Here is a 45,204-nt window from a genome sequence, read left to right on the forward strand (position 1 = left end):
GGCGCCGCCGTCGAGCCACACGCCCAGCTTCGCGCCCGTCTGGAGGGAGGTGGCGCCGGTGGCGGTGGTGTGCCACAGCTCGCGGCCGGTGCGGAGGTCGAGCCCGGCGAGGGTGTGGCATCCCTTGCGGGGCTCGCCGTAGAAGATCAGGGCCACCCCGTCGTCGGCGGTCGGGCTGGTGGAGCAGATGTCGGCCCGCCCGGGCACGTACTCCCAGCGCTGCCTGCCGGACCGGACGTCGAATCCGGTCACCGCGTCGACGCGGCTGCGGACGACGGTGTCGTCGACGAGCCAGGCGCGGTTGCCCTGGTCGGTGGCGTTGCGGTCGTACGGGGCCTCCCAGGCGGTCGTCATCGACGAGCCCGGCCAGTAGCCGGAGTCGTTTAGGAACACCCAGGCGGCGCCGTAGAGGAGTCCGAGCACCACTCCGAGGGCGGTCAGACAGCCGAGCCACCCCCGCCACCCCAGCGGTTCCCTTGTGCGCTCACCCATCCGGATCCCCACCCCTGGTCGACCGTTCGAACGGCCCTCAGCGTAGAGGACCGTTGATCATCCGCGCCGCTCCGTCGAGACGATCAGGCCCACCCCGACCACGACGATCGCGCCGCCGAGGACGATCGGCCAGCTCAGCGCCTCGTTCAGGATCAGCGCGCCGAGGGCGACGGCGACGACCGGGTTCACGTACGCGTAGGTGGCGACGAGCGAGAGCGGCGCGGTCTGCAGGAGCCAGGCGTACGCGGTGAAGGCGATCAGCGAGCCGAACACGACCAGGTACGCCAGGCCCGCCCAGGACCGGGTGGACACGGCCGCCAGGTCGAGCCCGTGCTGCTCGCCGCGCAGCAGACCGACTCCGACGCCCGCGAGGCCGCCGGCCAGCATCTCGTACACGCTGGCGGTGAAGGGGTTCGCGGGCATCGGCAGCCGGGACGAGGAGAAGGAGCCGATGGACCAGCTGAGGGCCCCGACGATCACCAGGATCACGCCGCTCACCTTCACCTCGCCGCTGAGCCCCGGCAGCGTCAGCACGGCGAGCCCGCCGAGCCCGACGAGCACGCCCGCGATCCCGCCCGCGGTGGGCCGCTCCCCGGCCAGCGCCTTCAGCATCACCACGAACACGGGCACGACGGCGATGAGCAGCGCCGCGAGCCCGGACGGCACGGACATCTCGGCGAGCACGACGAACATGTTGCCGCCGAGGAGCAGCATCAGGCCGACCACCGCGGCGGATGCCAGCTGCCGTGCGCTCACCTTGAGCGCCCCGATCCCCTGCCGCCACGCGATGATCCCGGCCAGCACGAGCCCGGCGACCACGAACCGCGCTCCGGCCGACAGGAACGGCGGCAGCGTCTCGACCACGACCCGGATCGCGAGGTACGTGGAGCCCCACACGACGTACACGATGGCGAGCGCGGCCCAGACGGTGGTGGGGATGCGGCGGGGGGCGGGGGCCGTGGGGAGGGGGGCGGAGTGCTGGGTCCTGGAGGCCGGGGCGTCGGCGGCGGGGCTTGTCATGACCAGGAGATTAGGCGCTTCGGCGGCCACTGATCCAGAAATCTGCCCGCGATCGGGCAGGATCAGGGAAATTCGCGCTCTCGCGAGCGCTTACTCCGCTCCCGTCCCCGTCGCCTTCAGCGCCAGCCACAGCTCCATCCGCACGTCCGGATCGTCCAGCGAGCGGCCCAGGATCTCCTCCACGCGCCGCATCCGGTAGCGCAGCGTGTGGCGGTGCACGCCCAGGTCGGCGGCGGCCGCGTCCCACTGGCCGTGGCGGGAGAGCCAGGCGCGCAGCGAGGCGACGAGGTCGCCGCGGCCCGTGGCGTCGTGCTCGTAGAGGGCGCGCAGGAGGCCGTCGGCGAAGGCGCGGACGGCGTCGTCGGCGAGGAGGGGGAGCACGGAGCCGGCGGCGAGTTCCTCGTGCTCGACGAGGGAACGGCCGCGGCGCCGGGCCACCGACAGGGACTGTTCGGCCTGCTTGTAGGCGGCGGACGCGGCGATGGGGCCGGTCGGGGCGGAGAGGCCGACGACGATCTCGGTCTCCTCGGCCTCGCGGTTGGCGTACGCCTCGCACGCCGTGACCACCGCTCCCCCGTCGCCCGCCAGGACGACGAGCCGTTCGCCGCCCTCCGGGCCCTCCGGCACGGTGAGCACGGACTCGCCGGCCCGGGCGGCGGCCGCCTCCAGGGACTCCGCGAACACCGCGAGCGGCGTCTCGCCCTCCCGGGCCGCCGCCTCCGCGGAGGCGGGCTCGGCGATGAGCAGCCGGAACGGCGCGTCGAGCAGCCCGCCGTACAGATCGCCCGCCACCGCGCGGGCGTGGTCGGGCTGCCCGGCCAGCAGCATCCGCAGCACCGCCGCGCCGAGCCGCTGCTCGGCGGCCTGGAGCGAGCGGGACCGTTCCGTCGTCAGCGTGAGCAGCGCGATCGCGGAGTGCACGGCGTAGCGCTCGGCGGTGCCGAGCGGCGCGCCGGTGCCGACCGCGAGCGCCCCGCGCACCCGCCGCCCGGTGCCGAGCGACTGGAGCTCGACCCGGTCGTCGGTGCCGCCGACGACGGCGCTGGCCGGCGCGGGCCGTTCCCGGAGGCGTTCGACGTCGGGGGTGAGCCGGGCGGCCCGGCGCGCCGCCCATTCGGGCGATACGGCGAGGACGGTGCCGGAGGTGTCGTACAGCGCGGCCCAGCCGTCCACGTGCGCCGCGAGCCGCGCGACGACGGCGTCCGGCCCCTCGGCGAGCGCGGCCCGCGTCAGCTCGCGCTGCGCCTCGAAGCCGGCGGTCACGGCCCGGTACTGGTCGGCGGCGATGGCCGCCGACACCGCCTTGCTGATGGCGAGGAACGGCGTCCGCCGCGGCACTTCGAGCAGCGGCAGGTGCTCCTCGCGGGCCGCTTCGAGCAGCGCCGCCGGAATGGCCTCGTGGTTCACCCCGACCGCGAAGCCGAGCCCGACCACGCCCGCGCCGAGCAGCCGCCGCACGTAGCGCCGCATCGCCTCGGGGTCCTCGGCGTCGAGCGTGAGCGCGGTGGTGAGGAGCAGTTCGCCGCCCTCCATGTAGGGGACGGGGTCGGCGAGCTCGCTGACGTGCGCCCAGCGCACGGGCGTGTCGAGGCGGTCCTCACCGGCGCGGACGGTGAGTTTGAGCGCCGAGTGCTGGACGAGCGAGGCGAGGGTGGGCGGCATTGGGGACCGTCGGACCTTAAGGGGAGGGGAGGGCGCGCCGCCCGTCGGAGCGGCGCGTCCCCGATTCTGCCAGCCCGGCCGGGAGCCCGCGCTCAGCCGCGTGCGCCGGCCTCCCGCAGGTCCACGAGCAGCGGCGGAGTGTGCTCGCCGCGCACGTCCGTGAGCGAGAGGACCGCGTGCCCGGGCGGCACGGCGTGCGCGAGGTCGGAGGCCGACCAGCGCTCGCGCTCCACCTCCCGGACGGTCACCGCCTCCGTCGTGACGGCCTTGCCGGTGACCAGCTTGCGCAGGGCGTGGAAGGCCCGGGTCATCGGCTGGTCGGCGAAGACGGTGTGGTGGGCGACCTCGGTGGTCTCCACCCGTTCGGTGCCCCAGGCCTCGGCGAACGCCCGGCCGTCCCAGGTGGGGATGCCGGAGAACGCCATCCGGCAGCCGACGACCGCGAGCAGCGGCCCGTGCAGCGGCTCCGGGACCTCGGCGAAGGTACGGAGGGCGAGCACGACGCCGGCGTTCTGCGGGCGCAGGCGCTGCAGGCCGCGCACCGTTCCCGGGGTGAGCGCGCCGGCCGCGTCGTCGAGGACGAGGCAAACGAAGTGGGACCCGGGGCCGTCGGCGCGGCCCGGACGGTCCCGTACGACGGTCTGGAACTGGGCGAGCAGCAGCCGGTTGAGGAGCCGGGCGGCGTCCTCGTGGGCGCCCTCCGGGAGGCTGATCCGGACCCGCATCGGATGCCGGACGACGGCCCGCAGCGCGAAGGCGTTGTCCTCGCTGCCGCCGCCGAAGAAGTCGGCGAAGACGGGCCGGTCGAGCGCGGCGAGCCGGTCGGCGAGCACGGGGCCGAGGTCGGTCGCGGTGCCGACCTGCCGGATCCGGGACTCCAGCTCGCGGCGCATGGCCGTGGCGGCGCCGTCCTCGGGGAGCCGGTCGAGCAGGGCCCGCAGGGTCTCGGGGCGGGCTTCGAGGAGCTCGCGCAGCACCGGGACGGTGGGGAAGCGGCCGTGCGCGGCCCGGTGGGGGCCGATGAGCTGCGCGAGCACGGTGGCGGCCCGCCGGGTCTCGACGCCCGGCATGTCGCCGACGAGTCCTTCCGCGAGCAGCGCGGCGGCCTCGTCCGGGTCGGTGGCCCCGGCGTACAGGTCGAGGTCGTGCCGCGAGGCCGGGTCGCCGAGGCGGATCACCACGTCGTACGCCTCGTCCGGGCCGAGCGGCGCTCCGGCCGCGCCGACGGCGACGACGGCGCAGCCGCCGGTGAGGGCCTGGAGGCCGAGCGACTCGACGACGGGTGCGACGAGGGCGCGGGTCTTGCCGGAGCCGGACGGGCCGACGGCGAGCAGTGAGGTGCCGAGCAGCGCGGGGTCGAGGGCCAGGCCGGCGCCGTGGTAGGCGGCGGGGGTGCGCTCGGCGGGCGCGTACCGCCCGACCCGGACCTGGCCGAGGAGCAGGTCGTGGGTGGCGGTGCGGCGGCCGGGCAGGTCGCGCTCGCCGGACGGGTGGCCGGCCGCGGCGGCGCCCTGCTCGACGACCGCTTCGACGAGCGCGGCCCGCCGCATCCCGTCCCGGGCGGACTGCTCCCAGGCGCGCCGGACGCGCGCGATGTCGACGTCGTTCATCCGTCCGCCGGCCACCTCGGCGGCGAGCACGTCGGCGGCGCGCTGCTCGCCGGCGGCGCGGAGCTCGGGCCACTGGGAGGGCGGGACGACGGGCCCGGTGACGGCGGCCTGCGGCTGGGGGGCCTTGTGGGCGCGGTAGGTACGGAGCAGGCCGGCCCAGTCGCCGACGCGGGCGAACGGCCACAGGACGAGGCCCGTGATCAGCGCGTACAGGGTGTAGACGAGGACGGGCGAGGCGAACACCTCGAACCCGCCGGTGACCAGCGCGACCAGGGAGAGCACGGCGGAGACGACGGGCAGCGGGTCCCAGCCCAGGCCGAACGCCTCGGGCCAGACGAAGGTGAGGGCGGCGAGCCCCATCACCCCGGCGAGGGCGGCTCGGGCGGGCGGCCGGAACCGGTCGAGGTAGTGGCGGGTGATCTTCCCCCAGGAGCCGAGGAAGGCGACGGCGCACACGAGCAGCACGAGGAACGCGCTGTCGTAGAGCGCGCGGGCGGCCTGGCCGTGCCAGTCCACGGGCGAGGTGGTGAGCGGGTACCACCACTCCTTCGGGGTGAGGAGCAGCAGGATCTCGACCTTGTACGGGAAGACGTCACGGCGCCACGCGGCCCAGACGAGCAGCCCGACGACCAGCGGGATCAGCATCCCGACGAGCGTGACGGGCGCCATGCGCCTGTCTTCCGCGGCCCGCGCGGGCAGGTGCCGGAACCGCCACACCCCGAGCCCGGCCTCCGGCCGCGGCGCGTCCAGCCACTCGGCGACGGGCGCGCGCGGCGGCACGGACGGCGGAGCGCCGGGCGCGTGCGCGGGCACGGACGGCGGAAGGCCCGGCGACGCGACGAGCGGCGCGGCCGCCCCCGCGGGAGCACCGGGCGCACTCGCGTACGCCCCCGGCGCGTGCGCGGGCGGCGGCGGCACGACCGGCTGCGCCGCCGGACGCGCCGGGACCGAGGGGGCCGGCGGCGCGGCCGGCGGCAGGTCGTCGGGCGGCGGCGGGGCCGGGTGGGGGACCGCGGGCCCGGTCCCCCGGGTGTCGCTCGACTCGTACGTGCCGTCGGTCTCCATGAACCCCTGCCCCCTGACCAGCCAGGTCGCCGCAACTGTGCCACCGTCAATCTAGTGGGCGCGGGCCCGCCCGGAGGGGTTTCGCCCACCCGTTCGGCCGATCACCGGCCGACCGCCGCCCGCCGCACCGCCGCGCGCCGTCGAGCCCCGCGAAGGCAGCCACCATGTCCATCTCGGACAACGAGCCACCCGCCACCACTCCCGATCGGCGCATGCCCGACCCCCTCCCCCGCGCCTAGCCTGCGGAGGAAACCCGCAAGAGCGTCCAGAACATCCCAGGAGCCCCGCATGAACGCTGTCCCGCAGGAGCGGCGCGTCGTCACCGCCATCCCCGGCCCGAAGTCGCAGGAGCTTCAGGCCCGCCGCCTCGACACGGTCGCCGGTGGCGTGGGCTCCACGCTGCCGGTGTTCACCAAGCGGGCCGGCGGCGGCATCATCGAGGACGTCGACGGCAACCTGCTGATCGACTTCGGTTCCGGCATCGCCGTGACCTCCGTCGGCGCCTCCGCCGAGGCCGTCGTGCGCCGCGCCTCCGCGCAGCTGCAGGACTTCACCCACACCTGTTTCATGGTGACCCCGTACGAGGGTTACGTGGAGGTCTGCGAGGCCCTCGCCGAGCTGACCCCGGGCGACCACGCCAAGAAGTCCGCGCTGTTCAACTCGGGCGCCGAGGCCGTCGAGAACGCGGTCAAGATCGCCCGCTCGTACACCAAGCGCCAGGCCGTCGTCGTCTTCGACCACGGCTACCACGGCCGCACCAACCTCACCATGGGCATGACGGCGAAGAACATGCCGTACAAGCAGGGCTTCGGCCCGTTCGCGCCCGAGGTCTACCGCGTGCCGGTCGCCTACGGCTACCGCTGGCCCACCGGGGCCGAGAACTGCGGCCCCGAGGCCGCCGCCCAGGCGATCGACAACATCACCAAGCAGATCGGCGCCGAGAACGTCGCCGCGATCGTCATCGAGCCGGTCCTCGGCGAGGGCGGCTTCATCGAGCCGGCCAAGGGCTTCCTGCCGGCGATCGTGAAGTTCGCCAACGACAACGGCATCGTCTTCGTCGCGGACGAGATCCAGGCCGGCTTCTGCCGGACCGGCCAGTGGTTCGCCTGCGAGGACGAGGGCATCGTCCCGGACCTCATCACCACCGCCAAGGGCATCGCGGGCGGTCTGCCGCTCGCCGCCGTGACCGGCCGCGCCGAGATCATGGACTCCGTGCACGGTGGCGGCCTCGGCGGCACCTACGGCGGCAACCCGGTCGCGTGCGCCGGTGCGCTGGGCGCCATCGAGACCATGAAGGAGCTCGACCTCAACGGCAAGGCCAAGCGCATCGAGGAGGTCATGAAGGGCCGCCTCACCGCGATGCAGGAGAAGTTCCCGGTCATCGGTGACATCCGTGGCCGTGGCGCCATGATCGCCATCGAGCTGGTGAAGGACCCGGCGACGAAGGTGCCGGCCCCGGAGGCCGCCGCCGCGCTCGCCAAGTACTGCCACAACGAGGGCGTGCTCGTCCTGACCTGTGGCACCTACGGCAACGTGCTGCGCTTCCTGCCGCCGCTGGTCATCGGCGAGGACCTGCTCAACGAGGGCCTGGACGTCATCGAGGCCGCGCTCGCCACGATCTGACGATCGGACAGCACCTTCTGACACTCCGTGTGAAGAAGCTGTGGGGGGCCGATGGCGGGATGGAGTTCCCGCTGTCGGCCCCCCGTTCCGTGCCGTACGGTTTGGACAGATGAGAGAAACACCCCGGGCGGAGCCTCCCCAGCCCCGTCCGAGCCGTGCCGCAGCGCACACCGCTGGAGCCCTGGGCTCCGGAACTCCTCACCGATCGGATGGCCGCCCGCCCCACACCCCCCGGGGCGCGCGGCAGCCCGGTCAAGCCGACCGCCCCGGAACCACCCCCCCTGTTCCGGGGCGGTCGGCTGCCTTCTGGGCGCTCGTCGTCCTCGCCGTCACCACCTGGCAGGTCCTGGTGCACGGCCCCCTCACCCGCCTCGACGAGCGCGCCTCCCGCGCCCTGGTGGACACCGTGCCGCGCGGCCTGAGCGAAACCGCGTCCGACCTCGGCAACATGACGGTCGCCCTTCCCGTCCTGGCCTGCGCGCTGGCGTACGCGGTCCGGCGCGGCCGCCGCGCCCAAGCCCTCTGGGCCGCCCTCGCCATGGCCGCCGTCCCGCTCCTGGTCGTCCCCCTGAAGACCTGGACGGCCCGCCCGGGCCCGCTGGAACCCTGGGCGCACGGCTACTTCCCGTCCGGCCACACGGCGACGGCGATGGTGGCGTACTTCGGCGCGGCCTTCCTGGTGTCCAGGCGCCTGGTGCCGGTCGCGGCCGTGCTCACGGCGGTGACCGGCGCCGGACTGGTCCTGCGGGGCTACCACTGGCCGCTGGACGTGCTCGCGAGCCTCTGCCTCGCGCTGCTGATCCTCTTCGTCAGTTCCACGCGCACGCGTCGAAGCTCCGGCTGACACTCCCGCTCCTACCCACGCGCCAGTCGGCCCGCCGCCTCGTGCATCGCCAGTTCGAGGAGTGCGGCGTCCGTCAGCGTGCCCGCCGCGTCCGGGCTCACCAGCCAGCGCACTCCGCCGGTCGCGCGGCCCGGGTACGGGACGACGATCCAGGTGCCGCGGCCGGCGCCGCGCACGCCGGTGCCGAGCCAGCGGGCGGCGGTGCCCGGGGGCACGAAGAAGCCCGTCCGGGCGGCGCCGAAGTCGGCGAGGACGGGGCCGGGGCGGTCGACGAGGCGGGTCAGGACGTCGAGGGTGGCATGGCCGAGCCCGGCCGGCAGGATCAGCACGTCCCAGCGGCGCCCGGCGGGCAGCAGCGCGACGCCGTGCGGGTTGCGCTCCCACTCGAAGCGGCAGGCGTCGGGATCCGGCGCCGCCGACGCCAGCCACTCCACCACGGCCCTGACGTCCGGCGTTCCCGGCGTACCCGAGCTCCCCGAAGCGTTCATCGTCACAGTCCCCTCTCCGTGCGGACCCGCCCGGTGCGGTGTCCACACGGAGAGAGGAGGCGGCCCCGCGGCTATGACGCGGGTTTACCCTCCATGGACTGTGACCTGCGTCACATCACGATGGTTCAGCTGTCGAAGCCGAGGCCCAGCTTGTCCATCGTCTTCAGCCACAGGTTCCGCCGGCCGCCGTTCTCGTCGGCCCGCGCGAGCGACCACTTGGTCAGCCCGATGCCCGCCCACGCGATCGGCTCCGGCGGGAACGGCAGCGGCTTCGAGCGGACCATTTCGAGCTCGGTGCGCTCGGTGCGCTCCCCGCCCAGCAGGTCCAGCATCACGTCCGCGCCGAAGCGGGTCGCGCCCACGCCGAGGCCCGTGTAGCCCGCCGCGTACGCCACCTTGCCCTGGTGCGTGGTGCCGAAGAAGGCGGAGAAGCGCGAGCAGGTGTCGATCGCGCCGCCCCAGGCGTGGCTGAAGCGCAGCCCCTCCAGCTGCGGGAAGCAGGTGAAGAAGTGCTGGGCCAGCTTCAGATACGTCTCGGGGCGGTGGTCCAGCTCGGCCGCGACCTTGCCGCCGAAGCGGTAGACCGCGTCGTAACCGCCCCACAGGATGCGGTGGTCCGCGGTGATGCGGAAGTAGTGGAACTGGTTGGCGCTGTCGCCGAGGCCCTGCCGGTTCTTCCAGCCGACCGAGGCCAGCTGCTCGGGGCTGAGCGGCTCGGTCATCAGCGCGTAGTCGTAGACCGGGACGGTGTAGTGCCGCAGCCGCTTGACCAGCGACGGGAAGACGTTGGTGCCGAGGGCGACCGTGCGGGCCGCGACCCGGCCGTACGGGGTGCGCACGGCCATGCCGCCGCCGGCGCCGCCCGCCGACACCAGGTCGAGCGCCGGGGTGTTCTCGAAGATCCGCACGCCGAGCTCGGCGCAGGCCCGCTTGAGGCCCCAGGCCAGCTTCGCCGGGTGCAGCATGGCGACGCCGCGCCGGTCCCACAGGCCGCCCTGGAAGGTCGGCGAGGCGACCTCGGCCCGGACCGCGTCCCGGTCCAGGAACTCCAGACCGTCCGCGAGACCGAGCCGGTCGGCCTCCTCGTACCACTCGTGCAGCTCGTCGACCTGGTAGTCCTCGGTGGCCACGTCGATCTCGCCGGTGCGCTCGAAGTCGCAGTCCAGGCCGTAGCGGGCGACGGTGGCCTCGATGGCGTCGAGGTTCTCGGCGCCCATGCGCTCCAGCTTCGGCAGCTCACCGGGCCAGCGGGCCAGGCCGTTGCCGAAGCCGTGGGTGAGCGAGGCGGCGCAGAAGCCGCCGTTGCGGCCCGAGGCGGCCCAGCCCACCTCGCGGCCTTCGATCAGCATGACGTCCCGGGAGGGGTCGCGCTCCTTGGCGCGGAGCGCGGTCCACAGGCCGCTGTAGCCGCCGCCGATCACGAGCAGGTCGCACCGCTCGGTACCGGTGAGGGCGGGCAGGGCCGCGGGCTTGCCGGGGTCTTCCAGCCAGAAGGGGACGGGCTGGGCGTCGGAGAGAGATTGTGCAGCGAGACGCATGGCGACTGGGGCCATGGTTTCCAACTCCTTCGGTGCCCGGCCGGCTGCCGGCCGGGCGCTCGTTCAGGCTGTTGCTGTTTTCTTGCGCCGGTTGCTGATGACCTGTCCGGCCGCGACCATCAGTACCGCGATGACGAACATCGCCGTGCCGATGACGTTGATCTGAACGGGGGTTCCTCGCTGTGCCGAGCCCCAGACGAACATGGGGAAGGTCACGGTGGAGCCCGCGTTGAAGTTGGTGATGATGAAGTCGTCGAACGAGAGCGCGAAGGCGAGCAGCGCGCCGGCCGCGATGCCGGGCGCCGCGATCGGCAGCGTGACCCGCAGGAAGGTCTGCACCGGTCCCGCGTAGAGGTCGCGCGCGGCCTCCTCCAGGCGCGGGTCCATGGACATCACGCGCGCCTTGACCGCCGTCACGACGAACGACAGACAGAACATGATGTGGGCGATGAGGATCGTCCAGAAGCCCAGCTCCGCGCCCATGTTGAGGAACAGGGTGAGCAGCGAGGCGGCCATGACGACCTCGGGCATGGCCATCGGCAGGAAGATCAGCGAGTTGATCGCGCCGCGCGCCCGGAAGCGGTAGCGGACCAGCGCGAACGAGATCATCGTGCCGAGGATCGTGGCGCCGAGCGTGGCCCAGGCGGCGATCTGCAGCGAGAGCGACAGCGAGCCGCACATGTCCGCGACGCCGCAGGGGTCCTTCCAGGCGTCCAGGGAGAACTGCTGCCACGCGTAGTTGAAGCGCCCGTTCGGCTTGTTGAACGAGAACACCATCACGACGGCGTTCGGCAGGATCATGTACGCGAGCGTCAGCAGGCCCGCGATGACGACGAGGTTCTGTCGGATCCAACGCATCAGACCAGGTCCTCCGTGCCCGCTCGGCGGATGTAGACGGTGACCATGAGCAGCACGATCGCCATGAGGATGAACGAGAGGGCGGCGGCCGTCGGGTAGTCGAGGACCCGCAGGAACTGCGACTGGATGACGTTGCCGACCATCTTGGTGTCGGTGGAGCCGAGCAGTTCGGCGTTGACGTAGTCACCGCTCGCCGGGATGAAGGTGAGCAGCGTGCCGGAGACGACGCCCGGCATGGACAGCGGGAAGGTCACCTTGCGGAAGGTGGTCGCCGGGGAGGCGTACAGGTCCTGCGCGGCCTCGTGGAGCCGGCCGTCGATCCGCTCCAGGGAGGTGTAGAGCGGCAGGATCATGAAGGGCAGGAAGTTGTACGTGAGACCGCAGACCACCGCCATCGGCGTGGCGAGCACCCGGCTGCCCTCGGTCCAGCCGAGCCAGCTGGTGACGTCGAGGACGTGCAGCGCGTTCAGCGCGCTGACGACCACGCTGTCGTCGGCGAGGATCGTCTTCCAGGCCAGCGTGCGGATCAGGAAGCTGGTGAAGAACGGCGCGATGACGAGGACGAGGACGACGTTGCGCCAGCGCCCGGCCTTGAAGGCGATCAGGTACGCCAGCGGGTAGCCGAGCAGCAGGCAGAGGAGCGTGGCCGTGCCGGCGTAGAGCAGCGAGCGGACGAACTGCGGCCAGTACTCCTGGAAGGCGTCCCAGTAGGTCTGGAAGTGCCAGGTGACCTGGAAGCCCTTCTCCAGGGAGCCGGTCTGGATCGACGTCGACGCCTGGTAGACCATCGGCAGCGCGAAGAAGACGAGCAGCCAGATGATGCCGGGCAGCAGCAGCCAGTACGGGACGAGCCGCTTGCGGGTGGAGGACTTGCGGACGACCGGCTCCTCGGCCGGCGCCGCCGCCTCGTCCTTCACGAGGGTGGCGGTCATGCGGCGTCCTCCACCGTCTCGACGCCCGCGTCGATGTCCTGGGCGGCGTCGAGACCGAAGGTGTGGGCCGGGTTCCAGTGCAGGACGACCTCGGCGCCGGGGACGAGACGGTGGTCCCTCTCGATGTTCTGCTCGTACACCTGGAGCTCCGCGCCGGCCGGCGAGTTCACCACGTACTGGGTGGAGACACCGATGAAGGACGAGTCGGCGATGCGCCCGGTGACCCGGTTGCGGCCGTCGGCGATCCGGCCGGCGTCGTCGGCGTGCGTCAGCGAGATCTTCTCGGGCCGTACGCCGACGAGCACCTTGCCGCCCTGGCGCACGGCGGACGTACAGCGGTCGCCGGGCACCCGGAGCTTGCCGCCGCCGGCCGTGACGATCACCTCGGAGCCGGTCTGGACGACCTCGGCCTCGATCAGGTTCGAGGTGCCGAGGAAGTTGGCGACGAAGGTGGTCTGCGGGTTCTCGTACAGGTCCTCGGGCGCGCCCAGCTGCTCGACCCGGCCGCCGTTCATCACCGCGACCTGGTCGGCCATGGTCATGGCCTCCTCCTGGTCGTGGGTGACGTGCACGAAGGTGATGCCGACCTCGGTCTGGATGCGCTTGAGCTCCAGCTGCATCTGGCGGCGCAGCTTGAGGTCGAGGGCGCCGAGCGGCTCGTCGAGGAGCAGCACCTGCGGGTGGTTGATGAGGGCGCGGGCGACGGCGACGCGCTGCTGCTGGCCGCCGGAGAGCTGGTGCGGCTTCTTGTGGGCGTGCTCGCCGAGCTGCACGAGCTCGATCATCTCGTCCACCTGCGACTTCACCGACTTGATGCCGCGCCGGCGCAGACCGAAGGCGATGTTCTCGAAGATGTTCATGTGCGGGAAGAGCGCGTAGGACTGGAAGACCGTGTTCACCGGCCGCTTGTACGGCGGGAGGTCGGTGACGTCGCGGTCGCCGAGGAAGACGGTGCCCGTGGTCGGCTCCTCCAGGCCGGCGATCATGCGCAGCGTGGTCGTCTTGCCGCAGCCGGAGGCGCCTAGGAGGGCGAAGAAGGAGCCCTGCGGGACCGTCAGGTCGAGCGGGCGCACGGCGTGGAAGGAGCCGTAGGACTTGCTGATGCCGGAGAGACGGACGTCGCCGCCGCCGGTGTTCTTTTCGGTGTGAGCAGTCTTGTCAGTCATGGGGTGAGATCCCGGGGTTCGTGGAGGGAAGGCGGAGGGCGTGCGGCCGGTCAGGCACCGATGAGCTTGGCGAACTTCTCCTCGTACGCCGTCTCCTCGGCGCTGCTGAGCGAGCGGAAGGCGTGCGACTTCCTCGCCATCGCCTTGTCCGGGACGATCAGCGTGTTGTTCGCGAGCTCCGGGTCGATCTTGGCGAGCTCGTCCTTCACGCCGTCGACGGGGCACACGTAGTTGATGTACGCGGCGAGCTGCGCGGCCACCGGGAGCTCGTAGTAGTAGTCCATGAGCTTCTCGGCGTTGCTCTTGTGCCGGGCCTGGGCCGGGATCAGCAGGTTGTCGCTGGAGGTGAGGTAGCCGGCCGCCGGGATCGCGAACTTGATGTCCGGGTTGTCCGCCTGGAGCTGGATGACGTCACCGGCCCACGCGAGGCAGGCGGCGATGTCGCCCTTGTCCAGGTCCGACGTGTAGTCGTTGCCGGTGAAGCGGCGGATCTGCTTCTTGTCGACGCCCTTCTGGAGCCGGCCGATGGCGGCGTCGTAGTCGGCGTCGGTGAACGTGCCGGGGTCCTTGCCCATGTCGAGCAGGGTCATGCCGACCGAGTCGCGCATCTCCGTCAGGAAGCCGACCCGGCCCTTGAGCGCGGGGTCGTCGAGCAGCTGGGTGACGGAGTCGACCTTCTTCCCGCCGGTCGCCTTCTGGTTGTACGCGATGACGGTGGAGATGCCGGTCCAGGGGTACGTGTAGGCGCGGCCCGGGTCCCAGTCGGGCCGGCGGAACTGCTGCGCCAGGTTGGCGTACGCGTTCGGCAGGTTGGCGGCGTCGAGCTTCTGCGCCCAGCCGAGGCGGATGATGCGGGCGGCCAGCCAGTCGGTGACGACGATCAGGTCGCGGCCGGTGTCCTGGCCGGCCGCGAGCTGCGGCTTGATCTTCCCGAAGAACTCGACGTTGTCGTTGATGTCCTCGGTGTACTTGACGTTGATGCCCGTACGTTTGGCGAACGCCTCCAGCGTCGGACGGTGCTTCTCGTCGTCGCTCACGTCCATGTACTCGGTCCAGTTGGAGAAGTTCACCGTCTTCTCCTTGGCCGAGAAGTCCGTCGACGCCGGCCCCTGGCCCTCCCGCTTGGCGGGCGGGATGCCGCAGGCGCTCAGGGAGGCGAAGCCACCGACGGTGAGCGCGCCGACGCCTCCGGCGCGCAGCATCGAACGGCGGGTGAGGGCGCCCCGGCCGCTCGTCAGGCTGCGCCGTATCGCCGCCAGCTGGGGGGCCGACAAGCTGTCGGACTCGTACTGCTCCATGCGCTGTGCCCTTTCGGGATGGGTTCGGTCGCCGCTGGTCGGGGCGGCGGAGTGCTATCGGTCCCCGAAGATCGTGCGGTGCCAGTCCTTGGCCGCCACCGCCGTGTTGTCGTACATCACATGCTTGACCTGTGTGTACTCCTCGAAGGAGTACACGGACATGTCCTTTCCGAAGCCCGACGCCTTGTAGCCGCCGTGGGGCATCTCGCTGATGATCGGGATGTGGTCGTTGACCCAGACGCAGCCGGCCTTGATCTCCCGGGTGGCCCGGTTCGCCCGGTACACGTCACGGCTCCAGGCGGAGGCGGCGAGGCCGTACGGGGTGTCGTTGGCCAGCCGGATGCCCTCGTCGTCGCCGTCGAAGGGCAGGGCCACCAGGACCGGTCCGAAGATCTCCGACTGCACGACCTCGCTGTCCTGTGCGGCGCCGGTGATCAGGGTGGGTCGGTAGTATGCGCCGTTCTTGAGCTCGCCACCAGGGGCTTCGCCGCCGGTGACGACGGTCGCGTAGCCCCGCGCCCGCTCCACGAAGCCGGCGACGCGGTCGCGCTGGGCGTGGCTGACGAGCGGACCGAGGTCGGTGGAGGGATCGAACGGGTCGCCGAGGCGCACGGTCTCCATGAGTTCCGCGACCCGCGCCACGAAGGCGTCGAACAGCGGCCGCTGCACATAGGCCCGGGTGGCGGCCGTGCAGTCCTGTCCGCTGTTGATGAGGGAGGCGGCGACGGCGCCCTGCGCGGCGGCCTCCAGGTCGGCGTCGTCGAAGACGACGAACGGAGCCTTGCCGCCGAGCTCCAGGTGCAGCCGCTTGACGGTGGCGGTGGCGACCTCGGCGACGCGCTTGCCGACGCCCGTGGAGCCGGTGAACGAGGTCATGGCCACGTCCGGGTGCCCGACCAGGTGCTCGCCGGCGACCCGGCCGGCGCCGTTGACGATGTTGACGACACCGTCCGGAATCCCGGCGTCGCTCGCCGCCTGGGCGAACATCAGGGACGTGAGCGGCGTGAGCTCGGCCGGCTTCAGGACGATCGTGTTGCCGGCCGCGATCGCCGGGAGGATCTTCCAGGCCGCCATCTGGAGCGGATAGTTCCAGGGCGCGATCGACCCGACCACGCCGATCGCCTCACGCCTGACGTACGAGGTGTGGTCCCCGCTGTACTCGCCCGCCGACTGTCCCTGGAGGTGCCGGGCGGCGCCCGCGAAGAAGGCCGTGTTGTCCACGGTCCCCGGCACGTCGAACTCGGTCGTCAGCTTGATGGGCTTGCCGCACTGCAGCGACTCGACCCGGGCGAAGTCCTCCGCCCGTTCGGCGAGCACACCGGCGAAGCGGTGCAGCGCCTCGGAGCGCTCTCCGGGCGTGGCGCCCGCCCACTCCGGGAAGGCGTCCCTGGCGGCCGCGACGGCCTCGTCGACGTCGTGCGTGGACGCGAGCCGGTAGGTGTGGACGGCGTCCCCGGTCGCCGGGTCGATGACGGTGTGGTCCTGCTCCGAGGTTCCGGGGCGGAGCCGCCCCCCGATGTACTGCGCGCCGTCCGCGAAGCGATCCGACACCTGGAAGCGGTTGCCCATGACGCTCTCCGTTGTTCCAGCTCGAGTTGAGTGCCGATCCTGACAGAGCACCTCGGGTGCAACAAGGGATTCCGTTGTTGCCTTTTGGTTACGCGACGGATTCGGTCGACCATGTGTCGAGAGCGGCGGGAAATTGCCGTACGGAGTGTCAGTGGTGGGTGAAAAGGTGGCGTGCATGAGCGATCTGGAGGAGCTGAAGAAGCAGGTCAAGAGGGGGGAGAGGGTGAAGTGGCTGCACTTCTGGGGCCACCGCCCGCGCCCTGACGGGCAGCTGTCGGCGAGCTGTCTCAGCCAGTGGTGGCCGTCACCGTTCGTGGTCGACGGCGTGCGGTACGCGACGGCCGAGCACTGGATGATGGCCGAGAAGGCGAGGCTCTTCGGCGACGCCGAAGCGGCCGGGGCGGCACTCGCCGCCCGCAGCCCGGCGGAGGCCAAGAAGGCCGGCCGCCTGGTGCGCGGCTTCGACGAGACGGTCTGGCAGCAGCGGCGCTACGGGATCGTGGTCGAGGGCAGCGTGCACAAGTTCGCGTCCGACGAGTCGCTCCGGGCCTTCCTCGTCGGCACGGGGACCCGGGTCCTGGTCGAGGCCAGCCCGCTGGACCGCATATGGGGCATCGGCCTGGCGGCGGACGACCCGCGCGCGACCGACCCGGAGCGCTGGCGCGGCCTGAACCTGCTGGGCTTCGCGCTGATGGAGGCGCGGGAGCGGCTGCGGTGAGTCCCCGCCCCCGCGCGGCGCACTACCGTGCGTCGACCACCAGGCTCGTGTTGAACGGGTCGTCGTCGTAGGACGAGTCCGAGGTGTCCGCGTGGTTGATGGACCAGATCATCAGCGCCAGGAACGCGGCGCCGATCAGGATGCCGACGGCGCCCAGGACGACCCCCGCGATCGCCATGCCCCGGTTCGTCGCCTCGCCGCGCCCGGCCTTCTTCAGGCCGATGATGCCGAAGATCAGCGCCAGGATGCCGAGCAGCGCGCCGAAGCCCCACAGACAGAAGCCGGCGACGGCGATGATGCCCAGCACCATCGCGGCCGTGCCCATGCCGTTGGACGGGGCCGGCTGGCCCCAGCCCGGCTGCCCGTAGCCCGGCTGCCCGTAGGCCCCCGCCCCGTAGCTCGGGTAGGCGGACGCCGGCGCCGGGTAGCCGTATCCGGTCTGCTGCGGTGGAGTCGCCGCGGCCGGCGGGGTCGGGTAGCCGAAGGCACCGCCGGGCGCGACCGGCGGCGGCGGGAGCTCGGCGCCGGGCATCGAGACGACGGTGTGCTGGTCGTGCACCGACGGCGTACCGGGCGTGCGGTCCTGCGGAGTCGCGGGCTTGCTCAGTTCGACGCCGTCCTGGTTCGGCGGAGCCCACGGGTCCACCGGCTGGTCATGGTTCTCGGACATGGGCCTCCCCCATCGTGGTCACGCCATGCTACGGCCTCCCTCTTTTCGCGGACCCTGCCGGGGCGGCCCGGCCTACCATGACCCGATGACCGACCTGCATTCCTTCATCGCCGGGCTTCCCAAGGCCGAACTGCACGTGCACCACGTGGGCTCCGCGTCGCCCCGGATCGTCTCCGAGCTGGCCGCGCGCCACCCGGACTCCAAGGTTCCGACGGACCCGGACGCCCTCGCCGACTACTTCACGTTCACGGACTTCGCCCACTTCATCGAGGTCTACCTCTCCGTCGTGGACCTGGTCCGCACCCCCGAGGACGTCCGGCTGCTCACCTTCGAGGTGGCCCGCGACATGGCCCGGCAGAACATCCGCTACGCGGAGCTGACCATCACCCCGTACAGCTCCACCCGCCGCGGCATCGACGAGCGCGCGTTCATGGCGGCGATCGAGGACGCCCGCAAGGCGGCGGAGGCCGAGCTCGGCGTCGTGCTGCGCTGGTGCTTCGACATCCCCGGCGAGGCGGGCCTGGAGGCGGCGGAGGAGACCGCGCGGCTGGCGGTCGACCTGCGTCCGGAGGGCCTGGTGTCGTTCGGCCTCGGCGGCCCGGAGATCGGCGTGCCGCGCCCGCAGTTCAAGCCCTACTTCGACAAGGCCCGCGCCGCCGGTCTGCGCTCGGTGCCGCACGCGGGCGAGACGACGGGCCCGCAGACGGTCTGGGACTCGATCCACGAGCTGGGCGCGGAGCGCATCGGTCACGGCACCAGCTCGGTCCAGGACCCGGAGCTGCTGAAGTACCTCGCCGAGCACCGGATCGCCCTGGAGGTGTGCCCGACGTCGAACATCGCCACGCGCGCGGTGGAGCGTCTTGAGGACCACCCGATCAGGCAGATGGTGGACGCGGGCGTGCTCGTGACGATCAACAGCGACGACCCGCCGATGTTCGGCACCGACCTGAACAACGAGTACGCGGTCGCGGCCCGGCTCCTCGGCCTGGACGAGCGCGGTCTGGCCGCGCTCGCGAAGAACGCGGTGGAGGCGTCGTTCCTGGACGAGGCCGGCAAGGCCCGCCTGACCGAGGAGATCGACACGTACACGGAGCAGTGGCTGGCGCGCTGAGCCACCGGCGGCAACCGCCCGCCAGCAGAATGGGGTCATGGATCCCGTCACTGTCGTAGGCCACCGCGGCGACCCCTATCGCGTCCGCGAGAACACCGTCCCGTCGATCCTGTCGGCGTTCCGGCGGGGCGCGGACGCGGTGGAGGTCGACGTCCGGCTCACCAAGGACCGCGTGCCCGTGCTGCTGCACGACGACACCCTGAAGCGCCTGTGGGGACACGACCGCCCGCTCTCCTCCGTCACCGTGAACCAGCTGAAGGAGCTGACGGCGGACGGCCCCCACGGCTCGGTGCCGACGCTGCGCGAGGCGCTCGTCGCGGCCGGCGCGCACCGGCTGATGCTGGACCTGCCGGGCGGTGACGCGGCGTCGGTGCGCGAGATCGTCGGCACGGTCCGCGAGTGCGGCGCGGACGAGCGGGTCTACTACTGCGCGGGCGGCGCGGCCATGCTGGACGTACGGGCGGCCGACCCGGCCGCGGAGATCGCGCTCACCTGGAACACGCTGGCGCCGCCCCGGCCCGTACTGCTGGACGTGGTGCGCCCGAGGTGGCTCAACTACCGCTTCGGACTCGCGAGTCGGGAGCTGGTGGAGCGGGTGCACCGGGACGGTCTGCTGGTGTCGGTCTGGACGCCGGACACCCGCCGGTGGATGCGTAAGCTGATCCGCCACGGGGTCGACTCGATCACGACCAACCGCGTCGACGCGCTGGCCTCCGTGCGGGAACGGGAACGGGGACGGGAACACGGGGCTTGACGGGCATACAGGGGACACAGGGGACGCAGCGGATAGGGGGCAGGGGCAGCCGGGCGCTTCGGGAGCTGAGGGCCTGGTGGGCGGCCCATCCGTGGGCCGTGGACATCGGCATCGCGCTGCTCGTGCAGGCGGCGATGACGATGCCGTTCGTGGTGCCGCGCCCGCCCGAGCTGGAGCCGGCGACCTGGCCGGCGTACGGGCTGACGACGCTCACCGTCGTCCCGCTGGTGTGGCGCCGCCGGGCGCCGATGGCCGTGCTGCTCGGCGTCATGGCGACCAGTGCGCTCTACCGGCTCGCCCTTGAGGGGCCGGGACAGCCGCTGCCGTACACCGGGCTGCTCAGCCTCTACACGATCGCCGTGCTGTCCCCGCCCTGGAAGCGCCTCGCGGCGGGTCTGCTGGTCCTCCTCGCGGTGCCGGTGTCGGTGTGGCTCAACACCCAGTCGGTGCGCGAACTGACCTTCTCCCTCTTCGTGTTCGGGGCCGCCTACGCCCTCGGGCGGCTCGCGGACGCCAGGCAGCGGGCGCACCGGGTGGAGGCGGAGCAGGCCGCGGCCCGCGAACGGGCCCGGATCGCCCGGGAGATGCACGACATCCTGTCGCACGCGGTGAGCCTGATGATCGTGCAGGCGGAGGCCGGTCCGCTGGCGGTGCGGGCCGCACCCGAGCGGGCGGAGGCGGCCTTCGAGGCGATCTCCGAGACCGGCCGGGACGCGATGGTGCAACTGCGGCGCATGCTGGGCGTGTTGCGCGACGGGGACGCGCCCGACGCGCCCCGGGACCCGCAGCCGGGCATCGGGGAACTCCCCGGTCTCGTCGAACGGGTGCGGGGCGGCGGCCTCGACGTGCGGTACGCGACGGAGGGCGCCGTGCGTCCGCTGCCCGCCGCGACCGGGGCGACCGTCTTCCGGATCGTGCAGGAGGCGCTGACGAACGTGGTCAAGCACGCGCGGGCCGGCTCGGTGTCGGTGCGCCTCGGGTACGGGGAGGACGAGGTGGAGGTCCGGGTGACGGACGACGGGCGCGGCCCGCAGGGCGGCGGTTCCGGCGGCCACGGCCTGGTGGGCGTCCGCGAGCGGGCGGCCGCGCACGGCGGTACGGCGTCGGCCGGGCCGGGCCCGGACGGGCGGGGTTTCGAACTGCGGGCGGTGCTCCCGCTGGAGGCGGCGAAATGACGATCCGCGTCGTGGTGGCGGACGACCAGGAGCTGGTGCGCAGCGGTTTCGCGCTGATCCTGGACGTCCAGGAGGACATCGAGGTGGTCGCGGAGGCCGGCGACGGCGCCGCGGCCGTGGAGGCGGTGCGCCGGCACTCCCCCGACGTGGTCCTGATGGACATCCGGATGCCGGTGATGGACGGCATCGAGGCGTGCCGGGTGGTCTCCGCCGAGTCGGCCTGCCGGACGGTGATCCTGACGACCTTCGACACCGACGAGTACGTGTACGAGGCGCTGCACGCGGGCGCGAGCGGCTTCCTCCTGAAGGACGTACGCCGTGACGACCTGGTGCACGCGGTGCGGGTGGTCGCGGCGGGCGAGGCGCTGCTCGCGCCGACGGTGGCGCGGCGGCTGGTGGAGCAGTACACCTCGGCCCCGGCCCCGGGCGGCCCGCGGCGGGCCGATCCGCGCCTGGACGTACTGACCGCGCGGGAGCGGGAGACGCTGCTGCTGCTCGCGCGCGGCCTGTCGAACGCGGAGATCGCGGCGGAGCTGGTGGTGAGCGACCACACGGTGAAGACGCATGTGGGGAACGTGCTGGCGAAGCTGGGCCTGCGCGACCGGATCCAGGCGGTGATCTGCGCCTACGAGACGGGCCTGATCACGGCGGGCGCTCCCCCGGCCGGGGGAGCCGGGGGTGCGGAAGCCTCCCCCGCGTGGGCGAGGAACTAGGTGGGCGAAGACCGCCGGTGCGGGCGATCCGCGGATCACCGCTGGTCAGCAGGATGGAGCCATCGAGAACGACGGTTCACACCCACGGAGTCGACCATGAAGCACACCACCCGCACGCTGCTCGCCGCCGCCCTGGTCCTGGGCGTCGCGGCGGGCCCGCTGGCCCTCCCGGCCGCCGCCGCGCCCGCCCCGGCCGGCACCGCCCGGGCGGCGTCCGCCTCGTCGGACGCGGCCCTGGCGCAGGTGATCGCCGGCCTCCCCTCGAAGGACGCGACCGCGGCCCTGGTCCGGGTCGGCGGCACCGAGGGCGTCTGGCAGGGCAGCTCCGGGGTGCACGACCTGAGGACGAACCGCCCGGCCGATCCGGGTGCCCGTTTCCGGGCCGGTTCGGTGACCAAGGTGTTCACGGCGGCGGTCGTCCTCCAGCTCGCGGCGGAGGGCCGGATCGATCTGGACCGCCCGGCCCGCGCCTATCTCCCGGAGCTGATCCCGGCGGCGTACGGCGAGGTGACGGTCCGCCAGCTGCTGAACCACACACACGGCATCCCGGCGGCCGACCTGCCGGGCGAGACGGTCGAGGAGTGGTACGCGCGCCGCTTCGTCACGTACGACCCGCGCGACCTGGTCCGCATGGCGACCTCGCAGCCGCGCGAGTTCGCGCCCGGGACGAAGCAGCACTACCTGAACATCGGCTACACGATCGCCGGTCTGATCGTCGAGCGCGTCACGGGCGACTCGTACGAGCACCAGGTGTCCGAGCGCGTGCTGCGGCCGCTCGGTCTGCGCGACACCTGCTTCCCCGGCACCAGCCCCCGGATCGAGGGCCCGCACAACCACGGCTACCAGCTGATGAAGCTGGACGACGGGACGACCGGGCTGCGCGACGTCAGCGTCTGGAACGCCAGCGACGGCTGGGCGGCCGGGGACCTGATCTCGACCACCGCCGACCTGGAGCGGTTCACGCGGGCCCTGTTCGCGGGCCGGGTGGTGCGCGGGCCGATCCTGGAGGAGATGTTCACGCTGCCGAAGGTCGAGGACTTCAGGACCGGCGATCCCGCCGCGTACTCCGCGGGCCTGTCGATGAAGAAGCTGGGCGGGCGCGAGGTGTGGGGCAAGACCGGCGGCCGCTGGGGCTACAACGCGGCCATCGCCTCGACCCGGCACGGCGAGCGGACCCTGGTCTACAGCGTCAACTCCACCGACGCCAAGGGCCAGGACATGAACAAGGTGGCGCTCGGCCTCATGCTGACGACGTTCGGCCTGCCGTCGAAGTGAGCCCGGCGCTCCCCTGTGCCGCCTCCAGGCGCTTGATCAGCCGGCGCACGACGAGCAGCGGCAGGATGCCGAAGACCCCGAAGGACATGTCGATGACCGACCACCAGAAGGGGATGTCGCGGACCGGCCCGCAGATCAGGGCGAGCGGGATGATGCCGACGCAGGCAATCATGCCGAACTCGATGACCCAGATGTTGCGGACCGGGTCGCGGTAGGGCCCGTAGAAGGCGACGGCGATGACGAGATGGGCGAAGGCCAGCCAGTCGGTGCCGTAGAGGAGGTACGGGGCGTGGGCGTCGGCCGCCTCGACCCCGGTGCGCACCCGGGCGAGCCACTCGGCGAGCACGGGGAAGGCGTCGGCGACGGACGCGGCCCACGAGGACAACGCCTCGTCGGCCAGCCGGAGTTCGGTGACCAGCGGGAACGCGGTGGCGCCGCTGAGCACCAGACAGACGATGAAGACGACCAGCCAGACGCGGATGCGCTTGAGGAGGGCTCTGGGCCCGTTCGTGTCGCTCATGAGGGCAGCGTACGCCCCTCATGAACACGTTCAAAAACGAGGGGCGATCTTGCGCGCCACGGCGTGCGAGACGACGGTCGCCCCCGCCGCGATCGCGAGGCCGGCCACCACGTCCCGGCCCCGCGTGGGCCGCAGCACCCCGGCCTTCCGCAGCCGGCCGCGCGCCCACAGGGTGAAGGGGATGACCACCAGCGGCGAGGTCACCGAGCCGGGGGTCACTCCGCGCACGGCGGCCGCCTGCGCGAGATGCACCAGTCCGTGCAGCCCGAAGCCGTTCAACGCCCCCTGGTAGAAGGCGGACCGGCCGCCCGAGCGCCCGCCGGCGACGGCGGCCGAGCCGACGATGCCGGCCATCACGGCGACGGCGGCCCGGAATTCGCGGTCGTCGACGGAGCCGAGGGCCCGCCACACCGGCTCGGGCACCGCGGGGAACCGCTTGCGCAGCCGCGGCAGGTTCTCCCGCATCCAGCGCGGGCCGAAGGCCACCTCCTCGGCGTCGTGCAGCGCCCAGGCGGCGAACAGTCCATAGGTGACCAGTGAGTTGATGTTCCGATCCGTCATGACCGGAGAACTCACAGGCCGACGATCGAGTTCCACCGCTTGGCGAACTCGGCGCGCTCCTCGGGCCTGATGTCCCGGGCGATCGCGAGCCGCTTGCGCATCGCGCCGTCGGGGAAGACCAGCGGGTCCTCGGCGAGCGCGGCGAGCTCCTCGTCGGAGGAGTCGGCGAGGACGTCACGGGCGGCGGGGACCGGGCAGACGTAGTTGACCCAGGCGGCGAGCCTGGCTGCGACCTCGGGCTCGTAGTAGTAGTCGATCAGCTGCTCGGCGCCGGCCTTGTGCTCGGCCAGGTTGGGGATCAGCAGGGACTCGGCCCACAGTTCGGCGCCCTCCTCGGGCACGACGAAGGCGATGTCCGGGTTGTCGGCCTGGAGCTGGATGACGTCGCCGGAGTACGCCTGGCAGGCGAGCACGTCTCCGGTGGAGAGGTCCTTGATGTAGTCGTTGCCGGTGAAGCGGCGGATGTGCTTCTTGCGTACGAGCCCCTCGATCCGCTCGCAGACCCGGTGGAAGTCGTCGGCGGTCCAGCGGGTGACGTCGACGCCGTCGCCCTGCATGAGCAGCGCGAGGGACTCGTCGAGCCCGGACAGCAGGGTGACCCGGCCGCGCAGGTCGTCGGCCCACAGCTCCCCGGTGGAGCGGATCTCGCGGCCGAGCCGCTTGCGGTTGTACGCGATGCCGGTGATCCCGGACTGCCAGGGCACCGAGTGCAGCCGGCCCGGGTCGAAGGCGGGCGTGCGCAGCAGCGGGTCGAGGTGCCGGGCGACGTTGGGCTGCCGGTCCCGGTCCATCTCCTGGACCCAGCCGAGGCGGACGAAGCGGGCGGCCATCCAGTCGCTGATGACGACGAGGTCGCGGCCGGTCTGCTGGTGGTTCATCAGGGACGGGCTGATCTTGCCGAAGAACTCGTCGTTGTCGTTGATCTCCTCCGTGTAGCGCACGGAGATCCCGGTCCGCTTCGTGAAGCCGTCCAGGGTGGGCCGCTTCGACTTGTCCTTGTCGTCGGTGTCGATGTAGAGCGGCCAGTTGGCGAAGGTCAGGCGCCGGTCCCGCGCGGACAGGTCGCGTCCGGCGCGGTCGCCCGGCTCGACGTACGCGGGCGGCACCCCGCACCCGGCGAGGAGCGCCGCGGCGCCGGTGCCGCCGAGCCCGCGCAGCAGCGCGCGGCGGGACGTGGTCCTGCTGGTCGTCCTGGTCGTCTTGGTCACCCGTACAGCTTTCCGGCGGGTACGGACCGGGGGCAATGGACGCTCCGTCGACCCGACGGGCGCGGCCCCGACACCCTGTCGATCAAGGTGCCGGGGCCGCGGGGGGGCCGGGTCGGATCAGCCGAGGGAGGTCATCACGTGCTTGATGCGCGTGTAGTCCTCGAAGCCGTACGCCGACAGGTCCTTGCCGTAGCCGGACTTCTTGAAGCCGCCGTGCGGCATCTCGGCGACCAGCGGGATGTGGGTGTTGATCCACACGCAGCCGAAGTCGAGCACCTTGGACATGCGCATGGCGCGCGCGTGGTCCTTCGTCCAGACCGAGGAGGCCAGGGCGTACTCGACGCCGTTGGCGAACTCGACGGCCTGGGCCTCGTCGGTGAAGGACTGGACGGTGATGACGGGGCCGAAGACCTCGTTCTGGACGATCTCGTCGTCCTGCTTGAGGCCGGAGACGACGGTCGGGGCGTAGAAGTAGCCCTTGTCGCCGACCCGGTGGCCGCCCGCCTCGACCTTGGCGTGGGCCGGGAGGCGGTCGATGAAGCCGGTGACCTGCTTCAGCTGGTTGGCGTTGTTCAGCGGGCCGTAGAGCACGTCCTCGTCGTCCGGCTGGCCGGTCTTGGTCTCGGACGCGGCCTTGGCGAGCGCGGCGACGAACTCGTCGTGGATGGACTCGTGGACGAGCACGCGGGTGGCCGCGGTGCAGTCCTGGCCGGCGTTGAAGTAGCCGGCGACGGCGATGTCCTCGACGGCCTTGTCGATGTCGGTGTCCTCGAAGACCACGACCGGGGCCTTGCCGCCGAGCTCCAGGTGGACGCGCTTGACGTCCTTGGACGCCGACTCGGCGACCTGCATGCCGGCCCGGACCGAGCCGGTGATGGAGGCCATCGCCGGGGTGGGGTGCTCGACCATGGCCTTGCCGGTCTCGCGGTCGCCGCAGACGACGTTGAAGACGCCCTTGGGGACGATCGAGCCGATGATCTCGGCCATCAGGACCGTCGACGCCGGGGTGGTGTCGGACGGCTTGAGGACGACCGTGTTGCCCGCGGCGAGGGCCGGGGCGAACTTCCACACGGCCATCATCATCGGGTAGTTCCACGGCGCGACCTGGGCACACACACCCACCGGCTCGCGGCGGATGATCGAGGTCATGCCCTCCATGTACTCGCCGGCCGAGCGGCCCTCGAGCAGCCGGGCGGCACCCGCGAAGAAGCGGATCTGGTCCACCATCGGCGGGATCTCCTCGCTCGCGGTGAGCGCGACCGGCTTGCCGGTGTTCTCGACCTCGGCGGCGATGAGCTCCTCGGCCCGCTCCTCGAAGGCGTCGGCGATCTTGAGGAGCACCTTCTGGCGCTCGGAAGGCGTGGTGTCACGCCAGGCGGGGAAGGCGGCCGCGGCGGCCTCCATCGCGGCGTCGACGTCGGCCTGGCCGGAAAGGGGGGAGGTGGCGTACACCTCGCCGGTGGCCGGGTTGATCACGTCGATCGTGCGGCCGTCGGCCGCGTCCCGGAACTCCCCGTTGATGTAGTTGCGCAGCCGGCGCAGCTCGGTGGTCACTTGCCACCCCTCCTGTCACGTTCTGTCTCCGCACTCCGTCGTGCGGTGTCCCGATGGGCGAGACACCCCAGCCTAATCGGTTCACTGACGCTTTCAACAGCCCCGACCCCCCGCAACTTCGGATTCAGCATGATCCACAGCCGAGAACAACGAATTTCATCGATCTGGGGTTGCCAGACGGACGAGGTTCGGTGCACAGTGAAGTCGTGGCCAGTCAAAGCACCCACTCCAGAACCGGAACCGGTTCGTCCCCGACGATCGATGCCGTCTCCCTGGCGATCATCGAACAGCTCCAGGAGGACGGCCGCCGCCCCTACGCCGCCATCGGCAAGGCCGTCGGCCTCTCCGAGGCAGCAGTGCGGCAGCGCGTACAGAAGCTGCTCGACCAGGGCGTCATGCAGATCGTCGCCGTCACCGACCCGCTCACCGTGGGCTTCCGGCGGCAGGCGATGGTCGGCATCAACGTCGAGGGTGACCTGGATCCGGTCGCGGACGCTCTGACCGCCATGGCCGAGTGCGAGTACGTGGTGATGACCGCGGGCTCGTTCGACCTGATGGTGGAGGTCGTCTGCGAGGACGACGACCACCTCCTGGATGTGATCAACAAGCGCATCCGCACCCTCCCCGGGGTGCGCTCCACCGAGAGCTTCGTCTACCTGAAGCTCAAGAAGCAGACCTATATGTGGGGAACCCGATAGCCGTGAGCCAGGACCTCTCCAAGACCGCCTACGACCACCTGTGGATGCACTTCACCCGCATGTCGTCGTACGAGAACAACCCCGTCCCCACCATCGTCCGCGGTGAGGGCACCTACATCTTCGACGACAAGGGCAAGCGCTACCTCGACGGCCTCGCCGGCCTGTTCGTGGTCAACGCCGGTCACGGCCGCCAGGAGCTGGCCGAGGTCGCGTACAAGCAGGCCCAGGAGCTCGCGTTCTTCCCCGTGTGGTCGTACGCGCACCCCAAGGCCGTCGAGCTGGCCGAGCGTCTCGCGGGCTACGCCCCCGGCGACCTCAACAAGGTGTTCTTCACCACCGGTGGCGGCGAGGCCGTCGAGACCGCCTGGAAGCTGGCCAAGCAGTACTTCAAGCTCCAGGGCAAGCACACCAAGTACAAGGTCATCTCGCGTGCGGTCGCCTACCACGGCACCCCGCAGGGCGCCCTGTCGATCACCGGCCTGCCGGCCCTGAAGGCCCCCTTCGAGCCGCTGGTCCCCGGCGCGCACAAGGTGGCGAACACCAACATCTACCGCGCCCCGATCCACGGCGACGACCCCGAGGCCTTCGGCCGCTGGGCCGCCGACCAGATCGAGCAGCAGATCCTCTTCGAGGGCCCCGACACCGTCGCGGCCGTCTTCCTGGAGCCGGTGCAGAACGCCGGCGGCTGCTTCCCGCCGCCGCCCGGGTACTTCCAGCGCGTCCGCGAGATCTGCGACCAGTACGACGTGCTGCTCGTCTCGGACGAGACGATCTGCGCCTTCGGCCGCCTCGGCACGATGTTCGCCTGTGACAAGTTCGGCTACGTGCCGGACATGATCACCTGCGCCAAGGGCATGACCTCGGGCTACTCCCCGATCGGCGCCTGCATCGTCTCGGACCGCATCGCGGAGCCGTTCTACAAGGGCGACAACACCTTCCTGCACGGCTACACCTTCGGTGGCCACCCGGTCTCCTCGGCCGTGGCCCTGGCGAACCTCGACATCTTCGACAAGGAGGGCCTGAACCAGCACGTGCTGGACCAGGAGGGCAACTTCTTCTCGACGCTGCAGAAGCTGCACGACCTCCCGATCGTCGGCGACGTCCGCGGCAACGGCTTCTTCTACGGCATCGAGCTCGTCAAGGACAAGGCCACCAAGGAGTCGTTCAACGACGAGGAGGTGGAGCGCGTCCTCTACGGCTACCTCTCCAAGGCGCTGTACGAGAACGGCCTGTACTGCCGCGCCGACGACCGTGGGGACCCGGTCATCCAGCTGGCTCCGCCGCTGATCGCGGACCAGTCCACGTTCGACGAGATCGAGCAGATCCTCCGCACCACCCTCACCGAGGCGTGGACGAAGCTCTGAGCTGATCCCGTAGGACCTCACGCCGCCCTCACGGCGTGACCACGGCCCGGGTATGCCGCCATCCGAGTGGATGACGGGGTGCCCGGGCCGCGTGCTGTCCGTACGACCCGATGCGAATCCTTACGGTGCCCAGTGACCCACCGGCCCGTAGCGTCGTTCCCCCGTCCAGGGGAACGGACACTGTTTTCGGCTTCGACATCGAGGTGTACGCGATGGCCCCACCGGACAACGACGTGCTCTGGGCGCGTTCCCTGCGCTGCGCGCTGGGCGGGCGCGAGGGCGCCACCGACGTGCTCACCGGCGTCTCCGTCGGCGTGCGCGAGGGCGAGATCCTCGGCGTCACCGGCCCCCGCGGCAGCGGCAAGACCACCCTGCTGCGCTGCCTGTCGGGCCAGCTCGTCGCCCAGGAGGGCGAGGTCTGGTTCAACAGCGCGCCCGTCCACACCCTCACCCGCGCCCAGCGCGAACGGCTGCGCCGCGACCGCTTCGGCTGGATCGACCCGGAGCCCGGACTCGTCCCCGAGCTCACCGGCTGGGAGAACGCCGCCCTGCCGCTCCTGCTGCGCGGGATCTCCCACCGGGCGGCGAAGACCACCGCCACCGAATGGCTGGAGCGCCTCGACATCGGCGCGGCCGCCCGCAAACGCCCGGCCGCCCTCCCCCACTCCCAGCGCCAGCGCATCGCCATCGCCCGCGCCCTCGTCACCGCCCCCACCGTCCTCTTCGCCGACGAGCCGACCGCCGCCCTGCACCGCGCCGACGGCGCGCAGGTGCTGCGCACCCTCACCGCGGCCGCCCGCTCGCACGGCATCACCGTGCTCCTCGCGACCCACGACCCCGAGGTCGCCTCGCTCGCCGACCGCACGGTCGCACTCCTCGACGGACGCCTCACCGGCTCCGTACCGCCGGCCACCGGGGCGGAGGGCGTCACCGCGTGCTCGCTCTCCGTCTAGTCCGCGGGACCCACCCGGTCGTCCAGCTCCGCCGCCTCCTCGTCGCCGCGGCCGCCGCCGGGGTGGGCTTCCTCCTGCTGTGCGCCCTCGGTTACGCCGCCGGCCACCCCGCCGGCTCCGCCGAGGCCGTGCTCCGCCTGCTGTGGTGCGTGCCGCCGCTCGCCGCGACGGTGCAGTTCGCGGTGGCCGTGGCCCGTACCGACCCCAGCACCCGGCCGCGCCCCGGTCTCTCCGCGATCGGCCTCGGGCCGGCCCGCCTCACCGCGATCGCCGCCACCTCCACGGCCGTCGCCTGCACGCTCGGCTCCGCGCTCGCCCTGCTCTTCTACCTCCACCTGCGCGGCGACATCACGGGCCTCCCCTTCGACGGTGCCGCGGCCGGCCTGCTGGCCGCCGACCAGCCCCTCCCGCTGGCCGCCGCGCTCACCCTCCTCGCGATCGTCCCGGTCGCGGCGGCGACGGCGGCGGGCCTGTCCCTGCGCCCCCGGAAGGCCCGCACCGCAGAACCGTCCCCCACCTCCGCCCTCCCCTGGGGCATCACCCTCCTCGCGGTGGGCCTGGCCGTGGAGACGTACACGGCCCGCGGCACCGGCAGCGGGGTCCTCACCGGCTGGTTCATCACCACCGTGGGCCTCGCCCTGATGGGCCCCGGCCTCACCCACTGGTGCGGACGCCTCCTCCAGACGGTCCGCCCCGGCGCGGTCCGGCTCCTCGCCGGCCGGGTCCTCATGGACGAGTCCCGGCGCCTCGGCCGCCCCCTGGGCGTGGTCTGCGCGGTCGGCTCCGCGGCGATCGCCGCGGTCACGGTGTACGGCGGCGCGGCGCTCGGCCCGCTGACCTGGCTCGGCGTCACCGTCGTCGTCGGCTGCACGACGGCCACCCTCCTCACCGCCGCCCTGGAGTCGAAGCAGTCCCGCACCCACACCACCGAGGCCCTGCGCCGCCTCGGCGCCCCCCCGACCGTGCTGCGCACGACGGCGCTGCTGCGGGCCGGCGCGCTGCTCGCAGTCTTCGTCCCGCTGACCTGTGCGGTCGGCATCCTGGCGGCGGTCCCGCTGCGGGGCTGACCGCCCTATCGTGACCCCATGACCCACCCGCGCGGCCACGAACACGAGATCCACTCGCTGAAGGAGTTCGACGCGGCGCTCGGCGCGCCCGGCTCCCTCTCCGGGTACCGGGTCCAGTCCCTGGACCTCACCGACCGCACCTTCGCACTGCTCTCGGCGTCCACCGCCGACGCCGTGTTCCTGGGCTGCGCCATGCAGCCGGAGGCCGCCGCCAAGGTCCGCGCGGACGGCGCCCTCGTCTTCCCGCCGGTGCCGGACCTGCCGTTCGATCCGTATCGGGCGCGGCTCTACTCCCCCGACGAGTTGTACGAGGGAGTCGCCACGGTGCCGTACGAGCGGACCCCGGACGCCCGTACGTACGCCTGGTTCCGGCGCACCAGGTCGGACGGCGACATCTTCTCCTCGATACTCCGCTCCCTCCACGACGACGCGATCTCGGACGCCCTGGACGAGCACCTGGCGGGCGCGCGCGTCGTCGGCGTGATGGGCGGGCACGCGATGGTCCGGGGCGGCGCCGCCTACGCGGGCGCGGCTCGGCTCGGCCGCTCGCTGACGCGCGCGGGGCTCACGGTGGCGACGGGCGGCGGGCCTGGCGCGATGGAGGCGGCGAACCTGGGCGCGTACACGGCGCCGCTCCCCGACGACGTGCTCGACGAGGCGCTCGAACTGCTCGCGAAGGCGCCGTCGTTCACGCCGTCCGTCACCGACTGGGCGCGGGCCGCGTTCGAGGTACGGGCGCGCTGGCCGCGCGGCGGCGACTCGGTGGGCATCCCGACCTGGTTCTACGGGCACGAGCCGCCGAACCCGTTCGCGGCCCGGATCGGCAAGTACTTCGCGAACGCCACCCGCGAGGACGGTCTGCTCGCCCGCTCGAACGCGGGCGTGGTGTTCCTGCCGGGCGCGGCCGGCACCGTGCAGGAGATCTTCGACAACGCGACCCCGAACTACTACGCGTCGCAGGGCCAACCGACCCCGATGGTCCTGGTGGACCGCGCCCACTGGACGGACCGCCTGCCGGCCTGGCCCCTGCTGCGCACCCTGGCGGCGGACCGCCCGATGTCGGCGCGGATCACGCTGGTGGACTCGATCGACGAGGCCCCGGCGGCGCTGGCGGCACTGGCGGCCGCGCGACCCGGCGCGTAGCCGCGCTCCCCCGCGCGGCGGAGCGGATGCCACCCGCGGGCTGACGCGGTGCGGGGAGGCCGCGCGCGAGGCTCGGGGCATGACCGTCACGTTCACGAAGAACTGGCCGGCCTGGGCCGGCCGCGCCGCTCTCGCCTGGTCCCTGCTGTACGCGGCGGGCGCGGCCCTCGCCGCCGCCACCGGCCCCGCGTTCGGTTACGCGCTGCTCGGCAAGGGCACCGGCACGGGCGCCGAGACGGCGACGGCCGCACTGTACGGGGCGGCGGCCGTCCTCGCGTACGCGATGCTGCTGCGGCCGGACGGCCGCCGGCTCCCCGTCGCCGCCTGGGGTGTCGTGGGCCTGTGCCTGTCCTCGGGCTTCGGCTTCCTCCTCGCCCCGACGCACCTGCTGTTCTTCCTGGAGCGCAACCAGCCACCCGTGGACTGGGCCGCCCTGGCCAACCAGGCCGTCGCGGTCCTGGGCGCCGTCCTGTGGGGCTGCGCGGCCCTCGCCCACCGCCGCCACCGGCTCGGCACCTGCCCGTACTGCGGCGGCCGCGCCCCGGCCGTCCCGGCGGACGCCCGCCGCGCGGGCCTGGTCGCGGTCGGCGCGCTCGTCCCGTACGCCACGCTGAAGACGGTGTGGGCGCTGGGCTTCACCCCGGGGTTCACCGGCACCGGCCGACCGGGCGCCGACCCCCGGTACACGAGCGATCCGGGCCTGTGGCTGTACGACCACGGCGTGGACGTCACCGCCGTCCTGGCCCTGATCGGCATGGCGCTCGCCCTGGCCCTGACCCGCCCGTGGGGCCGCCGCCTGCCCCGGCCCGCGCTGCTCGCCCTGGGCTGGGCGGGCGCGGGAGCACTGGCCCCGTTCGGCCTCTTCCTGGCCGCCATCGGCCTCCTCGCCTGGACCGGCGTCTCCGACGTCGACCTCGCCGACCACGCGCCGTGGGTGTTCGCGGTCGCCTACGGCGGCTTCTGCCTCTTCGGCCTGGCCCTCGGCCGCGCGACCCGGCTCTACCAGCGCGCGACGCGGAAAATGTGCGCGCGCTGCCGAGCCCGTCCGGGTGAGAATCCGGGGCGATGACGAGAGTGACGAACGTGTTCGTGTGCGCGGGGTGCGAGACGGCGCTGACGGTGCCGGTGACGCAGGTCCCGCTTCCCCCTGAGACCCATCACTCCTACCAGCACGCATTCATGCCTCCCCTGATGGCGCCGGGGACGTACGCGGTCGATCCGCTGCCCTCGGGTCGTCCCTACCGCATGTGGGAGGAGGTCTCGGAGGCGGAGGCGGCGGCCCGGGGCGTGTTCGCGCCGGTCCACGGCCTGTCCTTCGGACCACGGGGCCGGGTCGTCGTCGCACCGGGCGACGTCCGCGGCACCATGCTGGTCCCCGAGTTCAGTGGCGACTCCTGCCTGGGCGTCGTGGCCGGGGACGAGCCCAACATGGTGTGCGAGGCGTGCGGGCTGCCGGTGGCGTCCCGGGTGGACGACTGCGGGCTGTGGTCGGCGGTGTGGTTCGAGCCGGACGCCGTGCGTCGCGTCCACATGGGCGTGCCCGCTCCCGCACGGGAGTGGGAACCCCTGCCCCCGATCGATCCCTCCGGCTACTGGAGTCCGCGCTGGTCTGCGGCGGCCGGCGCGGCCCTGGCCCATCTGCTGCTCGCCTCCGGGGGCGGGCCGGTGGTCCTGCCCGACGGGCTCGTCACCGAGATGTTCGGCCCGGCGGTGGAGCTGCTCCTGCCGGCCGCGGGCCCGGCGAAGACGGTCGGCCTCGCCGGGCCCGGGCTGCCGGGCGACGGCCTCGACATCGCGCTCGTCCCGTACGGCACGCCGCCGCCCGGTGACGCGGCCGCCGTGCCGCTGCCGGACGGCGTCTGGGCGGGCCTGGCGCTGCCCGGGGAGACCCGGCCGACACCGGTCTCCGGGACGCTGCCGGCCGGCGTGCTGCGGGACGACTACCCGCTGCCCGGCCACGCGTGGGATCTGTTCCGGCCCGACCGCCGTGCCGTGCTGCACACGCTGGCCCGGATGCCCGAGGTGCGCCTGCCGTGGCTGCGCGCGCTCTACGACCGGGTGGGGACCTCCCCGTACGGCGCCCTGTTCTAGGGGCTGCCTCAGCCCGCGTCCAGCACCACCACGTCCTCCGCGTCGAACACCACGTCCACCGCCGTGCCCTCCACCGGCGCGTCCCGCAGCGCGAACTCCGCCTCCAGGGGCGGGCCTTCGGACGGGCGGAGCGTGGCGGAGACGTGGTTGCCGCGGAAGGTGCGGGTCTCGACGCGGCAGGACAGGCCCTCGCCCGGGGCGGCGAGGCGGACGCCCGCCGGGCGCACGAGGAGACGGCGGTCGCCCTGGGGAGAGCCGTCGGGGACCGGGACCTTTCCCCAGACGGTGGTGGCGGCGGCGCCGCTCACGGTCGCCGCGACCACGTTGTCGAAGCCGAGGAAGCGGGCGACGAACTCGGAGGCCGGGCGCTGCCAGACGTCGAGGGGGGTGCCGGACTGGGCGATGCGGCCGTCGCGCATGACGACGACCCGGTCGGCGAGGGCGAACGCCTCGCCCTGGTCGTGGGTGACGGCGAGCACGGTGGTGCCCAGCGTGCCGAAGAGCCGGCGGAGTTCGACGACGAGGCGTTCGCGCAGGCCCCGGTCGAGCTGGCCGAGCGGCTCGTCGAGCATGAGCAGCCGGGGGCGGGGCGCGAGCGCGCGGGCGAGGGCGACGCGCTGCTGTTCGCCGCCGGAGAGGGCGGAGACGGCGCGGCGCCCGGCGCCGGGAAGGCCGACGAGGTCGAGCAACTCGGCGACGCGGGCGGCCTGTTCGGCCTTGGAGGCGCCGTGCATGCGCAGCCCGAAGGCGACGTTGCCGGCGACGTCGCGCTGCGGGAAGAGCTGGTGGTCCTGGAACATGAGGCCGACGCCGCGCCGGTGCACGGGCACCCCGGCCTGGTCGGTGCCGCCGAGCGACACCCGCCCGCCGTCGAGCGGCTGGAGTCCGGCGACGGCGCGGAGCAGCGTGGACTTGCCGCTGCCGCTCGGCCCGAGCACGCACACGATCTCGTGCTCGGCGACCTCCAGGTCCACCGCGTCGAGGACGGCGCGGTCCCCGAAGCGTACGGTCGCCGCGGTCAGCGTCAGCATCAGAACTCCCCCGAGGTCCGGTCGGAGCGCAGCCGTTCCAGGAGCAGCAGGGACACCGCGCACACCACCATGAGAATCGTCGAAAGGGCCATGGCCTGGCCGTAGTTGAGCTCGCCCGGCCGGCTCAGGAGCCGGGCGACGGCGACCGGCAGGGTCGGGTTGTCGGGGCGGGCGATGAAGACCGTCGCGCCGAACTCGCCGAGCGACACGGCGAAGGCGAAGCCGGCGGCGATGAGCAGTGCCCGCCGCACGAGCGGCAGGTCGACCTCCCGCCACGCCCGCCACGGCGAGGCCCCGAGCACGGCCGCGGCCTCCCGCAGCCGGTCGTCCACGGCGCGCAGCACGGGCAGCATGATCCGTACGACGAAGGGCACGCCGACCAGGGCCTGCGCGAGCGGTACGAGGATCCAGCTGGCCCGCAGGTCGAGCGGCGGCTCGTCGAGGGTGATGAGGAAGCCGAAGCCGACGGTGACGGCGGACACCCCGAGCGGCAGCATGAGCAGCGCGTCGAAGCCGCGCACGAGCCGGCCGGCGCGCCGGGTGAGCGCGGCGGCGGCGAGGCCGCCGATGACGACGGCGATGGCGGTGGCGGCGAGCGCGTACTGGAGCGAGTTGACGATGGTGTCGGTCATCGGCACGAGGAAGGTGCCGCTGTCGTCGACGGACTGCAGTGCCCGGTAGTAGTCGAGGCCGTAGCCGCCGGGTGTGGCGAGGGAGCGTTCGACGAGGACGCCGAGCGGCGCGAGGATCAGCAGCGCGACGGAGAGCAGCACCGCGCCGAGCAGCGCCCACTGCCCGGCGCCGCGCGGCCGGCGGGCGGTCCGCTCGGCCGGCACCAGCTTCAGCGCCGTCTCCCGGCGCCGTACCGTCCGCGCGTGCACGGCGAGGATCGCGCCGACCATGACGAACTGCACCATGGTGAGCACGGCGGCGGTGGACAGCTGGAGCCGGTCCGCGGTCTGCCGGTAGATCTCGGTCTCCAGCGTGGAGTACGCGGGGCCGCCGAGGATCTGCACGATGCCGAAGGAGCTCGCGGTGAACAGGAACACCATGAGCCCGGCGGCGGCGACCGACGGCGCGAGCGCGGGCAGCGTCACCGTCCGCCAGGCCCGCCAGCGGGAGGCGCCGAGGACCCGGGCGGCCTCCTCCTGGCGCGGGTCGAGCTGGGACCAGAGGCCGCCGACGGTGCGGACGACGACGGCGTAGTTGAAGAAGACGTGGGCGAGCAGGATCGCCCACACACTGGTGTCGAGCCGGACGCCCCACCACTCGTCGAGCAGGCCGCGGCGGCCCACCAGGGCGAGGAACGCGGTGCCGACCATGACGGTGGGCAGCACGAACGGCACGGTGACGACCGCGCGCAGCAGCTTCTTGCCGGGGAAGTCGAAGCGGGCGAAGACGTACGCGCCGGGCAGCGCGACGAGCAGGGTGAGCGCGGTGGAAGCGAGTGCCTGCCACAGCGTGAACCACAGCACGTCGAGGATGTCCGGCCGGCTCAGCGTCTCGCCGAACCGGCCGAGCTCCCAGTGGCCGTCGGGCCGGAGCCCGCGCTCGACGATCGAGACGACGGGCCAGGCGAAGAACACCGCGAAGAACGCGACGGGCAGGACCATCAGCCCGAGCCGCGTCGCGCTCTCCCTGCGGCTGGTGACTACTTCAGGACGAGCGAGGTCCACTGCTGGATCCACTGGTCACGGTTGTCGGCGATCTTCTTCGGCGCCATGGTCTCCGGCTTGTCGATCACCACACCGTGCTTGGTGAACAGCTCCGGCAGCGACGCGTCGTTCGCGACGGGGTTGACGAACATCTGCAGCGGCATGTCCTCCTGGAACTTCTTGGAGATCATGAAGTCGATGAGCGCCTTGCCGCCCTCGGGGTTCTTCGCCCCGTTCAGCAGGCCGGCGAACTCGGTCTGCCGGAAGCAGGTGCCGGTGGACACGCCGGTCGGCGCGACCTTCGGCTGCGGCTCGGAGTAGAGCACCTCGGCTGGCGGGGAGGAGGCGTACGACACGACCAGCGGCCGGTCGCCCTTGGCCTTCTTGCCGCCGGAGGAGCCGGAGAACTCCTGGTTGTAGGCGAGCTCCCAGCTGTCGACCGTCTTCACGCCGTTGGCCTTGAGCTTCTTCCAGTAGTCCTGCCACCCGGCGTCGCCGTACCTGGCGGCCGTGCCGAGGAGGAAGCCGAGACCCGGGGAGGAGCGCTCGGGGTTCTCGACGACGAGCAGGTCCTTGTACGCCGGCTTCGCCAGGTCGTCGAAGGTCTGCGGCGGCGTGAGCTTCTTGTCCGCGAAGTACTTCTTGTCGTAGTTGACGCAGATGTCACCGGAATCGACCGGAGTGACCCGGTGCTCCGCCTTGTCCAGCTGGAACGCGTCCGGGACGCGGTCCAGGCCCTTCGCCTCGTACGAGGTGAAGATGCCGTTGTCGAGGGCGCGGGACAGCAGCGTGTTGTCGACGCCGAAGAAGACGTCGCCCTGCGGGGCGCCCTTGGTCAGGATCTCCTTGTTGACGGCCTCGCCGGCGTCACCGCTCTTGAGCACCTTGACCGTGAAACCGGTCTGCTTGGTGAACTCCGCGAGCACCTCCTTGGAGGCGGCGAAGGAGTCGTGGCTGACGAGCGTGACGGTCTTCGGCGCGGGGCCCTCGGAGGCCGCCCTGTCCTTGCCGCCGTTGCCCCCGCCGCACGCGGCGAGGGTGGTGACGCCGAGCGCGCTGACGAGCGCGACGGCGGCCATCTTCTTGATGCTCACTGGTTTTCCTCCTGGGTGTGACCAGGAAGAGACGCGGCCCTGCCCGCGACCGGGGAGACCGGGCGCGGGCAGGGCGCAACAGCTCGAGTTACGACCGAACTTCCTACCCAGAATGACCTGGGCGAGGTTCAGAGGGTCTGCGGTCGCCGTGCTCGTCTCACAAGCGGCACGTCACCGCACTCTCAGCGCTGTGGCGCTCCCCTGTCGGAATATGCATTTGTGTTCGAGCTCAGACTACAAGGTCAGCGTTCCGCCGCGGCGAGCTGTCCACAGGCACCGTCGATCTCCTGGCCGCGGGTGTCGCGGACGGTGACCGGCACGCCGTGGGCGGCGATGGCCTCGATGAACGCCTTCTCGTCCTCCGGCCGGGACGCGGTCCACTTGGAGCCCGGGGTCGGGTTCAGCGGGATCAGGTTGACGTGCACCCGCTTGCCCTTGAGCAGCCGGCCCAGCAGGTCGCCGCGCCACGCCTGGTCGTTGATGTCCCGGATCAGGGCGTACTCGATGGAGATCCGTCGGCCGGACTTCTCCGCGTACTCCCAGGCCGCGTCGAGGACCTCGCGGACCTTCCAGCGGGTGTTCACCGGTACGAGGGTGTCACGCAGCTCGTCGTCCGGGGCGTGCAGCGACACCGCGAGGCGGCACTTGAAGCCCTCGTCGGCGAACCGCAGCATCGCCGGGACCAGACCGACCGTGGAGACGGTGATGCCGCGCTGCGACAGGCCGAGGCCGTCGGGCTCGGGGTCGGTGAGCCGGCGGACGGCGCCGACGACCCGCTTGTAGTTCGCGAGCGGCTCGCCCATCCCCATGAAAACGATGTTCGACAGCCGGGCCGGACCTCCGGGCACCTCGCCGTCGCGCAGCGCGCGCATGCCGTCGACGATCTGGTGGACGATCTCCGCCGTGGACAGGTTGCGGTCGAGCCCCGCCTGGCCGGTGGCGCAGAACGGGCAGTTCATGCCGCAGCCGGCCTGCGAGGAGATGCACATGGTCACCCGGTCCGGGTAGCGCATGAGCACCGACTCCACGAGGGTGCCGTCGTGCAGCCGCCACAGCGTCTTGCGGGTCGTGTCGTCGTCGCACGACACGTGCCGCACCACCGACATCAGATCGGGCAGCAGCTCCCCCGCGAGCTTCTCGCGCGAGGCGGCCGGGATGTCGGTCCACTCGGCCGGGTCGTGCGCGTACCGCGCGAAGTAGTGCGTGGACAGCTGCTTGGCGCGAAACGGCTTCTCGCCGATCGCGGCGACGGCCTCCTTGCGCTCGGCGGGCGTGAGGTCGGCGAGGTGCCGCGGGGGCTGCTTGGCTCCGCGCGGGGCGACGAAAGTGAGTTCTCCGGGCTTGGGCATGGTCTTACCAGTGTCGCAGACGGAATCCGGGACGGGCGCACCCCGCGAATTGGCTGATCGCCTCCCCATGAGGTTGGGTGTCCATGCCAATGTTTCGATCTTGGTCGCGGCCGGGTCCGGTCGCGGCCGGGTCCGGTCGCGACCGGCACCGCGAGGAGTCTCAGGTGAAGGCTGTTGTACGGGGGGCCGCCGTCGCGGCGGTACTGGCGCTTGCGCTGACGGCGTGCAAGGACGGGAGCACCTCGGCGAACCCGCAGACGGGCGGCCCGGGCGCGGGAGGCGCGACCTCGGGCGCGCCCGCCCAGCAGGGCGGATCGGCGGCTCCCACCGACCATCAGAGCATCACGCCGAACTTCCCTCCGGTATCGATCAACGCGACCGACATATATGCCGCGCTCCCGGCCGACGGCAGTCTGGAATCCATGTCCAGCGGCGAAACCATCGTGGTCCAGGACGCCGACGCCCTCAAGGGCTGCGCCGAGCTGACGAAGTCGCCGTGTGCCGCCGGGATCAAGGTGGCCGGGCACAAGGACATGGAGTCGCGCAACCCGGACGGCGCGCGGATCGAATTCAGCCTCCTCTCCTTCGCCGGCGCGACCGAGGCCGCCGCGGAGACGAAGGCTCTCGCGGAGCAGAAGCGGAAGCCCGGCGAGGCGGACGAGCACCCGGTGAAGTCGCTGCCGATGGACACCGGCGCCGAAGAGACCGAGGCGTTCCAGCACGACAACAGCATCCACGTCGTCATGCGCGTCGGCTCCGTTGTGGCCTACGTCATGGCGAGCGACACCTCGCCCGAGAACGTGAAGTACGCGGCGAAGCTCCAGATCGCCCGCGTACAGGCGGTCGGGGCGGGGATCAACCCGGACCGCGGCTGACCGGCAGGTCGTACGGGCCGGACGGCGATGCGAACCCCCGGCCCGCACCCGAAGGTGCGGGCCGGGGGCCCTGCCACGAACCGATACCGCGCCGATATGCGGCTCCGCCGGCTGGCGCCGGTCAGCCGCTGCCCACGAACAGCACCATCAGCAGCCACACCACCGGCGCCGTCGGCAGCAGCGAGTCCAGCCGGTCCATGATGCCGCCGTGCCCGGGAAGGAGCGTGCCCATGTCCTTGATGCCGAGGTCGCGCTTGATCATGGACTCGCCCAGGTCGCCCAGGGTCGCGCTCGCCGCGACCGCGAGGCCGAGCAGCAGGCCCTGCCACCAGGCGCCGTCGTCGATCAGGAACTCCATGCACAGCGCGCCCGCCGCCATCGCGAAGGCGACCGCGCCGACCAGGCCCTCACGGGTCTTGCCGGGGCTGATGCGCGGGGCCAGCTTGTGCTTGCCGAACCGCCAGCCCACCGCGTACGCGCCGGTGTCGCTGACCACCGTCAGGAGCAGGAAGGTCAGCACCCGCTGCGGCCCGTCGTCGGCGGTGAGCAGCATCGCCACGAAGGTCGCCAGGAACGGCACGTAGAACGCGGCGAAGACGCCCGCCGTGACGTCCTTCAGATAGCCCTCGGGCGGCTCCGTCATCCGCCATACGAGGACGGCGAGCGCCGTGAGCGCCATCGCCACCCACGCGCCCTCCGCGCCCCGCACGTACCCGGCGACGACCATCGCCGCGCCGCCGACCGCGAGCGGGACCAGCGGGGCCTTGATGGCCTTGCGCTCCTGGAGGCGGGAGGTCAGCTCCCACAGGCCGACCACGACGGCGACCGCGATCACACCGACGAACGCCGGCTTCCAGATGAACAGCGACGCGATGATGACCGCGCCGAGGCCCAGGCCGACCCCTATGGCCGCGCCCAGGTCACGGCCTGCGCTCTTCTTCTGCCGCGGCTGCTGCCGGGGCGAGGGCGCGGGCTGGGAGGGGCTGGACATGGGCTCCTGCGGGTGCTCGTGCGGTGTGTGGTCGTGGAACGCGGGTCCGGAGGACGCGGGGTCCCCGTACCCGTGGTCGCGGAACGGGGGACCGCTCGGCTGAGCGGCCCCCCGACCGTGATCGTCCTGGTTGTCGCCGGCGGGAACGTCGTCGGACACGATGGGCATGGGCCGAGTCTGCGCCGCCGGGAGCCCTTCGTAGGCGGGACCCGCCGGGGCAGGCCCCTGGTCGGGCCCGCCGAAGCCGGTTCCGGCCGGGGCCCTCCAGGATGAGTCGTTCATCAGACCTCGAGGAGCTCGGCTTCCTTGTGCTTCAGCAGCTCGTCGACCTGCGCGACGAACTTCGCGGTGAGGTCGTCGAGCTCCTTCTCCGCGCGACGGCCCTCGTCCTCGCCGACCTCGCCGTCCTTGACGGCCTTGTCGATGGACTCCTTGGCCTTGCGGCGCACGGAGCGGATCGAGATCTTGGAGTCCTCGGCCTTGGTCTTGGCGACCTTGATGTAGTCGCGGCGGCGCTCCTCGGTCAGCTCGGGGAACACCACCCGGATGATGTTGCCGTCGTTGCTCGGGTTGACGCCGAGGTCCGAGTCGCGGATGGCCTGCTCGATGTTGCGCAGCGCGCTCTTGTCGAACGGGGTCACCACGGCCATGCGCGGCTCCGGCACCGAGAACGACGCCAGCTGGTTGATGGGGGTGATGGCGCCGTAGTAGTCGGCCACGATCTTGTTGAACATCGCCGGGTGCGCACGGCCGGTGCGGATCGCGGCGAAGTCCTCCTTGGCGACCACGACGGCCTTCTCCATCTTCTCCTCGGCCTCGAGGAGGGTCTCTTCGATCACCACTTGCTCCTGCGTGTCGTCGCGTTGTGTCCTGCACGGTGTACGGGCAGGGCTCTGTCCATCCCCCGCGCGGTGTCCCTCACCCGCGTGGGTCGGTTCCCGGTTCGGGTCAGGCCCGGGTGCCCTGGTCGCTCACGAGCGTGCCGATCTTCTCACCCTTCACCGCGCGCGCGATATTGCCCTCGGTGAGCAGTTCGAAGACGCGGATCGGCAGCTTGTTGTCACGGCAGAGGGTGATGGCGGTGGCGTCGGCGACCTTGAGGTCGCGGGAGAGCACCTCGCCGTACTCCAGCGCGTCGAACTTCACCGCGTCCGGGTTGGTCTTCGGGTCCGAGTCGTAGACCCCGTCGACACCGTTCTTGCCCATGAGCAGGGCCTCGGCGTCGATCTCCAGGGCACGCTGCGCGGCGGTCGTGTCGGTGGAGAAGTACGGCATGCCCATGCCCGCGCCGAAGATCACGACGCGTCCCTTCTCCAGGTGCCGCACGGCACGCAGCGGGATGTACGGCTCGGCGACCTGGCCCATCGTGATGGCGGTCTGGACGCGGGAGACGATGCCCTCCTTCTCCAGGAAGTCCTGGAGGGCGAGGCAGTTCATCACCGTGCCGAGCATGCCCATGTAGTCGGACCGGGCCCGGTCCATGCCGCGCTGCTGGAGCTCGGCACCGCGGAAGAAGTTGCCGCCGCCGATCACGACCGCGATCTCCGCGCCGTCGCGGACGACGGCAGCGATCTCGCGCGCGATGGCGTGCACGACGTCCGGGTCGACCCCGAGGCCGGTGCCCCCGGAGAATGCCTCTCCGGACAGCTTCAGCATGAAGCGGCCGGCCTTTTTGCCGTTGTTGTCGTCGCCCTGTGCGGCGCGCTGATTCATGGAGATCTCCTCGTGCACATACCAAGAAGGCCATTGCCTGGGTTCCTTGCGGTTTCCCCTACGGCAATGGCCTCCTCGTCAGATCTGCGGCCGTCCGGCGCGAACGCGTGCGGCTGCTTCAGACCCTACCCGGGTCCGGTGTCCGTTGCGTACGGACTCAGATGCCGACCTTGATGCGGGTGAAGCGCTTCAGGGTGACACCGGCCTCGTCCAGGACCTTCTGAACGGACTTCTTGTTGTCAAGGGCGTACGGCTGGCCGAGCAGCGTGGCGTCCTTGAAGAAGCCGTTGACGCGACCCTCGACGATCTTGGCGATCGCGGCCTCGGGCTTGCCCTCGGCGCGGGTGGTCTCCTCGGCGATGCGACGCTCGGACTCGACGACCTCGGCCGGAACGTCTTCCTTGGTGAGGTACTTCGGGGCGAACGCGGCGATGTGCTGCGCGATACCCTTCGCGACCTCGGCGTTCTCCTTGTCGAGCTCGACCAGGACACCGATCTGCGGCGGCAGGTCGGGCATCGTGCGGTGCATGTACGCGGAGACGTAGCCGTCGGCGTACTGCGCGAAGCGGTCGAGGACGATCTTCTCGCCGAGGTTGGCGTTGGCCTCGTCGACGTACGCCTGGACGGTCTTGCCGGCCTCGATCTCGGAGGCGAGCAGGGCGTCGATGTCGGCCGGAGAGGTGGCGGCGACGTGCGCGGCCAGCGCGTTGGCGACGGCGAGGAACTTCTCACCCTTGGCGACGAAGTCCGTCTCGCACTTCAGCTCGACCAGGACACCGGAGGTGTTGTCGTCGGCGATGATGGAGACCACGGCGCCGTTCTCGGCGGAGCGGCCCTCGCGCTTGGCGACGCCCTTCTGGCCCTTGATGCGCAGGGCCTCTACGGCCTTGTCGACATCGCCTTCGGCCTCGTCCAGGGCCTTCTTGCAGTCCATCATGCCGGCGCCGGTGAGCTCGCGGAGCTTCTTGACGTCAGCGGCGGTGTAGTTCGCCATGAGTCTGTTTCTCTCTCGAAGTCTGAAAGATCGGGCGGGTCCACGGGTGGACGGCGGGGGCTTTTTGGGCCCCCGCCGTCGTCACCCGAAGGTCCTCAGGGACCGGAAGGGTCAGGCCTGCTCGGCGTCGGCGGCCGGCGCCTCGGTGGCCTCGGCGGCCGGAGCCTCGGTGGCCTCGGCGGCGGCCGGAGCCTCGTCAGCCTTCTTCTCGCCCTCGAGCAGGTCGCGCTCCCACTCGGCGAGCGGCTCGCCGGCGGCCTTCTCGCCCGGCTTCGAGTCGCCGGTCGCGGCGCCGGAGCGGGCGATGAGGCCCTCGGCGACGGCGTCGGCGATCACGCGGGTGAGCAGGGTGACGGAGCGGATCGCGTCGTCGTTGCCCGGGATCTTGTAGTCGACCTCGTCGGGGTCACAGTTGGTGTCGAGGATCGCGACGACCGGGATGTTGAGCTTGCGAGCCTCGCCGACGGCGATGTGCTCCTTCTTGGTGTCGACGATCCAGACGGCGCTCGGCACCTTCTGCATCTCGCGGATACCACCAAGGGTCTTCTCCAGCTTGGCCTTCTCGCGGGAGAGGACCAGGAGCTCCTTCTTGGTGAGGCCCGACGCGGCCACGTCCTCGAAGTCGATCTGCTCGAGCTCCTTGAGGCGCTGCAGACGCTTGTAGACGGTGGAGAAGTTGGTGAGCATGCCGCCCAGCCAGCGCTGGTTGACGTACGGCATGCCGACGCGGGTCGCCTGCTCGGCGATGGCCTCCTGCGCCTGCTTCTTCGTGCCGACGAACATGATGGAGCCGCCGTGCGCGACGGTCTCCTTGACGAACTCGTAGGCGCGGTCGATGTACGACAGCGACTGGAGCAGGTCGATGATGTAGATGCCGTTGCGCTCGGTGAAGATGAAGCGCTTCATCTTCGGGTTCCAGCGACGGGTCTGGTGACCGAAGTGGACGCCGCTCTCCAGCAGCTCCCGCATCGTGACGACGGCCATGGCCGTATCTCCTTGGGTTTCTCGGTTGTTTTCCTGACGCCCCGACGCGCCGTGCCACAAGGGACCGAAAGGCGCTGCCACCCGTCACGAGGACCAGTGGCGGGGCGTGCGAAGTCGACCCGGTGACCCGGGTCGCCATGGAAAGTGTACGGGACCCCGGGAGCGGCGGGTGACGGCGTTGTCCACAACCGGCAGGTTGTCCACAGATTCCGCTGATGCCGGTCATGCGCGATCCGACCGGAGCAACCTGACGTCATGAACCTCTACGCGACCGGACTCCTACTCGCCGTGGCCACCACGGTCTGGCCCGTCGGCCCGCCCCGCCCCGAGATCCTCCGCGACTGGGAACCCCCACCGGGCCCCTACGCCGCCGGCCACCGCGGCCTCGACCTCGCCGCCCCACCGGGCACCCCGGTCCGCGCCCCGGCCCCGGCCACCGTCACCTTCGCGGGCCCGGTCGCCGGCCACGGCGTCCTCACCCTCACCCTGTCGGACACCGGCCTCCCACCCCTGCGCACGACATACGGCCCGGTGGACCCGCTCGTACGCACGGGCACGGTGGTGCGGACCGGCGACATCGTCGCCCGCGTCGCCGCCCCCGCCGACCACTGCCCCGTGAGCTGCCTCCACTGGGGCCTGCTGCGCGGCGAGACGTATCTGAACCCCCTGGGACTGATGGGCACGGGACCGTCACGACTGCTGCCGGTATGGGGGCGGCCGGTGTAGGGGCGCGCGCCTGCCTGGCGGGCCTCGCCTCTCTCGGACGGGCATGGTCTCC

The 45,204-nt window shown here is 72.0% G+C and carries 41 protein-coding genes and 1 pseudogene; 17 read left to right on the forward strand and 25 right to left on the reverse strand.

Annotation, left to right across the window (positions count from 1 at the left end; translation table 11 throughout):
• The 4 genes and pseudogenes from ACWEV0_RS25360 to ACWEV0_RS25375 form a co-directional block, all read right to left on the reverse strand.
• Positions 1-492 (reverse strand): annotated as a pseudogene (locus tag ACWEV0_RS25360) (hypothetical protein); the annotation flags it as partial.
• A gap of 57 nt (positions 493-549) precedes the next feature.
• The gene (locus ACWEV0_RS25365) at positions 550-1,512 is read right to left on the reverse strand and encodes an EamA family transporter (RefSeq protein WP_453151751.1); all 963 of its coding nucleotides are present in this window, start codon (positions 1,510-1,512) and stop codon (positions 550-552) included.
• A 90-nt stretch (positions 1,513-1,602) separates the two neighbouring features.
• Positions 1,603-3,174 (reverse strand): PucR family transcriptional regulator, encoded by a 1,572-nt coding sequence (locus tag ACWEV0_RS25370; protein WP_453151752.1) that lies wholly within the window; start codon positions 3,172-3,174, stop codon positions 1,603-1,605.
• A 92-nt stretch (positions 3,175-3,266) separates the two neighbouring features.
• Positions 3,267-5,849: an ATP/GTP-binding protein gene (locus ACWEV0_RS25375; RefSeq protein ID WP_453151753.1), complete on the reverse strand. Its 2,583-nt coding sequence runs from the start codon at positions 5,847-5,849 to the stop codon at positions 3,267-3,269.
• A gap of 288 nt (positions 5,850-6,137) precedes the next feature.
• On the opposite strand from ACWEV0_RS25375, the gene gabT reads away from it, so the two are divergent.
• Both gabT and ACWEV0_RS25385 read left to right on the forward strand, forming a co-directional pair.
• The gene (gabT, locus tag ACWEV0_RS25380; protein WP_451610461.1) at positions 6,138-7,472 is read left to right on the forward strand and encodes a 4-aminobutyrate--2-oxoglutarate transaminase; all 1,335 of its coding nucleotides are present in this window, start codon (positions 6,138-6,140) and stop codon (positions 7,470-7,472) included.
• A gap of 109 nt (positions 7,473-7,581) precedes the next feature.
• The gene (locus ACWEV0_RS25385) at positions 7,582-8,316 is read left to right on the forward strand and encodes a phosphatase PAP2 family protein (RefSeq protein ID WP_453151754.1); all 735 of its coding nucleotides are present in this window, start codon (positions 7,582-7,584) and stop codon (positions 8,314-8,316) included.
• Positions 8,317-8,327: 11 nt separating this feature from the next.
• Here ACWEV0_RS25385 and ACWEV0_RS25390 read toward each other — a convergent pair whose 3' ends face one another.
• The 7 genes from ACWEV0_RS25390 to ACWEV0_RS25420 all read right to left on the reverse strand — a co-directional run bounded on the left by ACWEV0_RS25390 (position 8,328) and on the right by ACWEV0_RS25420 (position 16,165).
• Positions 8,328-8,804, reverse strand: coding sequence for a hypothetical protein (locus ACWEV0_RS25390; RefSeq protein ID WP_453151755.1), 477 nt, complete (start codon positions 8,802-8,804; stop codon positions 8,328-8,330).
• Positions 8,805-8,929: 125 nt separating this feature from the next.
• A complete protein-coding gene (locus ACWEV0_RS25395) occupies positions 8,930-10,357 on the reverse strand; it encodes an NAD(P)/FAD-dependent oxidoreductase (protein WP_453151756.1) in 1,428 nt (475 codons plus the stop codon).
• Positions 10,358-10,405: 48 nt separating this feature from the next.
• Positions 10,406-11,200 carry an ABC transporter permease gene (locus ACWEV0_RS25400; protein ID WP_453151758.1) on the reverse strand — a complete coding sequence of 265 codons (795 nt, stop codon included), beginning with the start codon at positions 11,198-11,200 and terminating at the stop codon, positions 10,406-10,408.
• Positions 11,200-12,132 (reverse strand): ABC transporter permease, encoded by a 933-nt coding sequence (locus ACWEV0_RS25405; protein ID WP_453151759.1) that lies wholly within the window; start codon positions 12,130-12,132, stop codon positions 11,200-11,202. Before ACWEV0_RS25405 ends, ACWEV0_RS25400 begins: the two co-directional genes overlap by 1 nt.
• Complete coding sequence (locus ACWEV0_RS25410) at positions 12,129-13,298, reverse strand: ABC transporter ATP-binding protein (protein ID WP_453151760.1); 1,170 nt, start codon at positions 13,296-13,298, stop codon at positions 12,129-12,131. The genes ACWEV0_RS25405 and ACWEV0_RS25410 overlap by 4 nt, the downstream gene beginning before the upstream one ends.
• A gap of 50 nt (positions 13,299-13,348) precedes the next feature.
• Positions 13,349-14,596, reverse strand: a complete 1,248-nt coding sequence (locus tag ACWEV0_RS25415) for a polyamine ABC transporter substrate-binding protein (protein ID WP_453151761.1) — start codon at positions 14,594-14,596, stop codon at positions 13,349-13,351.
• 54 nt (positions 14,597-14,650) lie between these two features.
• Positions 14,651-16,165, reverse strand: coding sequence for a gamma-aminobutyraldehyde dehydrogenase (locus ACWEV0_RS25420; RefSeq protein ID WP_453151763.1), 1,515 nt, complete (start codon positions 16,163-16,165; stop codon positions 14,651-14,653).
• Positions 16,166-16,340: 175 nt separating this feature from the next.
• On the opposite strand from ACWEV0_RS25420, the gene ACWEV0_RS25425 reads away from it, so the two are divergent.
• On the forward strand, positions 16,341-16,883 hold the full coding sequence (locus ACWEV0_RS25425) for an NADAR family protein (protein ID WP_453151765.1): 543 nt from the start codon (positions 16,341-16,343) through the stop codon (positions 16,881-16,883).
• Positions 16,884-16,905: 22 nt separating this feature from the next.
• On the opposite strand, the gene ACWEV0_RS25430 is transcribed toward ACWEV0_RS25425, so the two are convergent.
• Positions 16,906-17,553, reverse strand: a complete 648-nt coding sequence (locus ACWEV0_RS25430) for a DUF4190 domain-containing protein (protein ID WP_453151766.1) — start codon at positions 17,551-17,553, stop codon at positions 16,906-16,908.
• An 85-nt stretch (positions 17,554-17,638) separates the two neighbouring features.
• Here ACWEV0_RS25430 and ACWEV0_RS25435 point away from each other — a divergent pair, with 85 nt between their 5' ends.
• The 5 genes from ACWEV0_RS25435 (at position 17,639) to ACWEV0_RS25455 (ending at position 22,581) form a co-directional block, all read left to right on the forward strand.
• Complete coding sequence (locus ACWEV0_RS25435) at positions 17,639-18,664, forward strand: adenosine deaminase (protein WP_453151767.1); 1,026 nt, start codon at positions 17,639-17,641, stop codon at positions 18,662-18,664.
• 37 nt (positions 18,665-18,701) lie between these two features.
• Complete coding sequence (locus tag ACWEV0_RS25440; RefSeq protein ID WP_453151768.1) at positions 18,702-19,418, forward strand: glycerophosphodiester phosphodiesterase; 717 nt, start codon at positions 18,702-18,704, stop codon at positions 19,416-19,418.
• 65 nt (positions 19,419-19,483) lie between these two features.
• Positions 19,484-20,593 (forward strand): sensor histidine kinase, encoded by a 1,110-nt coding sequence (locus ACWEV0_RS25445; protein WP_453151792.1) that lies wholly within the window; start codon positions 19,484-19,486, stop codon positions 20,591-20,593.
• Positions 20,590-21,306, forward strand: a complete 717-nt coding sequence (locus ACWEV0_RS25450; RefSeq protein ID WP_453151770.1) for a response regulator — start codon at positions 20,590-20,592, stop codon at positions 21,304-21,306. The genes ACWEV0_RS25445 and ACWEV0_RS25450 overlap by 4 nt, the downstream gene beginning before the upstream one ends.
• A gap of 96 nt (positions 21,307-21,402) precedes the next feature.
• Positions 21,403-22,581, forward strand: a complete 1,179-nt coding sequence (locus ACWEV0_RS25455) for a serine hydrolase domain-containing protein (RefSeq protein WP_453151771.1) — start codon at positions 21,403-21,405, stop codon at positions 22,579-22,581.
• On the opposite strand, the gene ACWEV0_RS25460 is transcribed toward ACWEV0_RS25455, so the two are convergent.
• The 4 genes from ACWEV0_RS25460 to ACWEV0_RS25475 all read right to left on the reverse strand — a co-directional run bounded on the left by ACWEV0_RS25460 (position 22,547) and on the right by ACWEV0_RS25475 (position 26,424).
• Positions 22,547-23,101, reverse strand: coding sequence for a hypothetical protein (locus ACWEV0_RS25460; protein ID WP_453151772.1), 555 nt, complete (start codon positions 23,099-23,101; stop codon positions 22,547-22,549). The two genes, ACWEV0_RS25455 and ACWEV0_RS25460, sit on opposite strands and share 35 nt — an antisense overlap.
• A 30-nt stretch (positions 23,102-23,131) precedes the next feature.
• A complete protein-coding gene (locus ACWEV0_RS25465) occupies positions 23,132-23,662 on the reverse strand; it encodes an HXXEE domain-containing protein (protein ID WP_453151773.1) in 531 nt (176 codons plus the stop codon).
• An 11-nt stretch (positions 23,663-23,673) separates the two neighbouring features.
• On the reverse strand, positions 23,674-24,870 hold the full coding sequence (locus ACWEV0_RS25470; protein WP_453151774.1) for an ABC transporter substrate-binding protein: 1,197 nt from the start codon (positions 24,868-24,870) through the stop codon (positions 23,674-23,676).
• Positions 24,871-24,987: 117 nt separating this feature from the next.
• Positions 24,988-26,424 (reverse strand): gamma-aminobutyraldehyde dehydrogenase, encoded by a 1,437-nt coding sequence (locus ACWEV0_RS25475; RefSeq protein WP_453151775.1) that lies wholly within the window; start codon positions 26,422-26,424, stop codon positions 24,988-24,990.
• Positions 26,425-26,630: 206 nt separating this feature from the next.
• Between ACWEV0_RS25475 and ACWEV0_RS25480 the strand changes: the two genes are divergently transcribed.
• The 7 genes from ACWEV0_RS25480 to ACWEV0_RS25510 all read left to right on the forward strand — a co-directional run bounded on the left by ACWEV0_RS25480 (position 26,631) and on the right by ACWEV0_RS25510 (position 33,740).
• Positions 26,631-27,122, forward strand: a complete 492-nt coding sequence (locus ACWEV0_RS25480; protein WP_403791643.1) for an Lrp/AsnC family transcriptional regulator — start codon at positions 26,631-26,633, stop codon at positions 27,120-27,122.
• On the forward strand, positions 27,107-28,486 hold the full coding sequence (locus ACWEV0_RS25485; protein WP_453151776.1) for an aspartate aminotransferase family protein: 1,380 nt from the start codon (positions 27,107-27,109) through the stop codon (positions 28,484-28,486). The genes ACWEV0_RS25480 and ACWEV0_RS25485 overlap by 16 nt, the downstream gene beginning before the upstream one ends.
• A 212-nt stretch (positions 28,487-28,698) precedes the next feature.
• Entirely contained in the window at positions 28,699-29,439 is a 741-nt protein-coding gene (locus tag ACWEV0_RS25490; RefSeq protein WP_453151777.1) for an ABC transporter ATP-binding protein, read from the forward strand.
• Complete coding sequence (locus ACWEV0_RS25495) at positions 29,421-30,506, forward strand: hypothetical protein (RefSeq protein WP_453151778.1); 1,086 nt, start codon at positions 29,421-29,423, stop codon at positions 30,504-30,506. The genes ACWEV0_RS25490 and ACWEV0_RS25495 overlap by 19 nt, the downstream gene beginning before the upstream one ends.
• 18 nt (positions 30,507-30,524) lie before the next feature.
• Complete coding sequence (locus ACWEV0_RS25500; protein WP_453151779.1) at positions 30,525-31,649, forward strand: LOG family protein; 1,125 nt, start codon at positions 30,525-30,527, stop codon at positions 31,647-31,649.
• Positions 31,650-31,728: 79 nt separating this feature from the next.
• Complete coding sequence (locus ACWEV0_RS25505; RefSeq protein ID WP_453151781.1) at positions 31,729-32,718, forward strand: hypothetical protein; 990 nt, start codon at positions 31,729-31,731, stop codon at positions 32,716-32,718.
• Positions 32,715-33,740, forward strand: coding sequence for a hypothetical protein (locus ACWEV0_RS25510; RefSeq protein ID WP_453151782.1), 1,026 nt, complete (start codon positions 32,715-32,717; stop codon positions 33,738-33,740). Before ACWEV0_RS25505 ends, ACWEV0_RS25510 begins: the two co-directional genes overlap by 4 nt.
• Positions 33,741-33,748: 8 nt before the next feature.
• Here the strand turns inward: ACWEV0_RS25510 and ACWEV0_RS25515 are convergent, their stop codons facing one another.
• The 4 genes from ACWEV0_RS25515 to rlmN form a co-directional block, all read right to left on the reverse strand.
• Complete coding sequence (locus ACWEV0_RS25515; protein ID WP_453151783.1) at positions 33,749-34,771, reverse strand: ABC transporter ATP-binding protein; 1,023 nt, start codon at positions 34,769-34,771, stop codon at positions 33,749-33,751.
• Positions 34,771-36,384, reverse strand: coding sequence for an ABC transporter permease (locus ACWEV0_RS25520; RefSeq protein ID WP_453151793.1), 1,614 nt, complete (start codon positions 36,382-36,384; stop codon positions 34,771-34,773). The genes ACWEV0_RS25515 and ACWEV0_RS25520 overlap by 1 nt, the downstream gene beginning before the upstream one ends.
• Positions 36,385-36,422: 38 nt before the next feature.
• Positions 36,423-37,505, reverse strand: a complete 1,083-nt coding sequence (locus ACWEV0_RS25525; RefSeq protein WP_453151795.1) for a thiamine ABC transporter substrate-binding protein — start codon at positions 37,503-37,505, stop codon at positions 36,423-36,425.
• 257 nt (positions 37,506-37,762) lie between these two features.
• Entirely contained in the window at positions 37,763-38,869 is a 1,107-nt protein-coding gene (gene rlmN, locus ACWEV0_RS25530) for a 23S rRNA (adenine(2503)-C(2))-methyltransferase RlmN (RefSeq protein WP_453151784.1), read from the reverse strand.
• 164 nt (positions 38,870-39,033) lie between these two features.
• Between rlmN and ACWEV0_RS25535 the strand changes: the two genes are divergently transcribed.
• Positions 39,034-39,744 carry a hypothetical protein gene (locus ACWEV0_RS25535; protein WP_453151785.1) on the forward strand — a complete coding sequence of 237 codons (711 nt, stop codon included), beginning with the start codon at positions 39,034-39,036 and terminating at the stop codon, positions 39,742-39,744.
• Positions 39,745-39,865: 121 nt separating this feature from the next.
• Here ACWEV0_RS25535 and ACWEV0_RS25540 read toward each other — a convergent pair whose 3' ends face one another.
• From ACWEV0_RS25540 to rpsB, 5 genes are all read right to left on the reverse strand, one after another.
• Positions 39,866-41,017: a phosphatidate cytidylyltransferase gene (locus ACWEV0_RS25540; protein ID WP_453151786.1), complete on the reverse strand. Its 1,152-nt coding sequence runs from the start codon at positions 41,015-41,017 to the stop codon at positions 39,866-39,868.
• Complete coding sequence (gene frr, locus ACWEV0_RS25545) at positions 41,017-41,574, reverse strand: ribosome recycling factor (protein WP_453151787.1); 558 nt, start codon at positions 41,572-41,574, stop codon at positions 41,017-41,019. The genes ACWEV0_RS25540 and frr overlap by 1 nt, the downstream gene beginning before the upstream one ends.
• A gap of 109 nt (positions 41,575-41,683) precedes the next feature.
• Positions 41,684-42,448, reverse strand: a complete 765-nt coding sequence (pyrH, locus tag ACWEV0_RS25550) for a UMP kinase (RefSeq protein ID WP_453151789.1) — start codon at positions 42,446-42,448, stop codon at positions 41,684-41,686.
• A 157-nt stretch (positions 42,449-42,605) separates the two neighbouring features.
• Entirely contained in the window at positions 42,606-43,442 is an 837-nt protein-coding gene (gene tsf, locus ACWEV0_RS25555) for a translation elongation factor Ts (protein WP_453151790.1), read from the reverse strand.
• A gap of 111 nt (positions 43,443-43,553) precedes the next feature.
• Positions 43,554-44,426 (reverse strand): 30S ribosomal protein S2, encoded by an 873-nt coding sequence (gene rpsB, locus ACWEV0_RS25560; protein WP_451611108.1) that lies wholly within the window; start codon positions 44,424-44,426, stop codon positions 43,554-43,556.
• A 255-nt stretch (positions 44,427-44,681) separates the two neighbouring features.
• On the opposite strand from rpsB, the gene ACWEV0_RS25565 reads away from it, so the two are divergent.
• Positions 44,682-45,152 carry a murein hydrolase activator EnvC family protein gene (locus tag ACWEV0_RS25565; protein ID WP_453151791.1) on the forward strand — a complete coding sequence of 157 codons (471 nt, stop codon included), beginning with the start codon at positions 44,682-44,684 and terminating at the stop codon, positions 45,150-45,152.
• The last annotated feature ends 52 nt before the right edge of the window (positions 45,153-45,204 follow it).

The sequence above is a fragment of the Streptomyces sp. NPDC003943 genome (genome assembly GCF_053605265.1).

Bases quoted from the DNA above. Each gene is read 5' to 3' on its own strand.
- ACWEV0_RS25465 (WP_453151773.1), bottom strand. From the start codon at position 23,662: ATGACGGATCGGAACATCAACTCACTGGTCACCTATGGACTGTTCGCC.
- ACWEV0_RS25405 (WP_453151759.1), bottom strand. From the start codon at position 12,132: ATGACCGCCACCCTCGTGAAGGACGAGGCGGCGGCGCCGGCCGAGGAG.
- tsf (WP_453151790.1), bottom strand. From the start codon at position 43,442: ATGGCGAACTACACCGCCGCTGACGTCAAGAAGCTCCGCGAGCTCACC.
- pyrH (WP_453151789.1), bottom strand. From the start codon at position 42,448: ATGAATCAGCGCGCCGCACAGGGCGACGACAACAACGGCAAAAAGGCC.
- ACWEV0_RS25425 (WP_453151765.1), top strand. From the start codon at position 16,341: ATGAGCGATCTGGAGGAGCTGAAGAAGCAGGTCAAGAGGGGGGAGAGG.
- ACWEV0_RS25455 (WP_453151771.1), top strand. From the start codon at position 21,403: ATGAAGCACACCACCCGCACGCTGCTCGCCGCCGCCCTGGTCCTGGGC.
- ACWEV0_RS25440 (WP_453151768.1), top strand. From the start codon at position 18,702: ATGGATCCCGTCACTGTCGTAGGCCACCGCGGCGACCCCTATCGCGTC.
- ACWEV0_RS25415 (WP_453151761.1), bottom strand. From the start codon at position 14,596: ATGGAGCAGTACGAGTCCGACAGCTTGTCGGCCCCCCAGCTGGCGGCG.
- ACWEV0_RS25525 (WP_453151795.1), bottom strand. From the start codon at position 37,505: ATGGCCGCCGTCGCGCTCGTCAGCGCGCTCGGCGTCACCACCCTCGCC.
- ACWEV0_RS25500 (WP_453151779.1), top strand. From the start codon at position 30,525: ATGACCCACCCGCGCGGCCACGAACACGAGATCCACTCGCTGAAGGAG.
- ACWEV0_RS25540 (WP_453151786.1), bottom strand. From the start codon at position 41,017: ATGAACGACTCATCCTGGAGGGCCCCGGCCGGAACCGGCTTCGGCGGG.
- rlmN (WP_453151784.1), bottom strand. From the start codon at position 38,869: ATGCCCAAGCCCGGAGAACTCACTTTCGTCGCCCCGCGCGGAGCCAAG.
- ACWEV0_RS25505 (WP_453151781.1), top strand. From the start codon at position 31,729: ATGACCGTCACGTTCACGAAGAACTGGCCGGCCTGGGCCGGCCGCGCC.
- gabT (WP_451610461.1), top strand. From the start codon at position 6,138: ATGAACGCTGTCCCGCAGGAGCGGCGCGTCGTCACCGCCATCCCCGGC.
- ACWEV0_RS25365 (WP_453151751.1), bottom strand. From the start codon at position 1,512: ATGACAAGCCCCGCCGCCGACGCCCCGGCCTCCAGGACCCAGCACTCC.
- ACWEV0_RS25490 (WP_453151777.1), top strand. From the start codon at position 28,699: ATGGCCCCACCGGACAACGACGTGCTCTGGGCGCGTTCCCTGCGCTGC.
- ACWEV0_RS25520 (WP_453151793.1), bottom strand. From the start codon at position 36,384: ATGGTCCTGCCCGTCGCGTTCTTCGCGGTGTTCTTCGCCTGGCCCGTC.
- rpsB (WP_451611108.1), bottom strand. From the start codon at position 44,426: ATGGCCGTCGTCACGATGCGGGAGCTGCTGGAGAGCGGCGTCCACTTC.
- ACWEV0_RS25370 (WP_453151752.1), bottom strand. From the start codon at position 3,174: ATGCCGCCCACCCTCGCCTCGCTCGTCCAGCACTCGGCGCTCAAACTC.
- ACWEV0_RS25510 (WP_453151782.1), top strand. From the start codon at position 32,715: ATGACGAGAGTGACGAACGTGTTCGTGTGCGCGGGGTGCGAGACGGCG.
- ACWEV0_RS25430 (WP_453151766.1), bottom strand. From the start codon at position 17,553: ATGTCCGAGAACCATGACCAGCCGGTGGACCCGTGGGCTCCGCCGAAC.
- ACWEV0_RS25385 (WP_453151754.1), top strand. From the start codon at position 7,582: ATGAGAGAAACACCCCGGGCGGAGCCTCCCCAGCCCCGTCCGAGCCGT.
- ACWEV0_RS25460 (WP_453151772.1), bottom strand. From the start codon at position 23,101: ATGAGCGACACGAACGGGCCCAGAGCCCTCCTCAAGCGCATCCGCGTC.
- ACWEV0_RS25390 (WP_453151755.1), bottom strand. From the start codon at position 8,804: ATGAACGCTTCGGGGAGCTCGGGTACGCCGGGAACGCCGGACGTCAGG.
- ACWEV0_RS25515 (WP_453151783.1), bottom strand. From the start codon at position 34,771: ATGCTGACGCTGACCGCGGCGACCGTACGCTTCGGGGACCGCGCCGTC.
- ACWEV0_RS25375 (WP_453151753.1), bottom strand. From the start codon at position 5,849: ATGGAGACCGACGGCACGTACGAGTCGAGCGACACCCGGGGGACCGGG.
- ACWEV0_RS25410 (WP_453151760.1), bottom strand. From the start codon at position 13,298: ATGACTGACAAGACTGCTCACACCGAAAAGAACACCGGCGGCGGCGAC.
- ACWEV0_RS25435 (WP_453151767.1), top strand. From the start codon at position 17,639: ATGACCGACCTGCATTCCTTCATCGCCGGGCTTCCCAAGGCCGAACTG.
- ACWEV0_RS25565 (WP_453151791.1), top strand. From the start codon at position 44,682: ATGAACCTCTACGCGACCGGACTCCTACTCGCCGTGGCCACCACGGTC.
- ACWEV0_RS25420 (WP_453151763.1), bottom strand. From the start codon at position 16,165: ATGGGCAACCGCTTCCAGGTGTCGGATCGCTTCGCGGACGGCGCGCAG.
- ACWEV0_RS25395 (WP_453151756.1), bottom strand. From the start codon at position 10,357: ATGGCCCCAGTCGCCATGCGTCTCGCTGCACAATCTCTCTCCGACGCC.
- ACWEV0_RS25400 (WP_453151758.1), bottom strand. From the start codon at position 11,200: ATGCGTTGGATCCGACAGAACCTCGTCGTCATCGCGGGCCTGCTGACG.
- ACWEV0_RS25450 (WP_453151770.1), top strand. From the start codon at position 20,590: ATGACGATCCGCGTCGTGGTGGCGGACGACCAGGAGCTGGTGCGCAGC.